56 protein-coding genes (2 of these 56 only partly in view) are annotated in these 56919 nt (G+C 68.3%); 38 read left to right on the top strand and 18 right to left on the bottom strand.

The window, feature by feature from the left end:
• On the bottom strand, positions 1 to 573 hold the beginning of the coding sequence (locus ACIA76_RS33725; RefSeq protein ID WP_397157753.1) for a pyridoxal phosphate-dependent aminotransferase. The gene continues 639 nt to the left of window position 1, outside the view; 573 of the gene's 1212 nt are visible here — the first part of the coding sequence; its start codon is at positions 571 to 573; the stop codon falls past the left edge of the window.
• A 92-nt stretch (positions 574 to 665) separates the two neighbouring features.
• Between ACIA76_RS33725 and ACIA76_RS33730 the strand changes: the two genes are divergently transcribed.
• The 3 genes from ACIA76_RS33730 to ACIA76_RS33740 all read left to right on the top strand — a co-directional run bounded on the left by ACIA76_RS33730 (position 666) and on the right by ACIA76_RS33740 (position 4040).
• On the top strand, positions 666 to 1250 hold the full coding sequence (locus ACIA76_RS33730; RefSeq protein ID WP_397157755.1) for a winged helix-turn-helix transcriptional regulator: 585 nt from the start codon (positions 666 to 668) through the stop codon (positions 1248 to 1250).
• A gap of 106 nt (positions 1251 to 1356) precedes the next feature.
• Positions 1357 to 2277: a ComEA family DNA-binding protein gene (locus tag ACIA76_RS33735; RefSeq protein ID WP_397157757.1), complete on the top strand. Its 921-nt coding sequence runs from the start codon at positions 1357 to 1359 to the stop codon at positions 2275 to 2277.
• Positions 2274 to 4040, top strand: coding sequence for a ComEC/Rec2 family competence protein (locus tag ACIA76_RS33740; protein ID WP_397157759.1), 1767 nt, complete (start codon positions 2274 to 2276; stop codon positions 4038 to 4040). Before ACIA76_RS33735 ends, ACIA76_RS33740 begins: the two co-directional genes overlap by 4 nt.
• A 442-nt stretch (positions 4041 to 4482) precedes the next feature.
• Here the strand turns inward: ACIA76_RS33740 and ACIA76_RS33745 are convergent, their stop codons facing one another.
• Entirely contained in the window at positions 4483 to 4833 is a 351-nt protein-coding gene (locus ACIA76_RS33745) for a hypothetical protein (protein ID WP_397157761.1), read from the bottom strand.
• A gap of 53 nt (positions 4834 to 4886) precedes the next feature.
• Between ACIA76_RS33745 and ACIA76_RS33750 the strand changes: the two genes are divergently transcribed.
• Positions 4887 to 5384 (top strand): hypothetical protein, encoded by a 498-nt coding sequence (locus ACIA76_RS33750; protein ID WP_397157763.1) that lies wholly within the window; start codon positions 4887 to 4889, stop codon positions 5382 to 5384.
• A gap of 47 nt (positions 5385 to 5431) precedes the next feature.
• On the opposite strand, the gene ACIA76_RS33755 is transcribed toward ACIA76_RS33750, so the two are convergent.
• The 4 genes from ACIA76_RS33755 to ACIA76_RS33770 all read right to left on the bottom strand — a co-directional run bounded on the left by ACIA76_RS33755 (position 5432) and on the right by ACIA76_RS33770 (position 8752).
• Positions 5432 to 6511 carry a P1 family peptidase gene (locus ACIA76_RS33755; protein ID WP_397157764.1) on the bottom strand — a complete coding sequence of 360 codons (1080 nt, stop codon included), beginning with the start codon at positions 6509 to 6511 and terminating at the stop codon, positions 5432 to 5434.
• Positions 6512 to 6560: 49 nt separating this feature from the next.
• Entirely contained in the window at positions 6561 to 6812 is a 252-nt protein-coding gene (locus ACIA76_RS33760) for a hypothetical protein (protein WP_397157766.1), read from the bottom strand.
• On the bottom strand, positions 6813 to 7481 hold the full coding sequence (locus ACIA76_RS33765; RefSeq protein ID WP_397157768.1) for a TNT domain-containing protein: 669 nt from the start codon (positions 7479 to 7481) through the stop codon (positions 6813 to 6815).
• A gap of 278 nt (positions 7482 to 7759) precedes the next feature.
• On the bottom strand, positions 7760 to 8752 hold the full coding sequence (locus ACIA76_RS33770) for an NAD-dependent epimerase/dehydratase family protein (protein ID WP_397157770.1): 993 nt from the start codon (positions 8750 to 8752) through the stop codon (positions 7760 to 7762).
• Positions 8753 to 8905: 153 nt separating this feature from the next.
• Here ACIA76_RS33770 and holA point away from each other — a divergent pair, with 153 nt between their 5' ends.
• Complete coding sequence (gene holA / locus ACIA76_RS33775) at positions 8906 to 9880, top strand: DNA polymerase III subunit delta (protein WP_397157772.1); 975 nt, start codon at positions 8906 to 8908, stop codon at positions 9878 to 9880.
• A 100-nt stretch (positions 9881 to 9980) separates the two neighbouring features.
• Positions 9981 to 10451 carry a hypothetical protein gene (locus tag ACIA76_RS33780; protein WP_397157774.1) on the top strand — a complete coding sequence of 157 codons (471 nt, stop codon included), beginning with the start codon at positions 9981 to 9983 and terminating at the stop codon, positions 10449 to 10451.
• A gap of 78 nt (positions 10452 to 10529) precedes the next feature.
• Here the strand turns inward: ACIA76_RS33780 and rpsT are convergent, their stop codons facing one another.
• Together rpsT and ACIA76_RS33790 are read right to left on the bottom strand one after the other, a co-directional pair.
• Positions 10530 to 10793, bottom strand: a complete 264-nt coding sequence (rpsT, locus tag ACIA76_RS33785) for a 30S ribosomal protein S20 (RefSeq protein ID WP_397157776.1) — start codon at positions 10791 to 10793, stop codon at positions 10530 to 10532.
• 203 nt (positions 10794 to 10996) lie between these two features.
• Positions 10997 to 11536 carry a type II toxin-antitoxin system PemK/MazF family toxin gene (locus ACIA76_RS33790; RefSeq protein ID WP_397157778.1) on the bottom strand — a complete coding sequence of 180 codons (540 nt, stop codon included), beginning with the start codon at positions 11534 to 11536 and terminating at the stop codon, positions 10997 to 10999.
• Between the two features lie 233 nt (positions 11537 to 11769).
• On the opposite strand from ACIA76_RS33790, the gene lepA reads away from it, so the two are divergent.
• The 4 genes from lepA to ACIA76_RS33810 all read left to right on the top strand — a co-directional run bounded on the left by lepA (position 11770) and on the right by ACIA76_RS33810 (position 18591).
• The gene (gene lepA, locus ACIA76_RS33795; protein ID WP_397157779.1) at positions 11770 to 13608 is read left to right on the top strand and encodes a translation elongation factor 4; all 1839 of its coding nucleotides are present in this window, start codon (positions 11770 to 11772) and stop codon (positions 13606 to 13608) included.
• A 214-nt stretch (positions 13609 to 13822) separates the two neighbouring features.
• Positions 13823 to 16489: a hypothetical protein gene (locus tag ACIA76_RS33800; RefSeq protein ID WP_397157781.1), complete on the top strand. Its 2667-nt coding sequence runs from the start codon at positions 13823 to 13825 to the stop codon at positions 16487 to 16489.
• Complete coding sequence (locus ACIA76_RS33805) at positions 16486 to 18279, top strand: hypothetical protein (protein ID WP_397157783.1); 1794 nt, start codon at positions 16486 to 16488, stop codon at positions 18277 to 18279. The genes ACIA76_RS33800 and ACIA76_RS33805 overlap by 4 nt, the downstream gene beginning before the upstream one ends.
• Positions 18280 to 18345: 66 nt before the next feature.
• Positions 18346 to 18591 carry a hypothetical protein gene (locus ACIA76_RS33810; protein WP_397157785.1) on the top strand — a complete coding sequence of 82 codons (246 nt, stop codon included), beginning with the start codon at positions 18346 to 18348 and terminating at the stop codon, positions 18589 to 18591.
• Between the two features lie 219 nt (positions 18592 to 18810).
• Here ACIA76_RS33810 and ACIA76_RS33815 read toward each other — a convergent pair whose 3' ends face one another.
• Entirely contained in the window at positions 18811 to 20841 is a 2031-nt protein-coding gene (locus ACIA76_RS33815; protein ID WP_397157787.1) for a glycoside hydrolase family 15 protein, read from the bottom strand.
• 97 nt (positions 20842 to 20938) lie between these two features.
• Here ACIA76_RS33815 and ACIA76_RS33820 point away from each other — a divergent pair, with 97 nt between their 5' ends.
• The 14 genes from ACIA76_RS33820 to ACIA76_RS33885 all read left to right on the top strand — a co-directional run bounded on the left by ACIA76_RS33820 (position 20939) and on the right by ACIA76_RS33885 (position 34730).
• Positions 20939 to 21175, top strand: a complete 237-nt coding sequence (locus tag ACIA76_RS33820) for a hypothetical protein (protein WP_397157789.1) — start codon at positions 20939 to 20941, stop codon at positions 21173 to 21175.
• A 150-nt stretch (positions 21176 to 21325) separates the two neighbouring features.
• A complete protein-coding gene (locus ACIA76_RS33825; RefSeq protein WP_397157791.1) occupies positions 21326 to 21589 on the top strand; it encodes a hypothetical protein in 264 nt (87 codons plus the stop codon).
• 131 nt (positions 21590 to 21720) lie between these two features.
• The gene (locus tag ACIA76_RS33830; protein WP_397157900.1) at positions 21721 to 21795 is read left to right on the top strand and encodes an Ms4533A family Cys-rich leader peptide; all 75 of its coding nucleotides are present in this window, start codon (positions 21721 to 21723) and stop codon (positions 21793 to 21795) included.
• 198 nt (positions 21796 to 21993) lie between these two features.
• On the top strand, positions 21994 to 23040 hold the full coding sequence (locus ACIA76_RS33835; protein WP_397157793.1) for a sulfate ABC transporter substrate-binding protein: 1047 nt from the start codon (positions 21994 to 21996) through the stop codon (positions 23038 to 23040).
• Positions 23041 to 23042: 2 nt separating this feature from the next.
• Entirely contained in the window at positions 23043 to 23849 is an 807-nt protein-coding gene (gene cysT / locus ACIA76_RS33840) for a sulfate ABC transporter permease subunit CysT (RefSeq protein WP_397157795.1), read from the top strand.
• The gene (cysW, locus tag ACIA76_RS33845) at positions 23846 to 24655 is read left to right on the top strand and encodes a sulfate ABC transporter permease subunit CysW (RefSeq protein WP_397157797.1); all 810 of its coding nucleotides are present in this window, start codon (positions 23846 to 23848) and stop codon (positions 24653 to 24655) included. The genes cysT and cysW overlap by 4 nt, the downstream gene beginning before the upstream one ends.
• Entirely contained in the window at positions 24652 to 25647 is a 996-nt protein-coding gene (locus ACIA76_RS33850; RefSeq protein WP_397157799.1) for a sulfate/molybdate ABC transporter ATP-binding protein, read from the top strand. The genes cysW and ACIA76_RS33850 overlap by 4 nt, the downstream gene beginning before the upstream one ends.
• A 143-nt stretch (positions 25648 to 25790) precedes the next feature.
• A complete protein-coding gene (locus ACIA76_RS33855) occupies positions 25791 to 26918 on the top strand; it encodes an Hsp70 family protein (RefSeq protein WP_397157801.1) in 1128 nt (375 codons plus the stop codon).
• A 186-nt stretch (positions 26919 to 27104) separates the two neighbouring features.
• Positions 27105 to 28109, top strand: coding sequence for a diiron oxygenase (locus ACIA76_RS33860; RefSeq protein WP_397157901.1), 1005 nt, complete (start codon positions 27105 to 27107; stop codon positions 28107 to 28109).
• 6 nt (positions 28110 to 28115) lie between these two features.
• A complete protein-coding gene (locus tag ACIA76_RS33865; RefSeq protein ID WP_397157803.1) occupies positions 28116 to 29699 on the top strand; it encodes a 4Fe-4S binding protein in 1584 nt (527 codons plus the stop codon).
• Positions 29700 to 30208: 509 nt separating this feature from the next.
• Positions 30209 to 32272, top strand: coding sequence for a hypothetical protein (locus ACIA76_RS33870; RefSeq protein WP_397157805.1), 2064 nt, complete (start codon positions 30209 to 30211; stop codon positions 32270 to 32272).
• A gap of 394 nt (positions 32273 to 32666) precedes the next feature.
• Positions 32667 to 33062: a hypothetical protein gene (locus ACIA76_RS33875; protein WP_397157806.1), complete on the top strand. Its 396-nt coding sequence runs from the start codon at positions 32667 to 32669 to the stop codon at positions 33060 to 33062.
• A gap of 131 nt (positions 33063 to 33193) precedes the next feature.
• Positions 33194 to 33895, top strand: a complete 702-nt coding sequence (locus ACIA76_RS33880; RefSeq protein ID WP_397157808.1) for a TIGR00266 family protein — start codon at positions 33194 to 33196, stop codon at positions 33893 to 33895.
• Positions 33896 to 33932: 37 nt separating this feature from the next.
• Positions 33933 to 34730: an HAD family hydrolase gene (locus ACIA76_RS33885; protein ID WP_397157809.1), complete on the top strand. Its 798-nt coding sequence runs from the start codon at positions 33933 to 33935 to the stop codon at positions 34728 to 34730.
• Positions 34731 to 34855: 125 nt separating this feature from the next.
• On the opposite strand, the gene ACIA76_RS33890 is transcribed toward ACIA76_RS33885, so the two are convergent.
• From ACIA76_RS33890 to ACIA76_RS33915, 6 genes are all read right to left on the bottom strand, one after another.
• Complete coding sequence (locus ACIA76_RS33890; RefSeq protein ID WP_397157811.1) at positions 34856 to 35602, bottom strand: sirohydrochlorin chelatase; 747 nt, start codon at positions 35600 to 35602, stop codon at positions 34856 to 34858.
• Between the two features lies 1 nt (position 35603).
• Positions 35604 to 36905: a sulfate adenylyltransferase subunit 1 gene (locus ACIA76_RS33895; protein ID WP_397157813.1), complete on the bottom strand. Its 1302-nt coding sequence runs from the start codon at positions 36903 to 36905 to the stop codon at positions 35604 to 35606.
• The gene (gene cysD / locus ACIA76_RS33900) at positions 36905 to 37819 is read right to left on the bottom strand and encodes a sulfate adenylyltransferase subunit CysD (RefSeq protein WP_397157815.1); all 915 of its coding nucleotides are present in this window, start codon (positions 37817 to 37819) and stop codon (positions 36905 to 36907) included. Before cysD ends, ACIA76_RS33895 begins: the two co-directional genes overlap by 1 nt.
• The gene (locus ACIA76_RS33905) at positions 37816 to 38532 is read right to left on the bottom strand and encodes a phosphoadenylyl-sulfate reductase (RefSeq protein ID WP_397157817.1); all 717 of its coding nucleotides are present in this window, start codon (positions 38530 to 38532) and stop codon (positions 37816 to 37818) included. Before ACIA76_RS33905 ends, cysD begins: the two co-directional genes overlap by 4 nt.
• A gap of 15 nt (positions 38533 to 38547) precedes the next feature.
• Entirely contained in the window at positions 38548 to 40338 is a 1791-nt protein-coding gene (locus tag ACIA76_RS33910) for a nitrite/sulfite reductase (RefSeq protein WP_397157819.1), read from the bottom strand.
• Positions 40339 to 40466: 128 nt separating this feature from the next.
• Positions 40467 to 40559 carry an Ms4527A family Cys-rich leader peptide gene (locus ACIA76_RS33915; protein ID WP_368854180.1) on the bottom strand — a complete coding sequence of 31 codons (93 nt, stop codon included), beginning with the start codon at positions 40557 to 40559 and terminating at the stop codon, positions 40467 to 40469.
• A gap of 243 nt (positions 40560 to 40802) precedes the next feature.
• Here ACIA76_RS33915 and hemW point away from each other — a divergent pair, with 243 nt between their 5' ends.
• The 5 genes from hemW to ACIA76_RS33940 all read left to right on the top strand — a co-directional run bounded on the left by hemW (position 40803) and on the right by ACIA76_RS33940 (position 45504).
• Entirely contained in the window at positions 40803 to 41963 is a 1161-nt protein-coding gene (gene hemW, locus ACIA76_RS33920) for a radical SAM family heme chaperone HemW (protein WP_397157903.1), read from the top strand.
• A 72-nt stretch (positions 41964 to 42035) separates the two neighbouring features.
• Positions 42036 to 42242: a hypothetical protein gene (locus ACIA76_RS33925; protein ID WP_397157822.1), complete on the top strand. Its 207-nt coding sequence runs from the start codon at positions 42036 to 42038 to the stop codon at positions 42240 to 42242.
• Positions 42243 to 42502: 260 nt separating this feature from the next.
• Positions 42503 to 43540, top strand: coding sequence for a heat-inducible transcriptional repressor HrcA (hrcA, locus tag ACIA76_RS33930; RefSeq protein ID WP_397157823.1), 1038 nt, complete (start codon positions 42503 to 42505; stop codon positions 43538 to 43540).
• A 77-nt stretch (positions 43541 to 43617) separates the two neighbouring features.
• Positions 43618 to 44763: a molecular chaperone DnaJ gene (gene dnaJ / locus ACIA76_RS33935; protein ID WP_397157825.1), complete on the top strand. Its 1146-nt coding sequence runs from the start codon at positions 43618 to 43620 to the stop codon at positions 44761 to 44763.
• The gene (locus tag ACIA76_RS33940) at positions 44764 to 45504 is read left to right on the top strand and encodes a 16S rRNA (uracil(1498)-N(3))-methyltransferase (RefSeq protein WP_397157827.1); all 741 of its coding nucleotides are present in this window, start codon (positions 44764 to 44766) and stop codon (positions 45502 to 45504) included.
• A gap of 16 nt (positions 45505 to 45520) precedes the next feature.
• On the opposite strand, the gene mraY is transcribed toward ACIA76_RS33940, so the two are convergent.
• Together mraY and ACIA76_RS33950 are read right to left on the bottom strand one after the other, a co-directional pair.
• Entirely contained in the window at positions 45521 to 46597 is a 1077-nt protein-coding gene (gene mraY, locus ACIA76_RS33945; protein ID WP_397157829.1) for a phospho-N-acetylmuramoyl-pentapeptide-transferase, read from the bottom strand.
• Positions 46598 to 46645: 48 nt separating this feature from the next.
• Positions 46646 to 47839 carry an MFS transporter gene (locus ACIA76_RS33950; protein WP_397157831.1) on the bottom strand — a complete coding sequence of 398 codons (1194 nt, stop codon included), beginning with the start codon at positions 47837 to 47839 and terminating at the stop codon, positions 46646 to 46648.
• A 139-nt stretch (positions 47840 to 47978) separates the two neighbouring features.
• Here ACIA76_RS33950 and ACIA76_RS33955 point away from each other — a divergent pair, with 139 nt between their 5' ends.
• The 7 genes from ACIA76_RS33955 (at position 47979) to era (ending at position 54390) form a co-directional block, all read left to right on the top strand.
• Entirely contained in the window at positions 47979 to 48737 is a 759-nt protein-coding gene (locus tag ACIA76_RS33955) for a Type 1 glutamine amidotransferase-like domain-containing protein (RefSeq protein WP_397157833.1), read from the top strand.
• Positions 48727 to 49614, top strand: coding sequence for a LysR family transcriptional regulator (locus ACIA76_RS33960; RefSeq protein ID WP_397157905.1), 888 nt, complete (start codon positions 48727 to 48729; stop codon positions 49612 to 49614). The genes ACIA76_RS33955 and ACIA76_RS33960 overlap by 11 nt, the downstream gene beginning before the upstream one ends.
• Before the next feature lie 211 nt (positions 49615 to 49825).
• A complete protein-coding gene (locus ACIA76_RS33965; protein ID WP_397157906.1) occupies positions 49826 to 50890 on the top strand; it encodes a PhoH family protein in 1065 nt (354 codons plus the stop codon).
• A gap of 277 nt (positions 50891 to 51167) precedes the next feature.
• Positions 51168 to 51722: an rRNA maturation RNase YbeY gene (ybeY, locus tag ACIA76_RS33970; RefSeq protein ID WP_397157835.1), complete on the top strand. Its 555-nt coding sequence runs from the start codon at positions 51168 to 51170 to the stop codon at positions 51720 to 51722.
• A 115-nt stretch (positions 51723 to 51837) separates the two neighbouring features.
• Complete coding sequence (locus tag ACIA76_RS33975) at positions 51838 to 53124, top strand: hemolysin family protein (protein ID WP_397157908.1); 1287 nt, start codon at positions 51838 to 51840, stop codon at positions 53122 to 53124.
• On the top strand, positions 53117 to 53494 hold the full coding sequence (locus ACIA76_RS33980; RefSeq protein ID WP_397157837.1) for a cytidine deaminase: 378 nt from the start codon (positions 53117 to 53119) through the stop codon (positions 53492 to 53494). Before ACIA76_RS33975 ends, ACIA76_RS33980 begins: the two co-directional genes overlap by 8 nt.
• A complete protein-coding gene (gene era, locus ACIA76_RS33985) occupies positions 53491 to 54390 on the top strand; it encodes a GTPase Era (RefSeq protein ID WP_397157839.1) in 900 nt (299 codons plus the stop codon). Before ACIA76_RS33980 ends, era begins: the two co-directional genes overlap by 4 nt.
• Here era and ACIA76_RS33990 read toward each other — a convergent pair.
• Positions 54387 to 55802: an amidase gene (locus ACIA76_RS33990; RefSeq protein ID WP_397157841.1), complete on the bottom strand. Its 1416-nt coding sequence runs from the start codon at positions 55800 to 55802 to the stop codon at positions 54387 to 54389. The two genes, era and ACIA76_RS33990, sit on opposite strands and share 4 nt — an antisense overlap.
• A 175-nt stretch (positions 55803 to 55977) precedes the next feature.
• Here ACIA76_RS33990 and ACIA76_RS33995 point away from each other — a divergent pair, with 175 nt between their 5' ends.
• Both ACIA76_RS33995 and recO read left to right on the top strand, forming a co-directional pair.
• Positions 55978 to 56391, top strand: coding sequence for a hypothetical protein (locus tag ACIA76_RS33995; protein ID WP_397157843.1), 414 nt, complete (start codon positions 55978 to 55980; stop codon positions 56389 to 56391).
• A 42-nt stretch (positions 56392 to 56433) separates the two neighbouring features.
• A protein-coding gene (gene recO / locus ACIA76_RS34000) for a DNA repair protein RecO (RefSeq protein WP_397157845.1) crosses the window boundary here: on the top strand, positions 56434 to 56919 show its 5' portion. The gene runs 288 nt beyond the window's last position; the window shows 486 of its 774 coding nt (coding positions 1-486); its start codon is at positions 56434 to 56436; the stop codon falls past the right edge of the window.

A 56919-nucleotide genomic window follows, 5' to 3' on the forward strand; every position in this document is an offset into this window, starting at 1 on the left:
CCGACGCAGGACCTCCGGCGGATAGACCGCGCCGGTGGGGTTGTTCGGATTGATGATGACCAGCGCGCGGGTGCGGTCGGTGATCTTGGCCTCGAGATCGGCGAAATCCGGATACCAGTCGGAGGCCTCGTCGCACAGATAGTGCACGGGACGGCCGCCGTTGAGCGTGGTCGAGGCGGTCCACAGCGGGAAATCCGGTGCGGGAACAAGGACTTCGTCGCCGTTCTCCAGCAGCGCCGTCATCGCCATCATGATCAGCTCGGACACGCCGTTGCCGAGGAAGACGTCCTCGACGTCGACCTCGTGCACACCGAGGGTCTGGTAGTACTGCACGACCGCGCGCCGCGCCGACAGCAGGCCCTTGGAGGTGCAGTAGCCGCTCGAGTTCGGCAGATTGCGGACGATGTCCTGCAGGATCTCCGCGGGCGCCTCGAAACCGAACAGGGCCGGGCTGCCGGTGTTGAGTTTCACCACGTGGTGGCCCTCAGCCTCCAGCCGTGCGGCGTGTTCGGCCACCGGCCCACGGATCTCGTAGGACACGCCCGCCAGCTTGCTCGACTGCTTGAGCTGCATGAACATCCCTTCTCGGTGCGGTTGCCGCACACTCTACTTGGAATCTCCAAGTTTGCACTTGGAATTTCCAAGTGGACCGCTACAGTGGGTGCGTGCCACGCCGAAGCTACGACCATTACTGCGCCGCGAGCCGCGCCCTCGACGTCGTCGGGGACCGCTGGAGCCTGCTGGTGGTCCGCGAATTGTGTTCGGGCCCACGCCGTTACAGCGACCTGTTCGCCGACCTCCCCGGTATCAGCACCGATATCCTCGCCGCCCGGCTCAAGGATCTCGAGCGCGACGGCATCCTGACCCGCCAGCGGGTCGGCCCCCGCGCCTCCACCGCGGTCTACGAACTCACCCCCGCTGGTGCGGCCCTGCGTCCCGTCCTCGAGGCCCTGTCGGACTGGGGCACAACACTTCTCGGCGATCGCCGCCCGACCGACGCGGTCCGCCCGCACTGGTTCGCGCTGCCGCTGGGCAGGCTCATCGCCGAGCGGCTGGGCACCGGCACCGCCACCGTCCACATCGGCGACACCGTCTTCCACGTCACCGTGGACCCCGGCGGAATCACCCATCGCGACGGCCCGGCCGCCGCCCCCGACGCCGAACTCCACTTCGACCTCCCGACCGCGACCGCCGTCGCGACGGGCGCGCTGTCGCTCGGCGACGCGACCACGGAAGTGCGCTGGCCCTGAGGGTTTCCGGCGGCGAGTTGTGCACAGCCGATCGGTTGTCCACAGAGATTCCGTAGGCGCAGGTCGAGGGCGGGATGAGGGTCTGGTCGGGGCCTAGCGTGCTGGTATGGCGCGAGATGACGAGCGGGTGCGGGAGCGATTGGGGGCGCTCGACGGCGGACGGGCGGTCCGCGGCGGGCGATGGGACTTCGACGAATTCGAGGAGTCCGAAGGCCGTCACGACGAGGGCCCGCGGACACCGCAGTGGTTGAGCGAACCCACCGGCGGTGTCTCGGTATGGCATGAGCGGCTCGTGCCCGAGCGATTGCGCGGGACGCGTTGGGATCCCGGGCGTCGTGGGCTGATCGTGCTCGTCGCGGTGGGCGTGGCGGCGGTGGTGCTGGCGGCCGCGGCGGCGCAGCGGGAACAACCGGCGGTGCACGCGGTTCCGCCGCTGTCCGCCGGGCGTAGCACGGCGGTGACGACCTCGGCCGGGCCGACGAGCGAGCCGCCGGTCGAGGCGGTGTCGACCGGCGCGAAATCCGTTGAGAGCGTGCCGATCACACCGAGTCCTCGCCCGAGTGAGTTGGTGGTGAGCGTCGTCGGCCTGGTCGAACATCCGGGTCTGCTGCGTCTGCCGCCCGGCGCGCGGGTCGCCGACGCCGTCACGGTCGCCATCGCCAGGGAGGGAGCGGATCTCGCGAGCCTCAATCTCGCCCAGCGCCTCGGCGACGGCGATCAGGTCGTCGTCGGCGCTCACGGACCCGTCTCCGGACCGCCACAGCTCGGCAGCGCGATCATCCCCGCGGGCCAGGGTTCGACGGCAGCGAGCCGGTCGACCGCCGCCACCGGGCAGGCCAAGGTGAACCTCAACACCGCAACGGAATCCGATCTGGATACCCTCCCCGGCGTCGGCCCCACCATGGCCCGCGCCATCCTCAGCTGGCGCACCGACCACGGCCGCTTCACCAGTCTCGACCAGCTCGCCGAGGTCGCGGGTATCGGCCCGACCCGCGCCGCTCGCCTGCGACCGCTGGTGACGCTGTGAACCGCCCCATGGAGCCGATCGTCACACCGCAGGCGATGGATCTGCGGCTGCTGCCGGCGGCCGTGCTGTGCTGGGCGGCAACGATTGTCGCGATCGTGGGCGGATGGCGCATCGGCCTGAGCCTGGGCGGTCTGCTCGCCGTGGTGGCAATCGGATTGGGCTGCCTGCTGATTCGGGCGAGGTCGCGGATGCCCGGTGCCGCGCGAGTGGTCGCCGCGGCATCGTTGGCGGCGGTTCTCGCCGGGGCGGGGTTCGCGGTGGCCGCGGCCTGGCAGGAGTATCGCGTCGACACCCATCCGCTGCGCTCGATGGCGCAGGGCTCCTCCGCGACGTTCGTCGCCGTACCCTCCGATGATCCGAAACCGCTGCGCGCCAGGCCGTTCGGGGGCAGGCAGTGGATGCTGTGGGCGGAGCTGCGCGAATATCAGCGCGGCGAGACATCGGTGGGGGTGGGCGGGACGGTCTTGGTGATGGCGCCGGAGGACGGTTGGCCGACGCTGCTGCCCGGTCAGCCGGTTCGGTTCCGGGCCCGAATGGATCGCCCGTGGCGCCGGGATCTCACCGTCGCCGTGCTGCGCGCGCAGGGTCCGCCGATCGCGATCGGTGCCGCGCCGTGGTGGCAGCGCGCGGCCGGATCGGTGCGCGCGCACCTGGCCGATGCCTCCGCCCGTGCGCTGCCACCGGATGCGGCCGGTCTGCTGCCCGGAATGGTCGAGGGCGACGTATCCGCCCTGTCCGACCGCGTGAAGGAGAACTTCGCCGAGACCGATCTGGCGCATCTGCTGGCCGTCTCGGGAACCAATGTGTCGATCGTGCTTGCCGCCGTGCTGATCTCGGCCCGGGCATGCACTCTCGATATACGAGTCGCGGCGGCCCTGGCCGCGCTGGCCCTGTTCGCGTTCGTGATCGTCGCCCGGCCCTCACCCAGCGTCCTGCGCGCGGCCGCGATGGGCGCCATCGCGATCTGCGCGCTGGTCACCGGTCGTCGCAAACAGGCGCTGCCCGCCCTGTGCGCCGCGACGATCGGACTACTCGCCTACTCCCCGCGCCTGGCACTCGATGCGGGTTTCACCCTGTCGGTACTGGCCACGGCCGCCCTGATCCTGCTGGCCCCGGACTGGGCGCACCGGTTGCGCGAGCGCGGCTGTCCGCGCGTGGTCGCCGAGGCGTTGTCGGTCGCCGTCGCCGCCTTCCTGCTGACCGCGCCGGTGATCGTAGGCCTGTCCGGCCACGTCAATCCCCTGGCGATCGTGGCCAATGTCCTGGCGGAACCGGTGGTCGCGCCCGTCACCATCCTCGGCGCCCTCGCCGCGGTCCTGTCCTGTGTCTGGATGCCCGCCGCGGTATTGCTGTTGCGCCTGACCGGGCCACCCCTGAGCTGGCTACTCACTGTCGCCGAACACGGTGCGGCACTGAACATTTCGCTCCCGATGCCCAGCGGGGTGGTCGGAGTCCTGCTCACCGCGGTGCTCGTCGCGGTCGTCGTCGGTATCGCCCGGCTCACCCGCGACACCGGCGGTGCGACGACGCCGCCCGGTTCCGCACCGGCCCGACGCCGTGCCGACGACCGTGCCCGCGACGAGTTGCCGGGCACGATCCCGCAACGCATCGGGGTATTCGAGGACGGACCGGCGGTCCGGCCCGGCGAGTACGCCGGGGACTCGGTCGGGTTGTCGGGCCCGAATCGGTACCCGGACCCATGGACCGTCCTGGGCCGCACCCGACGCGATCTCCTGGACGGTCGCGAGCGCGGCGGGCAGTAGTGCGCGGACCTGGTCGACGGTGAGCCCGCGCCGAGACCTCGTGCCGGTAAGGCGTTTCGGAGAGGGCGGACAGCATGTGCGCGGCCGGGGTCGAATCCGCTTGGCGGCGCAGGTCACCGCAGTGGCCGTCGTCAAGTTCCCGCGCTGACACCGGACGGCCGGTTGTTTGACAGTGCGGGCATCCTCACCTTCGATGTGATGGTCCATACCGGGGTTGTGTGAATCGGACGGAGCCAGAGCGGATATGCGAGTCGGGCGGTCGCTGGGACGGCAGTTCGAGTGGTTGTGGGCGGCGTATGCGGTGAGCGCGGTCGGTACCTGGCTCGCGTTCGACGCGTTCCCGCTCATCGCGATTCGGGTGCTGCATGCCGGGCCGCTCACCTGGTCGGGCCGATCGAGGTGGTGCACGAGTTCCGGTGACCGGCGCTGGGTGCGTTGTCCCTCAGCTGGTGCTGCCGCCGCCGCAGCTACTTCCTCCGCCGCAGCTACTGCTGCTACTGCCACCACCACAACTGCTACTGCTGCTGTGATGGCCACCGCCGCAGCCACTGTGGTGGGATCCGTGGTGACTCGAGCCGCTGTCGTGGTGATGCGACGAGTCGTTCGGCGTCCAGTCGACCGACTCGGCCACCGCCCAGCCTGCGCTGCTCGCCGCGGCATCGGTGCCCGTGCCGCGTGAGCCTTCTCGGCGCGGCCGGCGCGGGCGACTCCGCGTCGACGCCTCGGCGCGACCCATGGCGACCACCACCCCGCCCAACGCGAGGACCACCAGCAGGACCACGAAGACATCCATGCCAGGAGCATGCGGTGTGCCGGGCGGTCCGTCAACCGGACATACTGGCCACTGTGCTGTTCCGACACTCTCGCCGCGTCGATCTGGACCGGGTGCAACGCGCCGTCGACGCCCTGCGGTTGCCGGAGGCGGTGTTCAAGACCTGCCCATGGCAGCCGCGCGAACTCGTCGAAACCGGTCTACGCCAATGGCTTCGCTGCTGCGGCGCGGCCCTGCGCGACAACCGGATCATCGGCATGCCCTCCCACGCCGTCGACGAGGCCTGGCACGGCCTGATCCTGTGCACCAACCGCTACGCCGACTTCTGCGACACCGCCTACGGCCGATTCCTGCACCACTTCCCCGAGGGCGACGGATTCGGCGGCGGCACCGGCGATCCCATGACCACCCAGCTCAACCGAACCGTCGTCGCCTGGTCGATGATGGCCCGCCCGGACGAGGAATGCGTGCTGTGGGATCTGGATACCCGCGTGGGCGTCGAACGCCCTTGGGGCATACCGTCTTCGCGAGTCGAGGACGTCGAATCGGCACTGCGGGAAGGGAAGTCGTAGGTCGCGGAGCTGTCACGCCGACTGATCGATACCCATGCCGCCGCGCGCTACGCCTGCCTCGAGCGGGTGACCAGCTCGACGAGATGGTCCACCGGGACGCCGGGGACGTGGTGACCGTCGCGGCCGATCATGGTGCGACCGGCGACCAGCGCATTGAGCACCGCCTCCTCGACCGCGTGCACGACCGCGCTGTGAAACGGGTTGATGCGGTTCCATGGAATGAACCGCAGCTGCTCGTAACCCGGTTCGCCGTCCGGGAATCCGGTGGCGAGCGTGCCCTGGTCGGCGGTGGAGAAGGCCAGGAAGATATCGCCGGAGAAGATCGAACCCGTCGTCCCGGTTCGGGCCAGGCCCAGTGGCACGCGGCGCGCCAAGGCGGTGCACTGGCCGGGCAGCAGCGGGGCGTCGGTGGCGACGATCACGATCACCGAACCGGCGCCCGAGGGGATGCGATGGTCGGCGATCGGATCGTCGGCGGGCAGTTGCGATCCGACCGGAATACCGCAGACGGTCAGCTCGTCGCGGGCCCCGAAGTTGGCCTGCACGAAAACCCCGACGGTGTAGGTGGTTTCGCCGTAGGGCACGGTCCGCGACGCGGTGCCGCTACCGCCCTTGAAGCCGTAGCAGATCATCCCGGTGCCGCCGCCGACCGAGCCCTCGGCCACCGGGCCCGGTGCCGCCGCCTCGATCGCGGCGATCGCGTGGTCGGGCTGGATCCAGGGGCCGTTGATGTCGTTGAGGTAGCCGTCATAGGTTTCGGCGACGACCGGCAGCATCCATTCGGCCGCCACCGCCGGATGGGCGCGCACCGTCCAGTCGATCACGCCGCGATGCACCGGGCCGATCGCATGCGTATTGGTGATCATCACCGGCAGTCGCAGGGCCCCGGTCTCGGTGAGCCAGGTGGTGCCGGTCATCTCGCCGTTGCCGTTGAGCGCATGCCATCCGGCGACACACGGCAGCTGCACCTGGGCGCGGGGCCGCGGCAGGATCGCGGTCACTCCGGTACGGACCGAATCTCCATGAGCAAGCGTGGTGTAGCCGACCTCGACGCCCGGGACGTCGGTGATGGCGTTATCCGGTCCGGTGGTCCCGATCAGCGGTAGGCCGAGTTCACGTGCGCGCATACCGATATCCCACCCTCGAATGCCCGATCGCGCCAGGCGACGACCCGAATCAGCCGCTGACCGGCGGGTGACCCGTCAGGGTCCGGTACAGCCATGCGGTGGCCTCGGATTCGGTATCGAAGTGTTCCCGGACCTCGTAGATGCCGCGTTCGAATGCGCCCACCTCCCAGCCGGCGGGGGTGGGGCGGAGGAACCAGAAGTCGGTGGGGAGGGGTTCGTGGGTGTGGATGCCGGCGATCTGGAACGATTCCGGGGCGAGCCCGGCGTCGAGCAACGCGACGGTCAGTTGCCGGCGGTCCATTCAGGGCCTTTCTTCGACGAGGTATCCGTTCTGCAGTAGCCAGGTGACGCTCAGCGCCGATCCGGCGTCGGGCAGATATGCGGGCATGAGGACGAATTGTGTTCCGGCGCCGGGCTGCTCGAACCAGGGCGCGATAGGCCCGGCGTCGACGGCGAATCGCTTCAGCACACAGTAGAGGTGATAGTTGCTCTGCGGTGTGTCCTGGGGCGTGTTCAGATTCTGCGGCGGGAGCGCCCGGGCCGCGAAGCGGTCACCGGACGGCGCCAGGAAACGCCCACCGGCATAACCGAATCGGTCGACGCGCTGTCCGGGCCGCAGGTCCTGCTGCTGTCGCAGCGGATGGCCCGCGACGACCACGAATCCGTCGGCGGGCGGATAGATCCAACCGGAGTCGTTGCGGTACTTGGCGACGAAATCGTCCGCCGACAGGTATCCGAATCGCTGATATCCGAACAACAATGGCCCGACCGGCGGCGTATGCGGCAGGGGATCGGGGCCGAGATACTGCCGATTCGCGTCGTAGAAGCCGGTTGTCGGCGGCGCGTTGTCCGGAGTTCCCGGGCGACACAGGGATTGGCCCGATTCCGGCTGCGCCTGCGCCGCGAGCGGCGGGCCGATCAGCAGAAGCAGGGACGCGAGAATCGCGGTGAGCAGAGATCGATAACGCACGAATACCCCCAAAGTCATGAAAGTACTTGCGGCCCAAGGCAACGATCGCCCACACCAGAGGGTATCGGTCCGATGCGCGCCGTGTCCGGAGATCGAGCGGAATCCGCTGCCGGTGCAGATGGCCACGGTGCCTTGATGTTCCGCGGCCGTGTGCGGCGGAGTCTGCTGCTGGTTCAGGTGGCGACGGTGTCTTGATGTTCCGCGGCTGTGTGCGGCGGAGTCGGCTGCCGGTGCAGATGGCAACAGCGCCTTGATGTTCCGCAGTCGCGTGTGGTCTCTCAGCGGCCGAACCGGTGCAGCAGCTCTCGCTCGTCCTCGGTGGACAGCCCGGCCGCGCGGGGGCGATGCAGGCCGCGGGCGCGTTCATCCTCGAGTGTGGCGTGCACGGTCTCGGCCGAATCTCGGATTCGCAGTCCGGCGGCGACCGCGGGGTGGGGATCGTGGGTGACCAGACCGTCATGGTCCGAGGGTAGCCACAGGGGCAGCGATCGCGGCCCGGCCCAGGGAGACACGCCCGCCGCGGCCAGGTTCTGCGGGTCGATCGGTACCAGCTCGAGATCGGGCGCACCGACGAGTTCCGCGATCCCGTGCAGCACCGAATCGAGTTCGGTGCGGGGGCCGACGGCGTCGTAGGTTCCGGTCAGACCCGTCTCGGCGGCCGAAACGATCCAGGCGGCGAGATCGCGGACGTCGATGTGTTGAATGGGTTGGCGCGCAACGCCGGGGACCACCGCGCGGCCGCCGAGACAGAAGCGGGCGGGCCAGTATCCGAAACGGTCCGTCCGGTCGTCGGGTCCGCTGATGAGGCCCGGGCGAACGATGAAGGCCCGGTCGCCTAGCCGCTCGCGGACGGAGATCTCGCAGGCGACCTTGATGCCGCCGTAGCGTTCGGCCGACGAATCGGGGGCGGTGTCCCAGATGGCTTCGCGCAGCGGCGCGTCGACGGATCGACCCGTCGCTTCGGTGTGGGCGTAGGCGCTGACGCTGGATACGAAGGTCCAATGCGGCGTGCGATCGCCCAGCGCGTCGAGTGCGGCGACGACCCGACCCAGGGCGGCCCTCGCGATATCCACCACCGCATCGAATCGCTGTTCGGCCAGTGCCTCGAGCGCATCGGGGCGGTCCCGGTCGACGACGACCAGCCGGGCGCCCGCGGGCGCCGATCCGGAGCGGCCGCGGGCGGCGCAGATTACGTCGTGCCCGCGTGCCACCGCGTCGCGGACGATCCATCGCGACAGGAACGAGGTGCCGCCCAGAACGAGAATTCGCATGGCCTCATGGTGACGATGATCGGCCCGTGGCGGCGGCGAATTCGCTTTCGGTGAAAGGGGTTTCGATGCCCTCGGCGATCGGGCCGGGCACGCTCCATATCGCGGGAGTTCCCCGCCCCGGAGTTGTCGGTGCCGCCCCGTAGGATCGACGCCGTGACCGAACGTCCCGCACCCGTACACCTCGTGCTCGGCGAGGAGGAGCTGCTCGTCGAGCGTGCGATCGCCTCGATCGTCGCCCAGGCTCGTTCGGGCGCGCCGGATCCGGATTCGCTCCCGGTCGACCGGCTGCGCGCCGGCGATGCGACCACCCCCGAACTGGCCGAACTGCTCAGCCCGTCGCTGTTCGCCGAGGACCGGGTGATCGTGCTCGAATCGGCCGCCGAGGCCGGGAAGGACGCGGTCGCGGTCATCACCGAGGCCGTCACCGATCCGCCCGAGGGTGTGGTCCTGATCATCCTGCATTCCGGCGGCGGCCGCGCCAAGGCGCTGGTCCCCGCGCTGCAGAAGGTCGGCGCGGTGGTGCACGACTGCGCCAAACTCACCAAGGCCGGCGAGCGAATCGAATTCGTGCGCAACGAATTCCGTGCGGCGGGCCTGCGGGTGGGCGGCGAGGTCGTGCAGGCGATGATCGAGGCCATCGGCTCTGAGCTGCGGGAATTGGCGGCGGCCTGTTCACAATTGGCGGCCGATACCGGCGGCAAGATCGACGTGGCCGCCGTGCGGCGCTACTACTCCGGCAAGGCCGAGGTCAGCGGCTTCGACGTGGCCGAGCTGGCCGTCTCCGGCGACCGCCCGGGCGCGATGGAGGCGCTGCGCTGGGCCACCGATCGCGGCGTGCCCGCGGTCCTGCTCGCCGACGCCCTGGCCGATTCGGTCCACACCATCGCCCGCGTCGGCTCGGCCGGCCGCGGCGACCCCTTCAAGCTCGCCTCCCAACTGGGCATGCCCCCCTGGAAGGTGAAGAAGGCACAGGGCCAGGCCCGCGGCTGGACCGCCGCCACCATCGGCACCGCCCTGCAGGTGGTAGCCGGCCTCAACTCCGACGTCAAAGGCGGCGCGGCAAACGCCGACTACGCCCTCGAACACGCCCTGTCCCGCATCCTCGACCTCCACGCCGCCCAGCACTGACCGCCCCACCCCCTACTTCGGGGGCGAAACACGGGTGGGGATGGCGCCGAATGAACTATCGATCGAGTTCGACAGCGACTATCGATATTCAGGAGGGGTCATGAAAGCAGTTGCCGCGCGTGCGGCGGGCGCATTGGCCGCGGCCGCGTTCGCTCCGGTTCTTTTCGCTGCGACCGCGCAGGCGGAGAGCGGTGGCACGGTGTACTTCGCTGCGGGGAGCACCAACTGTTCGATCGCCAGCGATGGCAGCCTCGGCTGTGATTACGCTGTCCCGCAGCGGATGTCGTATGTGACGAGGGGCGACGCGTACATCCCGGTGCCGTTTCCAGTCGGACAGGTTGTGATCGATATCCCCTGGCTGCCCGCCCATCCCGGCCTCGGCGGGCCCTCGCATACGTTGCCGGGTGGCAATCCGCGGCTGAGCGATGTCAAAACCGGTGAGGGGCAATGGGGTCCCTATATCGACTACGCGGGGGCGCACTGCGAGTCGGGGTTCCACGGCAGCTTCAGCTGCTCGTCGAAGGGGCATACCTTCGGGGACTGGAGCGGTAACCTCACGGCCACGCTGTAGCGCTCGACGGCCGGATACGACAAAAGCCGCCGTGGTCGTCCTGTGCCACGGCGGCGTCGTTACCTACTGTCGGGCGATTCAGCCCAGCTTGTTCAGCGACAGCGCGAGCGCCGACTTCTTGTTGGCGGCCTGGTTGGCGTGGATGACGCCCTTGGAGGCGGCCTTGTCCAGGTCGCGGCCCGCGGTCCGCAGCAGCTCCACGGCCTTGTCCTTCTCGCCGGACGCGGCGGCCTCACGGAACTTGCGGATCGAGGTCCGCAGCGCGGACTTGACCGACTGGTTGCGCTGACGCGCCGCCTCGTTGGTGCGGATCCGCTTCATCTGGGACTTGATGTTGGCCACGCGTATTTCCTCTGGTTTCTGTCGTCGTCAGTTCGGTGTCATGCCTTGGAAGTCTGTGGGCGCACTACTCGGGGAGTAGCGCCGCGCCGACGGTCGAGACTACCAGCCAGCCCGGCCGTGGGTGAAATCGCCCCGGTCGAGGACATGAACATGTCGCCGGGCCATTCTTCCATGCCGCCCGCGCCCGCCGCACATCCGGTCGGTCAGTGCCAGTGATAGTCGGCGCACAGCCGGTGGGCGACCAGGTCGAAGGTCCGGCGGGGAAGGATGGCGCCCTCGCGTCGGATGCCCGCCTCGGGGACGTCGAGTACCCGGTCGAGCCGGACCCAGCTGGGCCTGCCCTCGTAATCCCAAGGGCCCGAGCCGATTCCGATCCAGTGCGGATCGCGGGACCGCAGCGGGTTGGACGAGAGCATCAGCCCCAGCAGGGTTTTGCGGTCGCGCCCGACCACCAGCACCGGGCGGTCCTTGCCGTTGGCCGGATCCTCCTCGAAAGGCACCCAGGTCCACACGATTTCACCCGGATCGGCGCGCCCGTCCAGATGCGGGCAGTAGACCACCTGCCGGGCTCGGTCACGGGTCGGCACGGGTACCGACGCGACCGGCCGCACCGCGACCGCGGCCCGCCGCAGCCTCAGCGCCCGCTCCACCAGCCGTGGCGCCTGCTGCCGAACGATCCTGGGCCCCTGTTCCATGGCGATGGCCCCCAACTGCTTGCCCAGAGAGCTCCACGTGCTGGCCATGATTCGGAGCATAACGGCGTAACCGGACGTTCTCACGCTCCCGCAATCGGTAAGGGAGAGCGCCGGATCTGCTGTGCTGTTCGCCGCCCCGCGCGCCGACTCGTGATTTCGGTCACGCGCCGATGAGGGTTCGCGCCGGACCCGGATCGGGCGGCACCGGACCGGTGGACGGACGTGTCCGAAGTTCATGGGACGATGGACGACAATCCATCGAGCACCTGTGAGGGAGTGGAGTGCCCAGCTTCGCGGATACGACGTTCACCGATCCGTCCCGGATCCGGAACTTCTGCATCATCGCGCATATCGACCACGGCAAGTCGACCCTGGCCGATCGCATGCTGCAACTCACCGGGGTGGTCGAGGAGCGGCAGATGCGCGCGCAGTACCTGGACCGGATGGATATCGAGCGTGAGCGCGGTATCACCATCAAGGCCCAGAATGTGCGGCTGCCGTGGAGCGTGGACGGCACCGACTATGTGCTGCACCTGATCGACACCCCGGGCCACGTGGACTTCACCTACGAGGTCTCCCGCGCGCTCGAGGCGTGCGAGGGCGCGGTCCTGCTGGTCGACGCGGCCCAAGGTATCGAGGCGCAGACGCTGGCGAATCTCTATCTGGCACTGGACAAGGACCTGACGGTCATCCCGGTGCTCAACAAGATCGACCTGCCCGCCGCGGATCCCGATCGCTACGCCGCCGAGCTCGCCCACATCGTCGGCTGTGAGCCCGAGGATGTGCTGCGGGTGTCGGGCAAGACCGGTGTGGGCGTGCCCGAACTGCTCAACGCCGTGATCGCGCAGGTGCCCGCGCCGCAGGGCGAGGCCGACGCGCCCGCCCGCGCGATGATCTTCGACTCGGTCTACGACACCTACCGCGGCGTCGTCACCTATGTGCGTGTGGTCGACGGCAAGCTCGCCCCGCGCGAGAAGATCAAGATGATGTCCACCGGCGCCACCCATGAGCTGCTGGAGATCGGCATCGTATCGCCGGAGCCGAAACCCACGCAGGGTCTGGGCGTCGGCGAGGTCGGCTATCTCATCACCGGTGTGAAGGATGTGCGCCAGTCGAAGGTCGGTGACACGGTCACCGCGGCCCGCAACGGCGCGGTCGATCCGCTGACCGGCTATCGCGAACCGCGTCCGATGGTGTACTCGGGCCTGTATCCGGTCGACGGCTCGGACTATCCGGATCTGCGCGACGCGCTGGACAAGTTGCAGCTCAACGACGCGGCGCTGACCTATGTGCCGGAGACGTCCGTGGCGCTGGGCTTCGGCTTCCGCTGCGGCTTCCTGGGTCTGCTGCATATGGAGATCACCCGCGAGCGTCTGCAGCGCGAATTCGATCTGGATCTGATCTCCACCGCGCCCAACGTGGTCTACCGGGTGGAGATGGAGGACGGCACCGAACATGTCGTCACCAACCCCTCGTACTGGCCGGAAGGCAAGCTGCGCAAGATCTTCGAACCGATCGTCAAATGCACGATCATCTCGCCCAGCGAATACATCGGCTCGATCATGGAGCTGTGCCAGGCGCGGCGCGGTGAACTCGGCGGCATGGACTATCTGTCGGAGACACGCGTGGAGATGCGCTACACGCTGCCGATGGCGGAGATCATCTTCGACTTCTTCGACTCGCTGAAGTCGCGCACCCGCGGTTACGCCAGTCTCGACTACGAGGAGGCCGGTGAGCAGGAGGCCGATCTGGTCAAGGTCGACATCCTGCTGCAGGGCGAGGCCGTCGACGCGTTCTCCGCGATCGTGCACCGCGACGCCGCGCAGGCCTACGGACGCCGGATGACCGAGAAGCTGCGCGAGCTCATCCCGCGCCAGCAATTCGAGGTGCCGATCCAGGCGGCCATCGGCTCGAAGGTCATTGCCCGCGAGAACATTCGCGCGATCCGCAAGGATGTGCTCGCCAAGTGCTATGGCGGTGACATCAGCCGTAAGCGCAAACTGCTGGAGAAGCAGAAGGAAGGTAAGAAGCGGATGAAGACCATCGGCCGCGTCGAGGTGCCGCAGGAGGCCTTCGTGGCCGCGCTGTCGACCGAGTCGGATAAGCCGAAGGGGAAGTAGGCAATCTGAGCAGGTGACCGGTCCGGGATGCCCGTCGATCTCGGGTCTTCCGTAACGTTTTGCGTCCTGTAAGGGTTGTACAACGTGGAGTGTCCCGGACAGCCCCTTGCCTGGATGATGTGACAGGCGGGTTTTCTGGAACATATTGTGTTACCTGATCTCCTTCCGATAGACCCGTTCGGTTCATACCGAGCACCTGAGAGCGGAGCTTTGTATGTCGCGTGACCTGCCCTTCGACGACGGTGATCCGGGCGCGGGCGATCATGCGGGGGATACCGCGTATCGGATCGCGACGGGCGTCGCGCGGGTGGCCCGGGCGGGCGCGTTCGTCACCGGCGGCGCGTTGGTCGCCGCCAACGGCAGTCCGGCGCCGGAGAACGAATCGCACAACAGCCGCATCACCGGCTGGTCGAGCAGCGATCCGCATCCCGAGGTGCCGAGCCCGGTCGTGTCCTATCCGGATCCGTCACCCGATTCGGTGCCGCCGCCGGTGCTGGGCAAGCACGCCCCCGCTCCGGTCACCACGCCGCTGCCGGTCCATCACGTCGATCCCCGGCCGGGCCCGTTCGGCCTGCCCGAGCTCAATCGCACCATGACCGAGGGCGCTCCGAATCTGGGGACCCCGGCCACCGGGACCGACGGCCACGCGCCCGGCCACGGTGTGCCCGGCCTTCCGACGCTGGACAATTCGCCCAGGTCGCATACCCCGTTCGGGTTACCGGGCAATGAGCACGGTCCATCCGGATTCGAATTGCCCAGTCTGCCCACGTATCCGACGCACGGGACGAGTGGATTCGAACTACCCGGTCTGGGCACACATCCGACGCCTGGGATGAGCGGTTTCGAGCTGCCCGGTCTGGGGACGCATCCGACGCCCGGGACGCACGGTTTCGAATTGCCCGGTCTGGGCACGTATCCGACGCCTGGGGCGAGCGGTTTCGAGTTGCCCGGTCTGGACGCGGATTCGACGCCCGAGACGCGCGGATTCGATCTGCCCGGTCACGACGCGAATCCGGCGGGACTACCGCTGAATCACGGTCTGGGCCTGCCCGGTACCGAGGGCCTGAATCTGCCCGGTATGAACGGATTGGCTCCGGGCGGTCTCGGTGTGCCCGATTCGGCTGTGCAGCCGCATCACGTATTCGACGGTGTCGGCGCCGGTAATCCGGGTGTGTTCCTCGGTACCGAGATGAAGGTCGACGCGCATATCGGGCTCGACGGCGTATGGCTGACCACCGAGACGAAGGTCCACTTCGCGGTCGGCGATGTGGGCCACCAGCTCGACGACTACTCGAACTGGCTGGGTTCGGGTGTGAATCACATTCCGACCGGCGACGGTTCGGCGGGTGTGCCGGATCTCGTTGCGGGACTTGGCCAGCAGTCGCCGCAGGCATATGCCGCGCCGCAGGCAACCGGCGCCGCGTCGGCGCATGGTGTCGGCCCGCACGCGCATGCGGGACACGGTATCGGTCCGCACGGCCCCGCGGCTCAGGCTCCCGGCGCCCATCCGCACAACCCCGGTGCACACGGCCCGCATCCGCACGGCTCGTCGACCCAGGGCTCCGGGCCGCTGGGATCCTCGGCGACCGCGAGCGGTTCGACCGTGTCCGGCTCGCAGGTCGGCGCGTCCGCGACCCAGGCCGTGGCGGGGTCGTCCGCGACGACCGGTCCGGCGCTGACCGGTACCCCGGCCGTCGCTCCGACCCCGGCCGCCACGGTTGTCACCGCGCCCGCCGCGCCCGTGGCCGTCTCTGCCCCCGTCGCGAATGTCGCTGTGGCCCAGCCGTTCACGTCGGCGATCGCCCCCGCGCCCGCGCTGGCGCAGCCGGTGGCCGCGACCCCGCTGCAGACCAACGGCGCATCGGAATCGGCCGCGCATCCGATCGCGACCGTGCTGCCGACCCATATAGCTCCGGTCGTGGCGGTGCCCATGGTCGCCGCGGGACGTACCGATATCGGAACCGCCGCCACCACGGCGTCGACCTCGCCCTCGGACAAGTCGCCCGCCGAACATCCGTCGGCCACCCCGGCCTCGCAGCCGCTGACCGATGTCGACAAGGCGAGCTCGGTCCCGCAGATCAGTGTCCCGACGACCGCAATCAGCCGTCCGGGCGATGCGACCACGATCACCCGTCCGGGCGATGCGACCACCACCCACATCGGGGACTCGACTACCACGCCCGGTGGCGGCGCCACGACGACCACGCGCCCGAGTGATCCGACCTCGACCCACGCCGGCGATCCGTCGACGCGGCCGACCGATGGCTCGACCGACGATTCGACCCGGAATCCGACCACCGGAACGGGCGGCTCGACCGGGACGCCGCCGGGCTCGCACGGTTCGGACGGCACAGGGACCGGCACCGGCACCACGCCGGGCGGCACCGGCAATTCGTCGGGTGGCACCGGTAACTCCTCGGGCGGGACCGGCACCACCTCGGGCGGGACCGGCAACTCGATGGGCCACGGCCCGACCGCCGCCGACCCGACCGGTGGCGGAACGCATTCGACCGTGCCGACCGGCCACGACGCGCCCGGAACCGGGGCCACCGCGCCGATCACCGTCAGCCCGAATTCGGGCGATATCGGCGGCGGTGGTGATGCCGGTGGCGCGGCCATCCATCCCGTACCGGTCGATCCGGGGCATGCGGTGACGCCGCCCCCGGCGGGCGGCGGCGGTGCCGTGCCCACGCAGGTGCCGGTGAAGCCGGTCGCGTATGTGGTCGACGCCTATGACAACTCGCCGTGGACCGACGATCACAGCGGCCTGACCGTCGCCGCGGGCGGTGCGCTGTCGAGTCATCTCATGCCCGACGCGACGTTCGCCGAATTGCACCATCCGGTGCTGCATCCCGTCGCCGATCTACACATCACGCTGTGACGGGGTCGGCCGCACTGGACTCCGGCACCGCCAAACATCCGGACGCGATGGCGCCACTGCTCGGGCTGCTCGATGAGCTGCTCGGGCAGACCCGCGTCTCCGGACGCGCGGATCTGACTGCGCGCCTGTCGATGTCGCGGGCCCGGGTCGCCGACCCGCGCGTGCGCCTGGTGGTCGTCGGCGAACCCAAGAACGGGATGAGCACCCTGGTGAACGGTCTGGTCGGGGCGGCGGTCAGTGCCACCGACAGTCCGATCAGCGTGCCGGTGATCGCCGAATACGGACCCGAGTCGACGGCCACGCTGGTCCGCTCCACGGTCGGCGGGCGCATCGAGCGGCAGCCGGTCGATCCGCTGAATCCGGGTCCCGCGCTGACCGCCGACGGTGTGATCCGTGCCGAATTCACCGAGCCCAGTGCGCTGTTGGCCGAGGGCTTCGTGGTGATGGACGCACCGGGCGCACCGGCCGACACCCCGACGACCTGGTCGCTGATCGCCGCATCCGACGCCGTGCTCTACGTCGCCGACGCCGGGGCCGAATACGGTCCGGAGCAGATCGCCCTGTTGCAGCGCATCCAGACGGTGTGCCCGACGGTGATCTGTGTGCTCAACAAGATCGATCGGTATCCGCACTGGGCCCAGGTGCAGCAGCGCAATCGGACCCTGCTCGACGATGCCGGACTCGGTTTCGCGGTCGCGCCGATCTCGGCCGAAATGCATCTGCGGGCCGGCGGCGATCGCCGTCGCGACCTGGAATCCGGTGTGCCGCAACTGATCGACCATGTGCGCGACTATGTGCTCGGCCGTGCCGACACGGTGGCGATCGAGTCGGCGGTGCGCGATATCCGCGTCATCACCGACCATCTCGCGCTCGCGTTGCGCAGCGAGGCCGAGACGCTGCGTGATCCGCGGCGCTACGGCGAGATCACCGAGCGGCTGCTCATGCTGCGCGCCGAGGCCGACGATCTGCGCCAGCGCTCGGCCAATTGGCAGGTCACCCTCGCCGACGGCTGCGCGGAGTTGATGGCCGATATCGAACACGATCTGCGCCACCGGTTGCGCAGCCTGATCCGCGACGCGGAAACCGAGATCGCACAGAAGGATCCGGCCCGCGGCTGGAGCGAATTCGGCGCGGATCTGGACGCGCGCATCTGCGAGGCGGTGGAGGAGAACTTCGTCATCGCGCACTACCGCTCGGTGGAACTGGCCGAACAGGTGACCAACAAGTTCGGCACCGACCGGGATGTGCCGCTGCCGGATATGCGGTTGGAGAATCCGGGCGAGGTGCTCGAGCCGGTCGCTTCGCTGGAGCCGCTGAACAGCGCGAAAATCGGTGTGGTGCAACCGATTCTGAACGTGATGCGCGGCGGCTACGGTGGCCTGCTGATGGTCGGCGTGCTACTGGCGAGCGTGGCCGGACTGCCGCCGGTGAACTGGTATTCGGGTACGGCCGCGGTGTTGCTCGGCGCGAACGCGCTGTGGGAGGACCGCAAGCTGCGCCGCGAAAAGCGCCAGGCCGAGGGCAAGGTCGCGGTCGCCCGCCTGATGGACGACGTGATCTTCCAGGTCGGCAAGGAATCCCGCAACCGCCTGCGTGCGGCTCAGCGGATCCTGCGCGATCACTTCACCAATCTGGCCAATCAGACCCTGCGCTCGGTCGACGAATCCCTGCGCGCCGCCGAGGAGGCCGCCGCGGTCCACTCACCGGACGGGCGTAACCGCCGCCTCACCGATATCGAATCGTCGCTGGTGCAACTTCGTGATCTTCGCGAACGGGCCGACGCGATCTGACCTGCCGACGGCCGATCGGTGCGGTAGGTTACGCCGAACCGTCTTTCTTCTTGCGAAGGAACCATTTTGCGCACCAAACTCCTTGCCGGTCTGCCTATCGGCCTGCTGTTGACCTCGGCCGCCCTCGCGCTGGCCCCCGCGGCCGAGGCCGCCGCGCCCACCTACACCTGTACGGCCGACGACGCCGACGGCCAGGCGCTGCAGCCGGTCACGGTGGAGGCCAAGCGCGGCCCCGAACAGGCCCGCCTGCGGGCCCGCCCGGAGTGGTACGGCCACGCCGACTTTCAGACGATCGCCTGTACCCCGAGCTGATCCCGGCGAAGAGCGCGCCGGGATCATGAAAGTGGGCGCGCCGGGATCATGAAAGTGGGCGCGCCGGGATCATGAAAGTGGGCGCGCCGGGATCATGAAAGTTGCCCGTCTGGATCATGAAAGTGGGCCCGTCGGGACCATGGAAACGGGTGCGCCGGGATCATCAAAGTGGGCCCGCCGGGACCGTGAAGGTGGGCGCGGCGGGACCAGGGCGGGGGCTCAGGTGCGGTGCGCCGGATGGAAGTCGCCCGAAGAGATGGACTGTTCGGCTCGGATGATGTGGGTGAGGGCGTTGATCAGGGCCAGGTGGGTGAAGGCCTGGGGGAAGTTGCCCAGGTGACGGCCCGTGCGGGGGTCGAGTTCCTCGGCGTAGAGCTCGAGTGGGCTGGCATAGCCGAGCAGGCGTTCGCACAGGCGGCGGGCGCGGGCGACCTCGCCGATCTCGACCAGCGCGGAGACCAGCCAGAACGAGCAGATGGTGAATGTGCCCTCCGCGCCGGACAATCCGTCGTCGGTGGTCTCGGTGCGGTAGCGCAGCACCAGGCCCTGATCGGTGAGGTCGTTCGCGATGGCCAGCACAGTGTCGCGCACGCGCTCGTCGGAGGCGGGCAGGAAGCGCACCAGCGGCATCAACAGCAGTGACGCGTCGAGGGATTCGCCGCCGTAGGTCTGGGTGAACACCCCGTCGCTGTTGACGCCCTTCTCCAGGATGTCGGCGTGGATCTCGTCGGCGATGTCGGCCCACTTCTTGGCATAGTCCAGCTCGCCGTGCATCGCGGCCAGTTTCGCGCCGCGATCCAGCGCCACCCAGCAGAACATCTTCGAGGAGGTGAAGTGCTGGGGATCGCCGCGCACCTCCCAGATGCCACGATCGGGTTCGCGCCAGTTGTCGATCGCACTGCGCACGGCCTTTTCCAACATGGGCCACAGCGTCTCCGGCACCTGCTGGCGCGACTTCACATGCAGGTACACCGAATCCAGCAGCACGCCCCACACATCGTGCTGCTGCTGGTTGTAGGCGCCGTTGCCGATCCGGACCGGTTGTGCGCCGTCGTAGCCGTGCAGATGGGACAGTTCGGATTCGTCGATCGCGCGTTCGCCGCCGACGGCGTAGAGCACCTGCAGGGGCAGCGGCTCGCCGTTCCCGGTGCTGGCCACATCGTGCAGGAAGGCGAAGAAGTCGTCGGCCTCCCGGTTCAGCCCGAGCGTGTACAGACCCCACAGCGCGAAGCTGGAATCGCGCACCCAGGAGTAGCGGTAATCCCAATTACGTTCGCCGCCAGGGGTTTCCGGTAGCGAGGTGGTGGCCGCCGCGAGCAGCGCCCCGGTCGGCGCGTAGGTCAGGCCCTTCAGCGTGAGCGCGCTGCGCTGCAGATATCCGCGCCACGGATGGTCGGGGAACTTGCCGAGGGTGATCCACTGCCGCCAACTCTCGGTGGTCGCCCACATCTTCTGCGCGGCCTCGGCGAAGGTGCGCGGCGGCGGCAGCGGCGACCACGACAGCGCGACGAACGCCTCGTCGCCCTCGGTCATCCGGCTGCGGGCGCGCGCCTCGCGGCCCTCGATGCCGATCCGCAGATCCGTGGTGAGCGTCAGATTCGAACACGGCAGATCGGCGCCCTCGGAGGTGGCCGTGGCCTGCTCGTAGACGTCGCCGGTGTACTCCCACCGTGAGGGTGCCCGGTGATAGTCGAAGGCGGGCTCGCAGCTGACCTCCACCTCCACCACCCCGCTCACACACTTCACCGTCCGCAGCAGGATGTGCTCGGCATCCCAGTCCATCGGGGTGCGGCGATAGGTGCGGCTGCGTTTGTCGTTGTTGTGCCACGGGCCGAGCACCAGCGCGTCGCGCACGATCAGCCAGCCGGTATCGGTCTGCCAGGTGGTCTCGAGGATCATCCCGCCGGGCAGATATCGCCGCGCGGCGGGCACGTTCACCCCGTAGGGGCCGACCCGGAAGTGGCCCGCGCTGCGGTCCAGCATCGCGCCGAACACGCTGGGGGCGTCCGGTCGCGGCAGGCACATCCACTCGACCGATCCGTTGCGGGCGATCAGGCAGTTGACCTCGCAGTCCGACAGGAAGGCGTAGTCGTCGATGGGCGGGAAGTTCGATTTGTGCGTCGTGCCCAGGGACGCCGGGACGAATCCGCCCGCCAGCTGGGAATCAGGGATGTCGGCAAGGGGATCGCGGCGAACGGGGATGATCTCCGGCGCGAGGTCGTCGGTGATCGGTTCATCGAATGACGCCATAGGAACCATCATCGGTGCGGTCGCCGATCCCGTCCACCAGCCGCGCGAAGGCGACCGGCCCGGCCCGGTGGGCGCGGCAGCTACTACCCTGGGGTTCGTGCATCACATTGCTGGCTGGTGGGACGGCTTCGAACTCTGGGTGGCCGGTCTGCCGTTCGTACCGCAGTTCGCCGTCGTCCTGGTGGGGATGATTCCGGTGAGCTTCGCCCTCGCCTGGCTGCTCGATCGGGGCCTGCGGGTGGTGTTGCGACTGCTGGGCCGCGATCGGGTCGCGGTCCGGGAATCCCAGCCGCCGGCCCCCGCGCCCCGGCCGGTGCGGAAGGAAGCCGCCTGATGCCCCGTTCACGCGTCCAGTTGGCCCTGATCGCCCTGTTGGTGCTGGTCGTGGTGGGGTGGCTTCTGACCCGGTGACGGGACCTCGTGAAGTTCGCTGGCGGATTGCCAAAAATGTTCGCCCCGAACCGGGTTGGGGTACTGTGCAGCCATGCCAACCGATGAGGATTTCGCGGAACTCGAGCAGTTGCTGGAGTCCGATGAGCTCGAAGAAAGTCCCCGCCTGATCGCCACCCACTACGCCTCTCCCGAAGAGGCGATCGAAATGGTTCGGGCAGCTCAGCTGCTCGGTCTCGGCGTCCGCCTGCAGAACCGGCTGCGGGTCGACGAGGACGGCGAGGACGGCGAGGAGACCGCCACCGAGGAGTGGATCCTCGATCTGCTCGAGAGCCCGCCGGAGGTGGAGGAGGACTAGCCGATCTCCTCGACTCCCGCATCATGCCCCTGAGGCCCCGGATATGTTGCGGGGCCTCCTTTCATTTCCATTTGGGTGATTCGCGAGGTTTCCTCGCGCTCTGCTAAAGTCTGCCCGTGTCGTCGAGTGTTGTGCCGCAGGTCCGCCATGAGTTGGCGTTGATCGCAGTGCGCTGCCTCGTCATCGCAGACATCTACTGTCGCTGACAGCTGCCGGGTCCGGCTGCGCGTATCTTCCTCATAGACCGGCGCGCATACCTTTTCGCAGACCGAACCCGTTCCCGCGGCGTCTCGCCGTAGCCGCGCCACTGCCGCGAGATTCGTCGCGACAGGTCCGATCGGCACCCCACGTTCCGCCACACCACCGGTATCCGTCCGTGGCGGGCAGCAGGAAAGGTTCACCCGATGCCTCGCAATTCCCGGCTCTTCTCGCGTAGACGCACCGCCGCCGTCGCGCTCACCGCGCTGGCGGCCGTGGCCCTGACCGCCTGCAGCGGCGGAGCCAGCGATACCGCCGGCGGCGGCGACGGGAGTGGGGGCGGCAGTTCGCTGACGCTGTTCGCCTATTCGGTCGCCAAGCCGGGCTTCGACAAGGTCATCCCCGAATTCAACAAGACCGAGGCCGGTAAGGGCGTCGGCGTGCAGGCCTCCTACGGCGCGTCCGGCGATCAGTCCCGCAAGGTCAAGGACGGCGCTCAGGCCGATGTGGTGAACTTCTCCGTCGAACCCGACATCACTCGCCTGGTCGATTCCGGCCAGATCGACGCGAACTGGAATGCCGACGCCGACAAGGGAATTCCGTTCGGCTCGGTGGTCGTGATCGCGGTCCGCAAGGGCAATCCGAAGGGCATCAAGGACTGGGACGATCTACTCAGGCCGGGCGTCGAGGTCGTCACCCCGAATCCGTTCAGCTCGGGTTCGGCCAAGTGGAATCTGCTCGCTCCCTACGCCGCCGAGAGCGAGGGCGGTAAGAATCCGCAGGCGGGGCTGGACTACCTGAGCAAGCTGATCTCCAAGGATCACATCAAGGTTCAGCCGAAGTCGGGCCGCGAGGCCACCGACACCTTCCTGCAGGGCACCGGCGACGTGCTGCTCAGCTATGAGAACGAGGCGCTGTTCTCCGAGCGCAACGGCGATCCGATCGAACACTTCGTCCCGCCGACCACCTTCAAGATCGAGAATCCGGTGGCGGTGCTCAGGAACGCGAAGAACCTCGACAAGGCCGTGAAGTTCAAGGACTTCCTGTTCACCCCGGACGGTCAGAAGGCATTCGCGCAGGCCGGTTACCGCCCGGTGGATCCGAAGGTCGCGGCCGATTTCGCCAAGGATTTCCCGCAGCCGCAGAAGCTGTGGACCATCGCGGATCTGGGTGGGTGGAAGCAGGTCGACAAGGATCTGTTCACCCCGAACACCGGCAGTGTCGCGGTGATCTACGACAAGGCCACCAAGTAGCGATGAGACAACGCATGACCGGTGCGGTCGGGCCGCTCGGCATCGCGATCGCGGTGCTGTGGCTCAGCCTGATCGTGCTGCTGCCGCTGGCCGCGCTGACCTTCCATTCCTTCGATGACGGGTGGTCCGGTTTCTGGGACGCCGTCAGCGCGCCCGCGGCGCTGGACGCGCTGCGGGTGACGGTATTCGTCTCGGTGATCGTGGCCCTGATCAACGTCGTCATGGGCACCCTGATCGCCTGGGTGCTCGTGCGCGACGAGTTCCCGGGTAAGGGCATCGTGAACGCGCTGATCGATCTGCCGTTCGCCCTGCCGACCATCGTGGCCAGCATCGTGCTGTTGTCGCTGTACGGCCCGGAGAGCCCGATCGGGGTGCATCTCAACGCGACTGCGCCGGGTCTGGTGGTGGCGCTGGCGTTCGTCACGCTGCCGTTCGTGGTGCGCTCGGTGCAGCCGGTGCTGATCGAGGCCGACCGGGAGGTGGAACAGGCCGCGGCCTCGCTGGGCGCGGACAACCTGACCACCTTCCGGCGGATCGTGCTGCCCACGCTCGCCCCGGCGATCATCTCCGGCGGCGGGCTCGCCTTCGCCCGCGCCCTGGGCGAATACGGTTCGGTGGTGTTGATCGGCGGCAACATTCCGCGCGAGACCCAGATGACCTCGCAGTACATCCAGCAGCAGATCGAGGTGGACCGGCCGGTGAACGCGGCGGCGGTTTCGGTTGCGCTGCTGGTGATTTCGTTCCTGACCCTGATCGTCCTGCGGATCTTCGCCGACCGCACCGCGCGGAAGGAACAGCTGTCGCGATGAAACTGTCCGCACCGACCAGGATTTCGCTGCGCGTGCTCGCGCTGGCCTATCTGCTCGTTCTGCTCGTCGCGCCGCTGATCATCATTCTGTGGCGCAGTTTCGAGCGCGGTATCGGCGCGTTCGTGGCGTCGATCAGCACCCCGGCCGCGATCTCGGCATTCGACCTGTCGCTGCTGATCGTCGCCATCGTGGTGCCGGTGAACGTGGTGTTCGGCGTGATCACCGCGATCGCGCTGGTGCGCCGAAACTTCCCGGGCCGCAGCCTGATTCAGGGCATCGTGGATCTGCCGTTCGCGGTGTCGCCGGTGGTGGTCGGTGTTTCGCTGATCATGCTGTGGGGAGTGAACGGCTGGTTCGGCGGCGTCGAAAACCTCGGATTCAAGGTGATTTTCGGGCTGCCGGGCATGGTGCTCGCCACCATCTTCGTGACGCTGCCGTTCGTGGTCAGCGAGGTCGTTCCGGTGTTGCACGAGATCGGCGACGATCAGGAGCAGGCCGCGGCCACCCTCGGCGCCACCCGCTGGCAGACGTTCTGGCGAATCACGTTGCCCGCCATCCGATGGGGCCTGACCTACGGCATCGTGCTGACCGTCGCACGCGCCCTCGGTGAATTCGGCGCGGTCATCATGGTGTCCTCGGCGCTGCCCGGCATCTCGCAGACGCTCACGCTGCTGGTGGACGGCCGATATGTCAACGACCACAACACCTTCGGCGCCTACTGTGCGGCGACCCTGCTGATGGGTCTCGCGCTCGTCACCCTGATTCTGATGACCCTCCTCGAACGCAAGCGGGGTACCGCCAAATGATCACCGTGACCAACGCGAACAAGCGCTACGGCGCGTTCGCCGCACTCGACGATGTCAGCCTCGACATTCCCTCCGGCGAATTGACCGCGCTGCTCGGGCCGTCCGGATCCGGGAAATCGACGCTGCTGCGCTCGATCGCGGGCCTGGAATCGCTGGACTCCGGGGTGGTGACCATCGCCGATCGCGATGTGACCCGGGTGCCGCCGCAGAAGCGCGATATCGGCTTCGTCTTCCAGCATTACGCCGCGTTCAAACATATGAGCGTGCGCGACAACGTGGCGTTCGGACTGAAGATCCGCAAGCGGCCCAAGCGCGAAATCGACCGGCGCGTGGACGAATTGCTCGGCATCGTCGGACTCGACGGCTTCCAGCACCGCTATCCGGCACAGCTGTCCGGTGGCCAGCGCCAGCGCATGGCCCTGGCCCGCGCGCTGGCCGTGGATCCCCAGGTACTGCTGCTGGACGAGCCGTTCGGCGCGCTGGATGCCAAGGTCCGCCACGATCTGCGCACCTGGTTGCGGCGGCTGCACGAGGAGGTGCATGTGACCACCGTGCTGGTCACCCACGATCAGGAGGAGGCGCTGGATGTCGCCGACCGGATCGCGGTGATGAACGCCGGGCGCATCGAGCAGGTCGGCAGCCCCGAGGACGTCTACGACCGTCCCGCAAACGAATTCGTCATGTCCTTCCTCGGCGCGGTCGCCAAACTCAACGGCCACCTCGTCCGCCCGCACGACATCCGCATCGGCCGCGATCCGGGCATGGCCCTGGCCGCCCACGAGGGCACGGCCGTATCCGCGGGCGTCACCCGCGCGAAGGTCGAACGCATCGTGCACCTGGGCTTCGAGGTCCGCCTGGAACTGCGCAACGCCGCCACCGGCGACCTGTTCACCGCGCAGGTCACCCGCGGCGACGCCGAGGCACTGCATCTGCGCGACGGCGAAACGGTCTTCGCCCGCGCCACGCGAATCCCCGAACTACCCGCGGGCTGACGCCATCTGGCGATACAACACCGCACCGGCGCTCGGCGGACAACCTCGTGTCCTCTGCTTGGCAAGCTCTCAGCACAGTGATTGCCTTGACTCGGGTCGGATCACGGTTCGATAAACACGGCTCGTCGACCGAGGTGAGTGCGATGACGGTTGGGCTCGGAGTGAGTATCGGCACGGTCAACACGGTCTGTGCCGTGTCGACCACCGGCGGGGACGCCAAGGGCAGAGCGCGGAGCGGGCCACCGGTCACCTGGCGCACGACCCTCACCTTCGACAGCACCGGCACCGCCCGCGTCGGCCGCATCCCCCGACACGGCAGGGCCATCACCGAATTCGCCGATCTCACCCAGCGCACCGCCCCGACGGCCCGGGTCGGACATCGCGCGCTGTCGGCGGCGGATCTGGTGGCGACGGTCGCCGAGAGCGTCATCCGGCAGGTGCTCGCCGCGAAACCCGATGCGGGCGTGAGTATCACGATCACCCATCCGATCGCCTATCCCGCCGAGCGCGTCGCCGATCTGCGCTATGCGCTGGATTCGGTGGGATTAGCGCAGTCCCGGCTGGTCGCCGAGCCGATCGCCGCCACCGCCTGGCTCGAGGCGCAGCACGGTCCGCTCATGCCGGGTCTGACACTCGTCTACGACCTGGGCGGCTCGGGTCTGACCGTGACGCTGGTGCGGGTCGGGGCGGGCTGTCCGGTCAATCCGATCGTCGGAGAACCGGTGCGCTCCACGGCATTCGGCGGCCGTGCCTTCGGCGCCCTGATGGCCCGGCAGGCGCACTGGGGCGCCACCGACGCGCCCACTCTGGTCGGCGTGCTCTCCGATGCCATGATCACCGAGCTGCGCGCCACGCATATTCGGCAATCCCTGGGGCTGGTCTACGAATGCCTGCGCATCGCCGACGTCACGATGGCCGATGTCGATCGTGTCCTGGTGGTCGGCGGCGCGGCCCGCCCGCCCGAGGTGGCGGGGCTGCTGGGCGATGCCCTGGCCCGCCCGGTCTTCGTCGCGCGCGATCCCGAGCGCACCATCGCCGACGGCGCGGCCATCCTGGCCTGCCGCGCGGCCGCGGCGCCGGGTCGGATCGCCTATCGCCGGATCGTCTGGATCGGCAGCGCACGGCTGCGGCGACGGCTGACCCGTGCGGCCGTCACCACGGCGGTGGCCGTGGCGGGCGCGCTGTTCGCCGCGACCGCGGTCGCCAGCGACGGGCCCGGCAGTGTCGTGATCGACGCCGGTGGCGTCTGCATCGTCGCGCCCGCGCACTGATCCGAGTGTTACTTGGGTCACACCCATAGCGCGACTACTCACCGGTACTCCCTGCTCGGGTGTACACCTGTGCACTGAAGGGGGATTCCGGGCCCGGTCTGTCCGGGTCGGTCGGTTGACGCGACTGATTGTTGGTGTAACCATGGGACACAGTTATTAGTGCGATATGGAGAGGCTGTGACGACGATGTCCGTTGCCGCGATGCCCGACGTCGACCCCGTGGTCGCCCAGGCCCAGGAGTATGCGCAGAAGTTGATGCTGCTCTCCGAGGGTTCGGTGAACAAGCACTTCGATCCCTTCGAGGATATCGACTGGGACGATCCGGATTTCGCCGCCGATGCCGGCGAGGAACGCTGGGTCCTGCCCGTCTCCGGTGACACGCTCGGCCGCCATCCCTGGTATCAGGCGCAGCCGCTGGAACGCAAGATCGCCATCGGCAAGTACCGCCAGGCCAATGTCGCGAAGGTCGGCCTGCAGTTCGAGTCCATCCTCATCAGCGGCATGGTGACGCATATCTTCGGCGTGCCCAACGGTTCGCCCGAATTCCGGTACTGCTCCCACGAGATGATCGAGGAGCACAACCACACCCTGATGTTCCAGGAGATGGTCAACCGGATCGGCCTCGACGTGCCCGGCATGGGCCCGCTGGTGCGCAAGTTCAAGTACGTGGGCGCCCCGGTCGCCGCGCTGTTCCCGAACCTGTTCTTCATGGCCGTGCTCGCCGGCGAGGAGCCGATCGACCACATCCAGAAGGCGATCCTGCGCTCGGGCGACGAGGTACACCCGATCATGCGCGGCGTGATGGCCATCCACGTGGCCGAGGAGGCGCGGCATATCTCCTTCGCGCACGAATTCCTCAAAAACCATGTGCCCGGGACGAATCCGGCCAACAAGTTCATCCTCTCGATCGCGATGCCGATCGTCATGTGGATCCTGGGCCGCTCGATCTACACCCCGCCGCGGTCGTTCTGGCGGGAGTTCGACATCCCGGACTCCGTGCGCAAGGAGCTGTTCTACGGCACCAAGGAAGCCAAGCAGGACTTCAGCGACCTCTTCGGCGATGTGCGCACGCTGGCCAGGGACATCGGCCTGATGAACCCGATCGCCAAGCGCGTGTGGAAGCTGCTGCGGATCGACGGCCACACCACTCGGTACCGTTCGGAGCCGCTGCGCGCCGTGCGGGCCGGGTGAGCCTCGATGCCCTACGTCGTCACGCAATCCTGTTGCAGCGACGCCTCGTGCGTGTACGCCTGCCCGGTCAACTGCATCCATCCCACGCCGGATGAACCGGACTTCCTGACGGCGGAGATGCTCTACGTCGATCCGCAGGCATGCGTGGACTGCGGCGCCTGCGCGAGCGCCTGCCCGGTGGACGCGATCACCTCCACGAAGAAGCTGACCGAGGACCAGAAGCCGTTCATCGAGATCAACGCGGCCTTCTACCGCCAATCCCGGCTGCGGCCCATAATGGCCAAACCCGTTCCGGCCCCGGCGGTTTCGGCCGAGCGCGGGCCGCTGCGGGTGGCGATCGCAGGTTCGGGGCCGTCGGCGATGTACGCCGCGGACGAACTGCTCACCCAGCGCGATGTCAGCGTGACGGTGCTGGATCGGCTGCCGGTGCCCTACGGGCTGGCCCGCCACGGCGTCGCGCCCGACCACATTCGCACGCGGCAGGTCAGTCGGCTGTTCGACGTGATCTCGGCCCAGCCCGGATTCGGTTCGTATCTGAATGTAGCCGTGGGCGAGCATCTTTCGCATGCCGATCTGCTCGAGCATTTCCATGCGGTGATCTATGCCGTCGGCGCCTCGGCCGACCGTAAGCTGTCGATTCCGGGGGAGGGGCTGCCCGGCAGCGCCTCGGCCACCGAATTCGTGGCCTGGTACAACGGGCATCCCGATCAGGCGGATCGGGAATTCGATCTGTCGCATCGGCGCGCGGTGATCGTCGGCAACGGCAACGTGGCCCTCGACGTGGCCCGCATCCTGACCTCCGATCCGGAGCTGCTCACCGGTACCGACGTCGCGCCCCGGGCCCTGGAGGCGTTGCGGCACAGCAAGATCGAGGAGGTCGTGATCGTCGGCCGCCGCGGGCCCGCCGAATCCGCCTTCACCGTGCCGGAATTCGTGGGACTGCTCGGCGCCGACATCGATATCGTCGTCGAGGGCGATATGCCGGACGCGGTGGCGGATACGGCGCAGAAAGTGGAGCAGAAGCTGGACCTGCTGCGCGGGCTGGCCGATCGGCCGGTGGGCGCCCGCAAGCGGATCGTCCTGCGCTATCTGTCCGCGCCGGTCGCGCTCGCGGGTATCGACCGGGTGACCGGAATCGAGCTGATCCGCACCGAACTCGTCACCGGCGCCGACGGCACGGTGCGCGCGGTTCCCACCGACGCGATCGAAACCCTCGATGCCGGGCTCGTGCTCGCGTCCGTGGGCTACCGCGGTGTGCCGTTGCCGGGGCTGCCGTTCGACCAGGGGCGGGGAGTGATTCCGAATGTCGAGGGGCGAGTCGTGCGGGCCGCCGACGGCGTGACGGTGCCGGGCACCTATGTCACCGGCTGGATCAAGCGCGGTCCGACGGGTTTCATCGGCACCAACAAGTCCTGCGCTCAGCAGACGGTGCGCCGGCTGGTGGACGACTTCAATACCGGGCGCTTGGCCGAACCCGTCCGGGACGCAGGCGATTTCGACCGACTGGTCACCGATCGTAGCCCGGGTGCGATTCGCGGTGGTGCGTCCGCGCGGCCGTGGTGGAAGCGAAAGCTGCTGACCCGGGGCTGATTTCGCCTGTGCCCGGCCGAGTAACACCCCGGGGCCGCGCAACGACTCTCCTTGTGCGAGACCGGTTTCGCGGACCGAGTGGTTGCTCGGCGGCGGGGGATGTGTCGGGAATGCCTCGAACTCGAGGGTCGGCAACCGTCCAGCCATTAGGAAATGGTCGGTTGAATTCAAGCGCCGGGAGATCAACTACTGCACTGTGCAGCGCACCGGTCGGTATTCATTGAGAATTACTGTGCGGTAGCTGGTTTCAGTCGGTATTGGACGATTGAGTGAGGAATTGAGGCCCTCAGCTCGACTCTTATGCCCTTCTATCAGGGCATTTGTACTGCGGACCAACGGGTATGAAACCTATTCTCCGCATTCGGTATTCGTGATCGTCAAGTGCCAGCTAACCTAAGTTCGCTGTTTGGTAAACGACCGCGACCACATGACTCGTCTACGTGGGGCCGTGGTCTCGGTGCGTTGACGGGATGGCAATGACTGTTGGCTTCGGCGTGAGCATCGGCACAGTGAACTCCGTGTGGGCGGCTACCTCCCGGGAGCGTGAGCGACCCGATGTGCGGATCCGGCGCACGGCCGTCACCTTCGACAATGCGGGCGGCGCACGGATCGGCGGCATTCCCCGATTCGCCCCGGTGGTCACGGATTTCGCCGATCTCACCCGCGACAGCGAACCGGTCGTGCTGGGCGGACGCATCTGGACCCCGGCCGATCTGGTGGCCGCGGTCGTCGCCTGCCTGATCGCCGCGAACGAGCCCGCCGCCGGACCGATCGCCACCTATCCCGCCTGCTATCCGGGTCGTCAGATGACCGCGCTGCGGCATGCTCTGGACTGGTCGGGTTCGGCCGACGTCATGCTGATGCCCGAACCGGTGGCGGCCGTGGAATGGCTGGATACCGAGTACGGGGTGTCGGAGAACGGTCTCACCCTGGTCTACGACCTGGGCGGTAACAGCCTCGACGTCGCCGTCGTGCGCACCGAGGCCGATCGCGACGAGCGCGGCGTGCTCGGCGCGGCGGTGCGTTCCTATAATTACGGCGGGCGGCCGCTGGGCACGATTCTCGCCCGCTACGCGCGGGCCCTGTCCCCGGATATGCCGTCGCCGGTGTCGAAGGTGGTACCCGCCATCGACACCAAACGCCTGCGCATCTGGCATGTCCGCAATTCCCTTCGCGTCGTGCGCAATTGCGTGCACGCGGCCGGGCTGACCCTGCGCGATATCGATCGGGTGCTGCTGATCGGCGGTGCGGTGCGCCCGGCCGAGGTGGCGCAGGTGCTGGCCGAGCTCGGACCGCCGGTCGTGCTGGCGCCCGATCCGGCGCATACCGTCGCGACCGGTGCCGCGCTCGCCTCCGCCCGCCTGACCGACAGCGGCGTGAATCTGGCGCGATACGCCCGGGGAGCGGCCGTGATATCCAGCGCCGCGGTGGTGTCCGCCATGGCGATGTCCGCGGCGACCATGCTCGGTAGTGGGCCGATCGGAACCGACGGTCCGGCACTGGAATTCGCGCCCGCGCTGGCCGATCCGGTCGGCGCGGGGCATACCGTCGGCGAGCTGCGGATGTTCGATGGCCTCGACGATATGGCGGCCGCATCCGGGGATACCGATGCGCTGCTGACATCGTTCGGCGGGCGCATGAGCTCGTATAGTGCGGTGGCGCAGGCGATGTCGGCTCCGGCGGCGGTCGAGAAGACGATCCGCTCGCACGATATGGGATCGCCTTGTGAGCCGCCCGGCTACCGCGCCGTCTATGCCGATCCGGCGCACTTCATCAATCCGCTGCCGTTCATCCCGCCGACTTCCTACGTGGCCGCGCCGGTCGGACAGGTGGTCTTCGGGCAGATCCCGTCGATCAGCCTGCCCGGGCCGTTCGTCGGACCTGTCGTGGGGCAGCTGCCTGTGCTCGATACGGGGGGCGGGACGATCGCGCCCGCACCCGCGCCGGTCGATGCCCCGCCGCCCGCGGGTGGGACTGTCGTCTCGGCCCCGAATCCCGGTACTGCGCAGCCGAGTTCGGGCACTGGCGATGCGAGTGCGCCCGCCTCCGGCGGTGCGGCGGCCGACCCGGTCTCGGCCGGGCCCGGTTCCTCGGCTCCGGCGGGTGGGACGTCGAGTTCGCCGGGTGCGGGCGGTGGTGGGGCCGCATCCAGTGGGGAAACATCCTCGGGGACAGCGGGATCCGGCGGTACGGCAGCGTCCGGTGGCGCCGAGACCTCGAGTGGTTCGACGTCGTCGGGTGGTTCGGCCTCATCAGGTGGTTCGACGTCGTCGGGTGGCTCGACGTCCTCCGGCGGTTCTCCTTCGGCTGGAGGCAATTCCGGCGGCGGGGTCTCGGCCGGAGGTAATTCTGGCGGTGGGGCCTCGACTGGAGGCAACTCTGGTGGTGGGGCGGCCGGTGGTGGGGCGGCCGGTGGCGGCGCGTCGAGCGGTGGTGCCGCCTCCGGAACCAGCTCGGGCGGAACAACTTCCGGTAGAGCCGCGACAACTTCCGGTGGCGCCGCGTCGAGCGGTGGCACCTCTCATAGCGCGAGTTCCGCGGGGGGAAGTTCGGGCGGCGGCTCCCACCACTGAGGCCTTCCTACTCGACCGGACCATCGTCGGATATCGAGTACCGGGGTCGGCAGACCCCATCCGATTGTGTTTCACCGCACATATGTCGCGATCGATTGCCGAACGGCTGGCCGGTTGGGGGTCTCGGTGGAAGTCGTCGAATCCGAGGATGTTCGAGGTCACCTGCGGAATCCGGCCGCCGAGTCGACCGCGCTGCACGGGAATCGACTTTCGTTATCCCGGAAGTACTGCTGCCCAGTACCTTTCACTCCAATCCGGAAGTCTGCCTCGGTTTGATCTTGCCGGGCACGTCGGGGTATGAATAGCGTTCAATTCAAAACTAGACATTTCGGTCAGTCGGGGGATCGGGAGTCGGGGAGGAAGATCGATCATGGTCCGTCGGACCGCTAGGAATATGAGCCGTGCCCTGCTGATGGGGGCACTGCCGATCGCAATCGCCTTGAATGTCACCGGTGTCGCCCAGGCGGCCCCGCAGCCGGCGGCGGTCGTGCAGACCGTCGACGCGCCCGTGCAGGCCGCGCCGGTCGCGGAGGGGGTCTCCGCCGGTGTTCCGCTGGAGATCGCGACGAATCCCGATGCGCAGGATCATGATCCGGTGCACAACGGCATCGCCGCGGGCGCCCTGGCCGGAGCCACCGGCTCCGCGGTCCTGGGCGCCGTCACCGGCCTGGGCATCATGAGCATCCCGTGGGCGATCTCCGGTGCGATCAGCGGCCTCATGTGGGGCACCGTGATCGGCGCGCTGGTGGGCGTCCTCGCTCCGCAGGCCGTGCCGCAGGTTCTGCCCTGACGTAACGCCTGACAACGGCCGCACACCGAATCGGTGTGCGGCCGTTGTGCGTTCGGCCGTCGTGGCGAATTCGGGCACGTTATTGATGTGTCATGTATTGCCTGACGCGGCGGCGCGAGGAGACTGGTTTGATGGACGCCAGAATCATCGGGACCGTGATGCCGGTGCTCGAGATCGGATTGCAGCCGGGTGAGAGCGTGGTCGCCGAGGCGGGACAGCTGTCCTGGATGACTGATTCGATTCGGCTGCATACCTCCGCGCGGGTCGGCGGCGGCATGTTCCGCGCGGTGAAGCGGGCCTTCACTGGTGCCGGATTCTTCATGACCGAATACGGCGCGGACCGGCATCCGGGCATGGTGGCCTTCGCCGCGCGCCTGCCCGGCCAGATCGTGCCGATCACGCTGGAGTCCGGTGCGGACTATCTGGTGCATCGGTACGGATTCCTCTGCGGCGTAGGCGATGTGCGGGTGTCGACGAGTTTCCAGCGGCGATTGGGCGCGGGCATCTTCGGCGGGGAGGGATTCATCCTGGCGCGGGTTTCCGGGTCCGGGCATGCGTGGGTGGAGCTGTCCGGCGAGGTGGTGCAGTACGACCTCGCGCGGGGGGAGACGCTGCGAGTGCACCCCGGCCACGTCGGAATGTTCGATGCCGGAGTGAGTTTCGATATCACGCTGATGCGCGGTGTGCGCAACATCTTGTTCGGCGGCGACGGGCTGTTCCTGGCCGCGCTGACCGGCCCGGGCCGGGTGTGGCTGCAGTCGCTCACCATCAGCAATCTGGCCCAGGCCCTGCTGCCCTACCTGCCGCTGCCGGAGCGGGACAACGGACAGTGATGCGGGTGGGTTCGGGGCCATCGGTAAGAATGGGCTGGTGGACACTGCACTCAGGCCCGAGCTGATAGCGCTGGATGTGGACGGCACGCTCCTGCTGACCGGGCAGCCGGTCTCGCCGCGAGTCCGAGCCGCGGTGCGTGCCGCGAGCGCGGCCGGGGCGCATGTCGTGATCACCACGGGACGGACACTGCTGGCCACCCGGCTGGTGGTGGAGGAGCTGGGGCTCCAGGAGGGGCAGGCGCTGTGCTCCAATGGCGCTGTGCACGTGGATGTCTCGAACTGGAAGCCGTTGGCCCTGCACACCTTCGACCCGAAACCCGCTGTGGGCGTGCTGCGCTCGCGATTTCCGGATATGGTGCTCTCGGTCGAGAAGGTCGGCGTCGGCACCTGGACCACCGGCTACTATCCGGGCAGCTTCCGGCTCGGCGAGTACCGCTTCGTCGAGGACAGCGAACTGAGCCTGGAACCCACCACCCGCCTCAACGGCTGGTGGCCCGGCGGCACCCTCGCCGATATGGTGAAACTGCTCGACGAGCTGACCCTCCCCGGCGCCGGCTGGGTCCACGGCGATAACGAGCCCTTCCTGGTCGCCAGCAAACAGGGCGTCTCCAAGGGCTGGGCCCTGGAACGCCTGCGCCAGCAACTCGGCATCCCCCGGGCGGCCACTCTGGCCATCGGCGACGGCTACAACGACCGCGAAATGCTCACCTGGGCAGGCCATTCGGTAGCCATGGGCAATGCGGTCCCGCCGATCCTGGAACTGGCCGACGAGATCACCCTGGACGTACACGAGGACGGCGTCGCGGTAGTCCTGGAGCGCTGGTTCCACAACTGATGCGCCCCTGAGTAATTCCCGATGAGGGCGCTGGCACACACACCCGTATCCCCGTGGCCGCACCCCAGGTCTCCCTCGCGGGCTTTGTCCCCGTCTCCCGGCCCCCAGGGCCGGGAGACGGGGTCTCATGCTGCCATGCGGCGGGCGTCCAGACCGCGGACCGCCGTCGTATAGCGGCTGTCGATGACCTCTCCGACCAAGGGATGGTTGCCGATCGGGGCCGCGTGTGCGATGTCGGAGGCGGTGGTAATCAGTCGGTCGGTCAGCAGACCCGGTGCGAGGAACCAGGGGGCCACGACGATGCGTGCGCAGCCGCGGGCCCGAAGCCGGGAAATGGCTTGGGGCAGGCCGGGTTCGGCGGTGACGAAGCAGACCGAGGTGCGCCATGCCGTTCCGGCGGCCAGGAGGCGGCCGACGTGGCGGGTGCGGTGGTTGGCCTCGGGGGAGGAGGAACCCACGGCGGCCACGGCGATTCCGAGGCCGGTGTCGTGAATGTCGGCCCCGGTCGCCAGGACTCGCTCACGCAGCGCGGTGACCAGGCGAATGTCCATGCCCAGCACATCCGCCTGGGTCAGGCGTAACCCGGGATGCCGGGATCGCGCCCGCGCCAACAGATCCGGAAGATCCACCCGCGCGTGATAGGCGCTGCCCAGCAGTAGCGGCACCACCACCGCATCGGTATGCCCCCGCGCCGCAAGGGAATCCACGACCTGCCCCACCGAGGGCGTGCTGAGGTCGAGGAAGGCCGGGTGGACGTCCAGGCCGGGCCGCCGCAGGGCGAGGTCCGCCACGACGGTCGACACCGTCGCCGCCGAGCGCGGATCCCTACTGCCGTGCGCCACCGCGATCAGCGCGGGGGATGCGGACCCCATCTCACACCCCGGCCTCGGTGCCGACCTCCACCGAGGTCAGCACATCGCCTACCAGCCCGGCGGCCAGCGTGTTGCCCCCCGCCGGATCGATGAGCAGGAAGCTGCCGGTATGCCGGTTGGTCCGGTAGTCGTCGGCGGCGATCGGATCGGCGACGCGGATGTTGATGCGGCCGATATCGTTGAGGGATAACGATTCCGGCGCGGGATCCGCGGCCAGGTTCTGCTCGTCGAATCGCTCGATGAGCGCGCCGACGATCGCCTGGGTGGTGCGGGTGCCGTGCTTGAGCAGCAGCCGGGCGCCGGGGCGCAGCGGCTTATCGCCCAGCCAGCACACGGTGGCGTCGAAGGAGTCGATCGGTTCGGGCGCGTCCGCGGCGGCGACGATCGTATCGCCGCGAGAGACGTCCACCTCGTCGGCCAGGATCAGCGTCACGCTGCGGCCCGACTGCGCCGAGGGCAGCTCACCGTCGGGGGTGTCGATCCGCTCGATCGTGGTCCGCACGCCCGACGGCAGCACCACCACCTCGTCACCCTTGGCGACCACACCGGCCGCGACCTGCCCGGCATAGCCGCGATAGTCCGGATACTCCGCGGTGCGCGGCCGGATGACGTACTGCACCGGAAACCGCAGGCCGATCGAGTGCGGCCCCGAACTGTCGGCATCGGCCGGCACCGATTCCAGATGTTCGATCAGCGAGGGCCCGTCGTAGTACGGGGTGTCCTGCGAGCGTGAGGCGATGTTGTCGCCGTGCAGCGCCGAGACCGGAATCGCCACCACATCCCCGGCCGCCCAGCCGAGTCTCGTTGTCAGTTCGGCGAATTCGGCTGTGATCCGCTCGAAGACCCCGGCCGCGTCGTCGACCAGATCGATCTTGTTCACGGCCAGTACCAGCCGCGGCACACCCAGCAGCGCCATCACCGCGGCGTGCCGGCGGGTCTGCTCGATCACGCCCTTGCGCGCGTCGACCAGCAGGATCACCAGCTGTGCGGTCGAGGCGCCCGAGACCGTATTGCGGGTGTACTGCACATGTCCGGGCGTATCGGCGAGTACGAAAGACCGTGCGGGCGTGGCGAAGTAGCGATAGGCCACATCGATGGTGATGCCCTGTTCGCGCTCGGCCCGCAGGCCGTCGACCAGCAGCGAAAGGTCCGGCGTGGCAAGGCCCTTGTCCACCGACGCGCGGGTGACGGCGTCGATCTGGTCGGCCAGTACGGATTTCGTGTCGTAGAGCAGGCGGCCGACCAGCGTGGACTTGCCGTCGTCGACACTGCCGGCGGTGGCCAGCCGGAGTAGGTCGGACATCAGAAGTAACCCTCTCGCTTGCGGTCTTCCATCGCGGCCTCCGACACCCGGTCGTCGCCGCGCGTAGCGCCGCGCTCGGTGAGGCGGGACGCGGCCACCTCGGCCAGGATCTCGGCATTGGTGGCGGCGGTGGAAAGGATTGCGCCGGTGGAGGATCCGTCGCCCACGGTGCGGTAGCGCACCGATCGGATCGATAACTGTTCGTCCTCGCGCGGGCCGCCCCATACGCCGGGCGTCATCCACATGCCGTCGCGCTGATACACCGGGCGCTCGTGCGCGTAGTAGATCGACGCGAGATCGACGTTCTCCCGCGCGATATAGCGCCAGATGTCGAGTTCGGTCCAGTTGCTCAGCGGGAACACCCGCACATGCTCACCGGCCGCGTGCCGCCCGTTGTACAGATTCCACAGCTCCGGCCGCTGCCGCTTGGGATCCCAGCGCCCGAACGCATCGCGCAGCGAGAAGATCCGCTCCTTGGCCCGCGAACGCTCCTCGTCGCGGCGGCCGCCGCCGAATACCGCGTCGAATCGGTTGTCGGCGATGGCATCCAGCAGCGGCACGGTCTGCAGCGGATTGCGGATCCCGTCGGGCCGCTCGCTCAGCCGCCCGTCGGCCAGATAGTCCTCCACGGCCGCGACATGCAGTCGCAGCCCGTACTTCTCGACCACCCGGTCCCGGAACTCCAGCACCTCGGGCAGATTGTGCCCGGTGTCGACGTGCAGCAGCGCGAACGGCAACGGCGCGGGCCAGAACGCCTTGAGCGCCAGATGCAGCAGCACGGTGGAATCCTTACCGCCGGAGAACAGAATCACCGGCCGCTCGAATTCCCCCGCTACCTCACGGAAGATATGGATCGACTCGCTCTCGAGCGCGGCGAGCGTATCGAATTCGGTATCGGTGGCTGAGGCAGTCATGATTGGTGTAGCCCGCATTCGGTCTTGGCGAGGCCGGCCCAGCGGCCGCTTCGCGGATCGGATCCCGGTTCCGGCTTCCGTGTGCACGGAGCGCAACCGATGGATGGATATCCCTCCTCTACAAGGGGATTGACGAGGATGCCGTATTCGTCGATGTAATCGGACATCTCATCGTCGGACCATGCGGCGATCGGGTTGATCTTCACCAGGCCGAACGCCTCGTCGTAGGAGATCAGGGGCGCACCCGCGCGGGTGGGGGCCTCGACCCGGCGGATGCCGGTGACCCAGGCGTTGTAGCCCGACAGTGAGCGCCGCAGCGGCACCACCTTGCGCAGGCGGCAGCATTCGTTGGGCTCGCGGGCGAACAGATCCTTGCCCAGCATCGAATCCTGTTCGGCCACCGTATGTTCGGGGGTCACGTTGACCACGTTCACGCCGTAGACGGCCTCGACCGCATCACGGGTGCCGATGGTCTCGGCGAAGTGGTAGCCGGTATCGAGGAACAGCACATCCACGCCCGGACGCACCTGCGCCGCAAGGTGAACCAGCACCCCGTCCTGCATATTGGAGGCCACGATGTAGTTGGGGCCGAAGGTCTCCTCGGTCCAGCGCAGCAGCTCCGCCGCCGAGGCGTCCGGACCCAGCTGTGCCGCACCATCTTCGGCGATCTTGCGCAGCTCGTCCTCGGACAGCTTCTCCAGAGTGGTTGCCATAGCAGATATCTCCCGTTACCGAAGGTCGTCGTCGTCGGCGCGGACAGCCCACTGCGCGAACCGCTCGCCGGAATCACGGTTCTTGACGAAGTTGCGCACGACGCGCTCGATGTAGTCGCCGAGTTCGGAGCTGGTCACCTTGTGCTGGCGCAGCTTTCGCCCGAAGGCGCTGTCGAACCCGAGGCTGCCGCCCAGATGAACCTGGAAGCCCTCCACCTGATTCCCGTCGCCGTCGTCGACCAGCTGACCCTTGAAGCCGATATCGGCGATCTGGGCGCGGGCGCAGGAGTTGGGGCAGCCGTTGATGTTGATGGTGATCGGCACGTCGAGCTGGGCGTTGATATCGGCCAGGCGCTGCTCGAGTTCGGGCGCGAGCGCCTGGGACCGCTTGCGGGTCTCCACGAACGACAGCTTGCAGAACTCGATACCGCTGCAGGCCACCAGATTTCGCCGCCAGATCGACGGGCGGGCCTGCAGGCCGAGCGCGTCGAGCTCGTCGATGAGCCGCTCCACCTTGTCATCGGGCACGTCGAGTACGACCAGCTTCTGATACGGGGTGAACCGCACCCGATCCGAACCCGCCCGCTCGGCCGCGTCGGCGACCTGGGTGAGAATCGTGCCCGAGACGCGTCCGGCGATGGGGGAGAAGCCGATCGCGTTGCGCCCGTTGCGCAGTCGCTGCACGCCGATATGGTCGACGACCTGCGTGGCCTGTTCGGGCGCGGGGCCGTCGGTCAGCTTGCGCTTCAGGTACTCGTCCTCGAGCACCTGGCGGAACTTCTCGATGCCCCAGTCCTTGACCAGGAACTTGATCCGGGCCTTGGTGCGCAGGCGCCGATAGCCGTAGTCGCGGTAGAGCGCGACGATGCCCTCCCACACATCGGGCACCTCGTCCAGCGGCACCCACACGCCGAGTCGCTGCGCCAGCATGGGATTGGTGGACAGGCCGCCACCCACCCAGACGTCCAGGCCCGGGCCGTATTCGGGATGTACGACGCCGATGAACGCGACGTCGTTGATCTCGTGGGCCACGTCCTGCTGTCCGGAGATGGCGGTCTTGAACTTGCGCGGCAGATTCGAATACCGCTTATCGCCGATGTAGCGGCGCACGATCTCGTCGATGGCCGGGGTCGGATCGAGCACCTCGGTGAGGGATTCACCGGCCAGCGGCGAGCCGAGCACCACGCGCGGGCAGTCGCCGCACGCCTCGGTGGTCTTCAGGCCGACCTCTTCGAGCCGTCGCCAGATCTCCGGGACGTTCTCGATCTCGATCCAGTGGTACTGGACGTTCTCGCGATCGGACAGATCGGCGGTGTCGCGGCCGAATTCGGTGGAGATGCCCGCGATCGTGCGCAGCTGCGCCAGATTCAGCGCACCGGCGTCGCAGCGCACCCGCATCATGAAGTAGCGGGCCTCGAGAATGTCGATGTTCTCATCGCCGGTCCAGGTGCCGTCGTAGCCCTGCTCGCGCTGGGTGTACAGGCCCCACCAGCGCATCCGGCCGCGCAGATCGGCCTTATCGATGGAGTCGAAACCGTTCTTGCTGTAGATGTTCTCGATCCGGGCGCGGACGTTGAGCGGGTTGTCGTCCTTCTTGCTCTGCTCATTGGCGTTGAGCGGTTCGCGGTAGCCCAGCGCCCACTGCCCCTCGGACTTGCGCTGAACCGGCTTACCGGTGCGTTCGCGCGGTCCGGCGGGAACCTCGGCGCGGCGCGGGCGATCGGGCCGGACGCGGAGTTCGGCGGCGGCCCGCTGCGGGCGATCGGATTCGGACGGGGTGTGACCGGCGTCGGTATTCGACGTCATAGGGTCGCTCCTGCGGGTGGTGATCAGGCCTTGCGGCAGGCGGGAGGGGCTGGCTCACGCCTTCGGCATTTCAGCGGCCGGGGAAGTGGGGCGTACTCATGAGACGCCGAAACCGGGGCAGGGCCGAACTACCGGAGGCGATCCGGCAGACAGCTCGCACTGCACACGCGCTTGAAGTCGACGTGGCGACGCGCCACCAATCGCACTCCAAGTCCGGTCATGGAGCTTATTGTGCCATGTCAGCGGGGTCCTTCCGACCATCCGGCCGTATTTTCCGGTAAATCCCGGGAAATTCCCTGGACGGTCGACCGGATTTGTGAGATGGGTCATAGGGGACATCGCCGCGGACCGCTGATCGGCCCGGACGTGCCTCACATCGGGAGGGTGGTCAGACTGGAGCGGTGACGTCGACCGATCTCCCCGCCGAACTCCGCCCGCCGACCCCGGTCGAGGTGGAGCAACCGGTGCTGCGGGATTTCGGGGGCGGGGCATTCGGGATCTACGTGCATGTGCCGTTCTGCGCGACTCGGTGTGGATACTGCGATTTCAATACCTATACGGCCGGGGAATTGGGGAGTTCGGCGTCGCCGCAGTCGTGGCTGCGGGCGCTTCGAGGTGAATTGGCCGAGGCCGCACGGGTTTTCGGGGAGTTGCCGAGTGCGCAGCCGCCGGTGTCCACCGTATTCGTGGGCGGAGGGACGCCCTCGCTGCTGGGCGGGGACGGGCTCGCGGAGGTGCTCGACGCGGTTCGCGCGCATTTCACGCTGGCCGCCGATGCCGAGGTGACCACCGAATCGAATCCCGAATCGACCTCGCCGCAATTCTTCGAACGCCTTCGCGCGGCCGGATATACGCGGGTGTCGCTGGGTATGCAGTCCGCGGCCGCGCATGTGCTGAAGGTGCTCGACCGCACCCATACTCCGGGGCGGGCGGTGGCGGCCGCCCGGGAGGCCCGGGCGGCCGGATTCGATCATGTGAATCTGGATCTGATCTACGGCACTCCGGGCGAACGTGACGAGGATCTCGATGCCAGCCTCGACGCGGTGCTGGCCGCGGGAGTCGATCACGTCTCGGCCTATTCGCTGATCGTCGAGGACGGCACCGCGCTGGCCCGCAAGGTGCGCCGCGGTGAACTGCCCGCGCCCGACGACGATGTGCTCGCCGCCCGCTATGAACGCATCGACGCTCGACTGGCCGCCGCGGGGCTCACCTGGTACGAGGTATCCAATTGGGCCGCAGGCGATTCCGCGCGGTGCAGGCATAATCTCGGCTACTGGGACGACGGCGACTGGCTCGGCGCGGGACCGGGTGCGCACAGCCATCTCGGCGGCGTGCGCTGGTGGAACGTCAAGCATCCGGCCCGCTATGCCGCGCGAGTCGCCGACGGCGGCCTGCCCGCCGCGGGATGGGAGACGTTGACGAATGAGGAACGTCACACCGAACGAGTGATGCTCACCGTCCGGCTCCGGACGGGTCTACCCCTGGCGGATCTGGCTCCCGCCGAACGTCGTCGCGCGGATCGGGTGATCACCGACGGACTGGCCGACACCGTCGATGACCACCTGATCCTTACCGATCGCGGCCGGCTGCTCGCCGATGCGATCGTGCGGGATCTGCTGGCCTGAGCTACTTGGACGGTTGGGCTGCGCCTCGATCAGCTGTGGGCGTAGGGTCCGAGGTGACCCCGAGGAGCCCCCGTGCCGCAGGCCCACCACATCAGCGTTGTCCCCGACCAGAGCGAATTCGCCGAGCTCCGAGCCGCCGAGCGCGCCGAATCGGCCCGATTGGGCGCAATGGCGGCCCGAGCCGTCGCCAGCCACGCCACCGACGCCGACGACTGCATGTGCCTGTTGGCGATGCTGGGCCTGGACGCCCAGGCGGGCCGCGACGTCCTCACCGACTGAACCAGCGGCGAAGCTCACACTTCCTCGAGGACCTTCGAAGGACCGGACTCAGCTGCCCTTTCGCTCGCTCATGGACCCAGCGTTCGCTCACTCATGGACCCGCGCCAGCGGGTTAGCACTGTTCAGGCGCGTGTGCTAACGATTCGCCATCGGCGCTTTAAACTGGACCTCGGATGAACCGGGGATCCGTGTGAAGGCGGCTGCCGTGCGGCGGTCACGCGCCCCGGGCCGGCCCGATGGCGAGCGAGGAGGTGGGACCGATGTCGAGCACCGAGCAGCGGCGACTAGAGGTCCTGCGGGCGATCGTCGCGGACTTCATAGCGACGAAGGAACCGATCGGCTCGAAGACGTTGGTCGAACGGCACAACCTGGGAGTGTCCAGCGCGACCGTGCGCAACGATATGGCGGTGCTGGAGGCCGAGGGTTACATCACCCAGCCGCACACCAGCTCCGGCCGCATTCCGACCGATAAGGGCTATCGCCAGTTCGTCGACAACATCGCCGAGGTGAAGCCGCTGTCGCCGGCCGAGCGCCGGGCGATCCTCGAATTCCTGGACAACGGCGTCGATCTCGACGATGTGCTGCGCCGCGGCGTGCGGCTGCTGGCCCAGCTGACCCGTCAGGTCGCGATGGTCCAGTACCCGACGGTGTCGGCGTCGACCGTGCGGCATATCGAGGTGGTCGCGCTCAACCCCGCGCGGCTGCTGCTGGTGGTGATCACCGACACCGGCCGCGTCGATCAGCGCCTGGTGGATCTCGGCACGGTCGTCGAGGACGAGGATCTGGCGGCGCTGCGCGGCATGCTGGGCAAGGCCATGGACGGCAAGCGCCTGGCCGCCGCGTCGGCCGCGGTCGCCGAACTGCCCGAGCGCAGTCCGGCTCCCCGCCTGCGCGATGTGCTCGTACGGGTGGCGACGGTACTGGTGGAGACGCTGGTCGAACATCCCGAGGAGCGGCTGGTACTCGGCGGCACCGCCAATCTCACGCGCAATGTCGGTGACTTCGGTGTCTTCCCGGGTTCGCTGCGCTCGGTGCTCGAGGCGCTCGAGGAACAGGTGATCGTGCTGAAACTGCTTGCCGCGGCACAGCAGCCGGGCATGGTCACTGTGCAGATCGGTGAGGAGACCCAGGTCGAGCAGATGCGCGGAACCTCCGTCGTCTCGACCGGGTACGGTGTGCCGGGCGCCGTTCTCGGCGCCATGGGGGTACTGGGTCCGACCCGAATGGACTACCCCGGGACGATCGCTTCGGTCGCCGCGGTTGCCCGTTACATCGGTGAGGTGCTTGCCGAACGATGAGCGATGCGCGGCACGGTTCGGCCGTGCGGCAGGACATATGCGATACACCTTCGGAACAGGACTAGAAGAGACAACACGTGGCACGGGACTACTACGGAATCCTCGGCGTCGGGCGCAACGCGACCGACCAGGAGATCAAGCGCGCCTACCGCAAGCTCGCGCGGGAATTGCACCCCGACGTCAACCCGGACGAGGACGCGCAGGAGAAGTTCCGCGACGTATCCGCGGCCTATGAGGTGCTCAGCGATCCGGAGAAGCGGCGCATCGTCGACATGGGCGGCGATCCGCTCGAATCCGGCCCGGGCGGTGGCGGATTCGCGACCGGCTTCGGCGGACTGGGGGATGTGTTCGAGGCGTTCTTCGGCGGGATGGGTTCGGCCGGGCCGCGCAAGCCGCGCGGGCGGGTGCAGCCGGGCGCGGATTCGCTGCTGCGGACGCGGCTTTCGCTCGCCGAATGCGCGGTCGGGGTCACCAAACATCTGACCGTCGACACCGCGGTGCTGTGCGATCTGTGTCAGGGCTCGGGCACCAACGGCAATTCCAAGCCGGTGCGCTGTGAGACCTGTGGCGGCGCGGGCGAGATCCAGACCGTGCAGCGGTCGTTCCTCGGCCAGGTGATGACCTCGCGGCCGTGCCCGACCTGCCGTGGCGCGGGCGAGACCATTCCCGATCCGTGCCGCAAATGCGGTGGTGACGGCCGGGTCCGGTCGCGTCGCGAGATCGCCGCGCCGATTCCGGCGGGTGTGGCCAACGGCATGCGGGTGCGCCTCGCCGCACAGGGCGAGGTCGGCCCGGGCGGCGGCCCGGCGGGCGATCTGTACGTCGAGATCGTCGAGCAGCCGCACGACACCTTCGTCCGCGACGGCGACGATCTGCACTGCACGATCCGCGTGCCGATGATCGAGGCCGCGCTGGGCGCGACCGTCGTGATCGACACCATCCTCGACGGCCCGACCGAGCTGACCATTCCGCCGGGCACCCAGCCCGGCGAGGTGTCGGTGCTGCGCGGACACGGCATGCCGAAACTGCGGTCCAGCGCGCGCGGCGATCTGATCGCCCACCTGGATATCGTGGTGCCGACCAAACTCGACGCCAAGCAGTCCGATCTGCTGCGCAAGTACAAGGCGCTGCGCGGCAACGAGCGTACCGAGGTGCTCTCGGCCCAATCCGAACACAACAGCGGCCTGTTCGCCCGGCTACGGGCCTCCTTCAGCGGGCGCTGAGTGGCCGCGACGGTTTTCTATCTCGACGAGATTCCCGAGCCCGGCGCCGTCGCGGTACTCGACGGCCCGGAGGGCCGTCATGCCGCGACCGTCCGCCGGATCCGGGTCGGCGAGCCGATCACGCTGTCCGACGGCGCGGGCCTGCTCGCCGCATGCGAGGTCGTCGCGACCGGCAAGGACCGGCTGGAGCTGAAGGTCCTGAATCGGACCGTGGCACAGCCGGTCTCACCGTCGGTGACGGTGGTGCAGGCACTGCCGAAATCGGATCGCTCCGAATTGGCCGTGGAGTTGATGACCGAGGCCGGCGCCGACGCGATCGTGCCCTGGCAGGCCTCGCGCTGCGTCGCCAACTGGGAAGGCAAGGCGCACAAGGGCGTCGACAAATGGCGCGCCGCGGCGCGCTCGGCGGCTCGCCAGTCCCGCCGCGCCTACATCCCCGAGGTCACCGACCTGCACCGCACCGCCGAGGTGCTGGAGCTGGTGCGAAAGGTGAAGGCCGACAGCGGCGTTGTCGCCGCGTTGCATGAATCGGGGGCCGGGCGCTTCGTGGATCTACCCGTCGCCGAGTCCGGCCGGGTCGTGCTCATCGTCGGGCCGGAGGGCGGCCTGGACGAGTCCGAACTGTCCGGCCTGGCCGAGGCGGGAGCCGAGATCGTCCTGCTCGGCCCGACGGTCTTGCGTACCTCCACGGCCGCTGCGGTCGCGCTGGGTGCGTTGGGAGCGCTCACTGCCCGCTGGTAGTGGACAGGCTCCTGAATCAGCCGATGGCCGCGAGGTATTCGCCGTAGAACAACGCCAGGCCGAAGGCCGCGGCTATTCCGCCGAGGAGCCAGAAGCGGATTATCACCGTGGTTTCGGCCCATTGGCCCAGTTCGAAGTGGTGATGGAAGGGGGCCATTTTGAACAGGCGTCGGCGGGTGGTGCGGAAGACGATGATCTGCAACAGGACCGAGAGGATTTCGGCGAAGAAGACCGCGCCGACGACCACCATCAGCAATTCGGTTCGCGTGGTGATGGATAGGCCCGCCAGCAGGCCGCCCAGGGCCATGGATCCGGTATCGCCCATGAAGATCTTCGCCGGAGCCGCGTTCCACCAGAGGAATCCGACGCAGGCGGCCGCGCCTGCCGCGCAGACCAGCGCCAGATCCAGCGGATCGCGCACCTGATAGCAGCCGACGCCGGGCTTGGTCGCGCACGCATAGGTGTACTGCCAGAACGTGATGATGGTGTAGGCGCCCAGCGCGAAGCCCATGGTCCCGGCGGCCAGGCCGTCGAGGCCGTCGGTCAGATTCACCGCATTCGACCACGCCACCACCAGGAAGCAGACCCCCAGCAGGAAGACGATCACCCAGAACGACAGCGTCGCATCGTCGCGCACGAACGACAGATGCCGACTGCCCGGGGTCAGCCCGGAGCTGGTGGGGAACCGCAGCGCGAGCAGGCCGAAGATCACCGCGGCGCCGAGCTGTCCGACGTATTTGCCCTTGGCCGTCAGGCCCAGATTGCGTCGCTTGCGCAGCTTGATGAAGTCGTCGAGGAAGCCGACAACGCCCAGCGCCGTGGACAATCCGAGCACCAGCAGGCCCGAGGCGGTGGGTCCCTCGGCGTGGTAGCGGATTCCGATCAGATGCGAGCCGAGATATCCGGCCCACATGCCGATGACGATCGCGATACCGCCCATGGTCGGGGTGCCGCGCTTGGCCTGATGGCTGGCCGGGCCCTCGACCCGAATCTCCTGACCGAGCCGTCGGCGGACGAACAGCTTGATCAACAACGGGGTCAACGTGATCGAGACCGCGAGTGCGATCATCGCGGAGAACAGGATTTGCCTCATCGCCGACAGATATTAACCAAGATCAGAGCGAGATATCCGTTCGGCGACTCACGCACGCGCCGCGCCGCGGGCGAGGAAGGTCGTCGAGACCGCGGCGGCGGCGAGAATCCCTGCGTAGACGCTCAATCCGGCCCAGCCGTAGCGCGCGTACGGAATACCCGCCGCGCCGCCCACGACGGAACTGCCGAGATAGTAGAAGAACAGATACAGCGAGGAGGCCGCGGCGCGATTGTGGCGGGCCGCCGCACCCACCCAGGCGCTGGCGATCGAATGGGCCGCGAAGAAGCCCACGGTGCACAGCAGGACGCCGATCAGGATGATCGGGAGGCGGTCGGGGAGGGTCAGTGCCAGGCCCAGCGCCATCGTGACCAGCGCCACGATCAGGACCCGCGGGCGGCCCAGGCGGTCGGACAGGCGGCCCGCGATCGTCGAGGACGCGGTCCCGCCGAGATAGAGCACGAACACCAGACCCGCGGTGGCCGTGGATAATCCGAACGGTTCATGCACGAGGCGATAGCCGAGGAAGTTGTACACCGACACGAATCCGCCCATCAGCACGAACGCCAGGACGAACAGGGCCAGTAGCGTGCCGTGCCGCAGATGTCCGGCCAGATCCCGGGCCAGGGTGGTGATATCGAGCGGTTGCGCGACGAATCCGCGCGAATCCGGCAGCTCCCGCACGAACCAGACCGTGCACAGCGCGGCCGCCACGCCGACCGCCGCCGCACCCCAGCGCCACGACGCGCCCTCGAGTACGAACGCCGGAATCAGCCGTCCCGCAAGCCCTCCCACGCTGGTGCCCGCGATGTATACGCCCATGGCCGCGCCGAGCCCGCCCGCTCCGATCTCCTCGGCGAGATAGGCCATCGCCACCGCCGGCACCCCGGCCAGTGCGAGCCCCTGCAGCGCCCGCCCGGCCAGCAGCACCTCGAGATTCGGACTCAGCGGCACGATCAGCCCGATCGCCGCCGCCGCGATGGCCGAGGTGATCATCACCCGGGTCCGGCCGAACCTCCCCGACAGCACGCTCACCGGCACGATCGCCACCGCCAGCGCACCGGTGGTCAGCGAGACCGCCAGCGCCGCGTGCGCGGGCGTCGCCCCGAACGCCGTCGACAGGCTCGGCAGCAGCGCCTGGGCGCTGTACATCGAGGCGAAGGTCGTCAGCCCCGCGGCGAACAGCGCCAGCGTGATCCTGCGTTCATGGGCGCCGGTGCCGACCGGGGCGATCGTGGTGGCCATGCCCCGAGCATGGGCGCGGTCGTTTCCAAAAGGAAATGCATAAAAGCCGAGAGCCTGATACAGATTCTGTATAAGCGCAGAATTGGTGTCGGGACTCGGGAACCGCGAGTGACGATTCGCACGGCGAAAGGGGATGGTTGTGCACAGTGAGAGGGATGCCGCCGTGGCGGTCGAGCGGAGGATCGTACTTCTCGGCGGGGGTTTCTCCCTCGATCCCGATTCGCCGCTGGACGAATTCGTGCTGGCCGGTACCGGATCGGATTGTCCGCGAGTGTGTTTCCTGGCCACCGCGGGCGGCGATGCGCGGGAGGATATCGCCGCCTTCCACGCAGCGTTCGGGCGGCTGAACTGCGTGCCGAGTCATCTGTCGCTGTTCCATGACATCCCCGACGACCTCGAGGCCGTCATGGCGAATCAGGATGTGTTCTATGTCGGCGGCGGCAGCACGGCCAATCTGCTGGCGGTGTGGCGGTTGCACGGCCTGGACCGCCTGCTCGCCGACGCCTATCGCCGCGGTGTCGTACTGTGCGGCGTCAGCGCCGGGGCGGCCTGCTGGTTCGAGGGCTGCCTGACCGATTCGTTCGGCCCGCTGCGCGAACTCCATGACGGGCTGGGACTGCTGCCCGGCAGTTTCTGTCCGCATTTCGATTCCGAACCCGACCGGGCGCCGATGTACATCCGGGCCGTCGAGACCGGATCGCTGCCCGACGGCTGGGCGCTCGACGACGGGGCCGCGGTGCTGTTCCGCGACGAACGACTTGCCGAGGTGGTGGCCGCGACGCCCGCGAGCACCCTCACACGGATCCGCCGGGACGGTGACGGCATCGATATGCGGCGATACGAGCCTCGACTGCTGCCCGGCCGGGTGGATGGCCCGAGAGCCGACCATGTCGGGTGAGGATCTGCACTGGCTGCTCACCCTCGCCGAACTCGAACACGTCGGCGCGGCCGCCGAGCGCCTGCACGTATCCCAGCCGACGTTATCGCGCATGCTGGCCCGGCTGGAGCGCCGGCTCGGCGTCGCGCTGTTCGATCGGCATGGAAAGCGGTTGGCGCTCAACGACTTCGGGCGCGTCTACTACGAACATGCCCGCCGCGCTCAGGCGGAGCTCGATGCCGCCGGGCGTGAGCTCGCCGATCTGGTCGATCCCGCGATGGGGGTGGTGCGGCTGTCGTTTCTGCATTCGTTCGGCGCGCGACTGGTGCCCGAACTCATCGCGGGGTTCCGCCGCGGCTCGGGTCGAATCACCTTCACCCTCAGCCAGGATGCCGCCGAGGTGGTGACCTCCCACGTGCTGCACGGCACCGCCGATCTGGGGCTGGTCTCACCGAAACCGGCCGTCGGCGGACTGGGCTGGCGGACGCTGCTGCGGCAGCGGCTGGCCCTGGCGGTGCCCGCCGATCATCGCCTGGCCGGGCGACGGCAGGTGCGGCTGACGGAGGCCGCCGAGGGCGAATTCATCGCCATGCACCCCGGCTTCGGCATGCGCCGCATCCTCGACGATCTCTGTGCCGCAGCCGATTTCCGCCCCCGGATCGTCCTGGAGTCCAGCGATCTGGTGACCGTGGCGGGCCTGGTCGCCGCGGGGCTCGGAGTCGCGATGCTCCCCTTGGAGGACGAGGCGCCGGTGCGTGGTCCGCAGCCGGGGCCGGTGCTGGTACCGCTCGCCGATCCGGGCGCATCGCGCGCGGTCGGCCTGATCTGGTCGGCGAATGCCACCCCGTCCGAGGCCGTGCGGCGTTTCCGCGCCTATGCCTTCGAGTGGGCGCAGTAGCCTCTCCCGGCTCCCGGCTCCTCCACTCTGTTCCCGGGCGCAGCCCGGGATCGCCCTGTGACCTGGGGGTTGCCATCTATTCACTGGGCGCTGTCGGTCGCGCGCGTTAAACTTTCATCACACAAAGCGAACGTTCGAGACCGGAAGCAGGCCATAGCCACTATTGCGAACCCAAGGTGAATTCGGCGACCCGACAACTCCTACGGCCGGCATCGGAGCCGGCGGCGACGGCTCGGGCCCTGCCGCTCGGACCGTGCGTTCCAGCATCGAACTTGCCCCCGAATCGGTCTTCGGCTTTCTCGGATCGGCCGATGAGAATCTGCGTGAACTCGAGCGCCTGCTCGACGCGGACATCCATGTCCGCGGTAATTCGGTGACCCTGACCGGCAAGGCCGCGGATGTGGCGCTGGCCGAGCGGATCGTCGAACAGCTGGTCGCGCTGACCGGCCGCAACCGGATGGTGACACCGGAGGCGGTGCGGCATACGTATTCCATGCTGACCGAGGGATCGTCGGATTCCCCGGCCGAGGTCCTGAGTCTGGACATTCTGTCGCGGCGCGGCAAGACGATTCGGCCCAAGACGCTCAACCAGAAGCGCTATGTCGACGCGATCGACGCGCACACGATCGTCTTCGGCATCGGCCCGGCCGGTACCGGTAAGACGTATCTGGCGGTCGCGAAGGCCGTGCAGGCGCTGCAGAGCAAGCAAGTGACACGGATCATCCTGACCCGTCCCGCGGTGGAGGCGGGGGAGCGGCTGGGCTTCCTGCCGGGCACGCTCAACGAGAAGATCGATCCGTATCTGCGCCCGCTCTACGACGCGCTGCACGACATGATGGATCCGGAGGCGATCCCGAAGCTCATGCAGTCCGGCGTGATCGAGGTTGCGCCACTGGCCTATATGCGTGGCCGCAGCCTCAACGACTCGTTCATCATTCTGGACGAGGCGCAGAACACGACGCCCGAGCAGATGAAGATGTTCCTCACGCGCTTGGGCTTCGGCTCCAAGATCGTGGTCACCGGCGACATCACCCAGGTCGATCTGCCCGGCGGCACCAAATCCGGTCTGCGCGTGGTCGGCGACATCCTCTCCGATGTCGAGGACATCCACTTCGCCGAACTCACCTCCAGCGATGTGGTCCGTCACCGTCTGGTCGCCGACATCGTCGACGCCTACGAACGCTATGAGGCCGAGACCCGCCCGAATGTGACCGCTGCCCACTATCCGGGCAACCGCGCCCAGCGTCGGGCCGCGGAACGGGGTGGCCGCCGCTGACCTGGATCCCCACCGGGCATCGCGCTGCGCTGCCCGGCGGGGAACTCAGGTGGGTGCTGCGCTGCCCTGCTCGGTGGGGAACTCAGGTGGGTGCTGCGCTGCCCTGCTCGGTGGGGAACTCAGGTGGGTGCTGCGCTGCCCTGCTCGGTGGGGAACTCAGGTCGGTGGTGCGTGGCGCTGCTCGACGCGGAACTCAGGTGGCATGCCTCACCCTGTCCCGCTTTGCGGCGCAGCGCGATGCAAAGCGGGGACCTTCCAGTGACATAAGCTGACCCCCGTGAGTATCGAGATCGCCAACGAGTCGGGTATGGATGTATCCGAGGAGGATCTGGTCAGTGTCGCGCGGTTCGTGATCGGCCAGATGGATGTGCATCCGGCGGCGGAGCTGTCGATGGTGCTGGTCGATCTCGACACGATGGCCGATCTGCACATGCGGTGGATGGAGCTGCCGGGGCCGACCGATGTGATGTCGTTCCCGATGGACGAGCTCGAGCCGGGCGGACGCCCGGACAGTGCCGAGCCCGGACCGTCCATGCTGGGCGATATCGTGCTGTGCCCGGAGTTCGCGGCCGCGCAGGCCGTCAAGGCGGGTCATTCGCTCGATCAGGAGCTGGCGCTGCTGACCGTGCACGGCGTGCTCCACCTGCTCGGCTACGACCATGCCGAGCCGGAGGAGGAGAAGGAGATGTTCGGCCTGCAGGGTCGCCTGCTCGCCGAATGGTACGAGAGCGTGCGCGAGGCGCAGCGCCGTGCCGAACTCGCCGAGCGCGATCGCGCTCTGCTGGGTAAGACCGGATTCACCGATGCCGGTGATCCGTTGGACCCGGCGTGAGCGGTCAGGGCCGGAGGCGGGTAACCATGGAGGCCCCCGCTCATGCCGCGAAGGGCACAGCGTGAATTCGCTGATCCTGCTGCTTCTGGCGATCTTGCTGGTTCCGGTGGGTGGCATGTTCGCGGCCATCGACGCGGCGCTGGTCACCATTTCCCCCGCGCGTGTCGAGGATCTGGTGCGCGCCGATCGCACGGGCGCGCGGCGACTGTCCCGCCTGGTGCTCGACCGACCCCGCTACGTGAATCTCATGGTGCTGCTGCGTCTGACCTGCGAGATCACCGCGACCGTCCTGTTGGCCGCCGCCCTCGACGACGTCCTGCCCGCCGGATGGGCGCTGCTGATCACCGCGGTGGTCATGGTCGTGGTCGACTACATGGTCATCGGCGTCGGCCCCCGCACCCTGGGCCGCCAGCACGCGTATTCGATCGCACTCGGTGCGAGCCTGCCGCTGCAGGCCATCGGCGCGCTGCTGGGCCCGGTGAGCCGCCTGCTGATCGTGCTCGGTAATGCGATCACCCCCGGTAAGGGATTTCGCAACGGCCCCTTCGCCTCCGAGATCGAGCTGCGCGAGGTCGTGGACATGGCCCAGCAGAGCGGTGTGGTGGATTCCGAGGAACGCCGCATGATCCAGTCGGTGTTCGAACTCGGCGAGACCACCGCCCGCGCGGTCATGGTGCCGCGCACCGAGATGGTGTGGATCGAATCGGATAAGACCGCGGCCCAGGCGATGTCGCTGGCCGTGCGGTCCGGCCATTCGCGCATCCCGGTGGTCGGCGAGAACGTCGACGACATCCTCGGCGTGGTCTATCTGAAAGACCTTGTGCCGTACACGGATCGGGGCAAGAAGGTGCGGGTGCTCGAGGTCATGCGCCCGGCGGTGTTCATGCCCGATTCCAAACCGCTCGACGCCCTGCTGGACGAGATGCAGCGCCGCCGCAATCACATGGCGCTGCTGGTCGACGAGTACGGCGGTATCGCGGGCCTGGTGACCATCGAGGATGTGCTCGAGGAGATCGTGGGCGAGATCGCCGACGAGTACGACACGGACGAGATCGCGCCGGTCGAGGAACTCGGCACCGGGAAATACCGGGTGTCGGCCCGACTTTCGGTGGAGGATCTGGGCGAGCTGTTCGGCGAGGAGATCGACGAGGAGGATGTCGACACCGTCGGCGGCCTGCTCGCACACGCGCTGGGCCGCGTGCCGCTGCCGGGATCCAAGGCCGTGGTGCACGGGCTGCATTTGCGTGGTGAAGGTGGAGCCGATGCGCGCGGCCGGGTCCGCGTGCACACGGTGGTGGTGAAGCGGGCGCCGGACAAGCCCGCCGACAAGATCGATTCCGAGCGTGACGGGGCCGAGCCCGGCCGGATATCGGGCCAGGAGGATGGAGATGGCGATGACTGAACGCGACGGCGTGGTATCGGATGCGGAGAACGACAAGCTGCTGGTGCTGGCCCGCGGCGCGATGGGCCGCACGGGCGGCGGCAGCGGCGCGGCCGTGCGGGACACCGACGGACGCACCTACGCCGCGGGCGAGGTGGTGTTGAAGGCGTTGCGGCTCACGGCATTGCAGTCCGCGGTCGCGGCCGCGATCTCCAGCGGTGCGGAGGGTTTCGAGGCGGCCGTGGTGGTCGGCGCGCAGCTGCGCGATCCCGGCGTCGCCGCGGTGCAGGAGGTGTCGCCCGCCGCGCGGATCATCTTCGCCGATCGCAACGGCGGGATCTACGACACCATCGGAGACGGGCCGGATACGACCGGCGGTGACCGCGCATGAGCGAATTCCGTTCCGGCTTCGTCTGTTTCGTCGGTCGCCCCAATACCGGCAAGTCCACCCTCACCAACGCCATGGTGGGCCAGAAGATCGCGATCACCTCCTCGCGCCCGCAGACCACCCGCCACACCATCCGCGGCATCGTGCATCGCGAGCACGCTCAGCTGATCCTGGTCGACACCCCCGGTCTGCATCGTCCGCGCACGCTGCTCGGCCAGCGGCTCAACGATCTGGTGCGCGACACCTACTCCGAGGTCGACGTCATCGCGCTGTGCATTCCGGCCGATGAGAAGATCGGCCCCGGCGATCGCTGGATCGTGCAGCAGATCAAGCAGATGGCGCCGAAGACCACGCTGCTAGGCGTCGTCACCAAGATCGATAAGGTGAGCCGCGATCAGATCGCCGAACAGCTGCTGGCCGTCTCGCAGCTGCTGGGCCCCGAGGCCGAGGTGGTTCCGGTGTCGGCGGTCAAGGGCGAGCAGGTCGAGGTTCTCATCGATGTCGTCGCCTCGAAGATGCCCGAGGGTCCGGCCTTCTACCCCGACGGCGAGCTCACCGACGAACCCGAGGAAACCCTCATGGCCGAGCTCATCCGCGAGGCCGCGCTCGAGGGGGTGCGCGACGAGCTGCCGCATTCGCTGGCGGTGGTGATCGAGGAGATCCTCCCGCGCGAGGACAACGAGGGCATGCTCGATGTGCATGCCATCCTCTACGTCGAGCGGCCCAGCCAGAAGGCGATCATCATCGGCAAGGGCGGTGCGCGCCTCAAGGAGGTCGGCACCGCGGCGCGCCAGCAGATCGAACGCATCCTCGGCACGCGCATCTATCTGCATCTGCACGTCAAGGTCGCCAAGGACTGGCAGCGCGATCCGAAACAGTTGCGCAAGTTGGGTTTCTAGCGTTCCCACCAGGGTTCGGGGCGGTGGCGCTGCCAGCACAGCTCCGATTCCAGTTGGGCCGCGACCGAAACCAGCCGGGGCTCCGAGCAGGCCGGACCCATCAGCTGCGCGCCGACCGGCAGTCCGGCGGCGGTGAAGCCGGCGGGCACGTTCACACTCGGCCAGCCCAGGACGTTCCACGGCCAGGTGTACGGGCAGGCGGCGGTGATGAGGGCGTCGGTGGCTGCGGTGTTCAGGCCCCGCATGGCCTCGACCGGAGGCGGCGGGGTCGCGGTGGTCGGCGCGAGGACCACGTCGAAGTCGTCGAAGATGCGGCCGATGCGCTTGCGCAGCAACGGTTCCGCGGCGCGCGCGACGGCCAGGACCGGGCCGCCCAGCAGCAGACCCATCCGCGCGTTGAAGCGGGTGCGCGGATCCACTTGTGCGCCGGCCAGTTTCGCGAGTTCGGTGCGGATTCCGGCGAGGGAGCGGGGCAGGAAGCTCGCGCCCAGCGCGACGCCGTAGTCCACCTCGGCGACGGTCACCGCATGGCCCAGCCGGCGCAGCGCACCCGCCACATCCTGCACCCGGGCGGCCACCTCGGGGTCGAGTGCGGTCCTGGTCGCGGTGAACGGAATGCCCAGCGCCAGTGCGATTTTCAGCCGCCCCGGATCGCGGCCCACGGCATCGGAGACGATGAGCGCGGGCGGAGTGTGCCGATCGCCCGGATGCGCACCGGCGGCCATATCGAACAGCAGCGCGGCGTCGGCGACCGTGCGGGCCAGTGTGCCGTGCACGGTGAGCCCGTTGAACAACTCGGCCCGCGGCCAGGTGGAGATGCGCCCGCGTTGCGGTTTGATGCCGACCAGATTCGTCCACGAGGCGGGGATGCGCACCGATCCGGCGCCGTCGGAACCCAGTGCGGCCGGGACCAATCCGGCCGATACCGCGGCCGCCGAGCCACCCGAGGAGCCACCCGGGGTGTGTTCGGCATGCCACGGATTGCGGGTGTAGCCGAAGGCCGCGGCATCGGTGAACGGCCATTGGCCGATCTCGCAGGTATTGGTCTTGCCGACGATCACCGCACCGGCCGCCCGCAGTCGCCGCACCACCTCGGCGTCCTCGGTCGCGGCCGGGAACTGCCCGCCGCATCCGAAAGCCGTTGACTCCCCGGTGATATCGGTGTCGTCCTTGATCGCGATCGGTACGCCGAGCAGGGGCAGGCGCTCGCCCGCGGCCACGCGCCGATCGGCCTCGGCGGCCTCGGCCAGGGCGCGCTCGCGGCGCACGACGCGGAATGCGTTGAGGGAGGCCGCACTTGCCTCGATCCGGTCGAGCGCGGCCGTGGTCGCCGCCACCGATGTGGTGTCGCCGCATGCGATCGCGGCCGCCGATTCGGCCAATCCGAGCTCGCGGATGGGCGCCGTCGTCATGTGATCTCCGTCTCCCGATGCCTGCTCCGAACCGTAGCCTGCGGTTGGTCGGTCGTCCACATCGGCGGCTGACTTGCACTGTTTTCAAATCGTAATATCCGCGCGCGACATTTCCCCAGGACCGCCCATTTCCGACCCACCCACGGGCGGTCCGACCGGCCTACCATCCCATCGCGTGAGGTGGATGTCCCGGGCGTTCGGTTCGAAAGAACTGCCGTTGCCATTGCGTTCGGCGCTGGAGTCGGACGGAATCGTCGTATTCGGTCCCATCAGTGGGTCGGTGGCGCAGCGCGGCTATCGGACCGCACTGCATTACGCCTCATCCAGTTGGACCGATATCGCGGCGGGCACCGTGGCCATGAGTAAGCGTCGGCTGATCGTCTGGGGCAATCGGGAGACGCTGGTCGACGTCCCGCTCGGACATCCCGCGGTGACGATGGAGCTGCAGGGACCCGAGCGAATGCTGCTCGAGGCCGATAACTTCGGTATCGATCGGACCCGCACCGGCTGGACCACGGTGCTGCTGCGCACGATTCACGCGCCGCGCATCGAGCAGCTCTACAACGAGAACCGCGACGGGCAGTCCTGAGGGTTGCCTCGCCGCGTCGGGCGGGCATGGGAGGATGTGCCCGTGCGTCTTTACCGTGACCATGCGATCGTGCTGCGCCAGCACAAGCTCGGCGAGGCCGATCGCATCGTCACGCTGCTGACCCGCCAGCACGGCCTGGTCCGGGCGGTGGCCAAGGGTGTGCGACGCACCCGGTCGAAGTTCGGCGCGCGGCTCGAGCCGTTCGCCTATATCGACATCCAGCTCTATCCCGGACGCAATCTCGACGTCGTCACCCAGGTGCATACGGTGGAGGCGTTCGCCGCCGATATCGTCGCCGACTACGGCCGCTACACCACCGCCTGCGCGGTGCTCGAGACCGCCGAACGCCTCGCCGGTGAGGAGCGGGCCCCCGCACCGCGGCTGCACACCCTCACCGCGGGCGCCCTGCGCGCCATCGCCGCGGGACAGCGTCCGCACGAATTGATCCTGGACGCATTCCTGTTGCGCGCCATGGGTTTCGCGGGCTGGGCTCCCGCCCTCGACGATTGCGCCCGCTGCGCCACCCCC

The sequence above is a fragment of the Nocardia sp. NPDC051570 genome (genome assembly GCF_044454005.1).
Taxonomy (GTDB): Bacteria; Actinomycetota; Actinomycetes; order Mycobacteriales; family Mycobacteriaceae; genus Nocardia.

What these genes read in the sequence shown, in the direction of transcription:
- ACIA76_RS33735 (WP_397157757.1), top strand. Translation starts at nt 1,357, where the DNA reads ATGGCGCGAGATGACGAGCGGGTGCGGGAGCGATTGGGGGCGCTCGAC.
- ACIA76_RS33745 (WP_397157761.1), bottom strand. Translation starts at nt 4,833, where the DNA reads ATGGATGTCTTCGTGGTCCTGCTGGTGGTCCTCGCGTTGGGCGGGGTG.
- ACIA76_RS33755 (WP_397157764.1), bottom strand. Translation starts at nt 6,511, where the DNA reads ATGCGCGCACGTGAACTCGGCCTACCGCTGATCGGGACCACCGGACCG.
- ACIA76_RS33760 (WP_397157766.1), bottom strand. Translation starts at nt 6,812, where the DNA reads ATGGACCGCCGGCAACTGACCGTCGCGTTGCTCGACGCCGGGCTCGCC.
- ACIA76_RS33770 (WP_397157770.1), bottom strand. Translation starts at nt 8,752, where the DNA reads ATGCGAATTCTCGTTCTGGGCGGCACCTCGTTCCTGTCGCGATGGATC.
- ACIA76_RS33780 (WP_397157774.1), top strand. Translation starts at nt 9,981, where the DNA reads ATGAAAGCAGTTGCCGCGCGTGCGGCGGGCGCATTGGCCGCGGCCGCG.
- ACIA76_RS33790 (WP_397157778.1), bottom strand. Translation starts at nt 11,536, where the DNA reads ATGGCCAGCACGTGGAGCTCTCTGGGCAAGCAGTTGGGGGCCATCGCC.
- ACIA76_RS33800 (WP_397157781.1), top strand. Translation starts at nt 13,823, where the DNA reads ATGTCGCGTGACCTGCCCTTCGACGACGGTGATCCGGGCGCGGGCGAT.
- ACIA76_RS33815 (WP_397157787.1), bottom strand. Translation starts at nt 20,841, where the DNA reads ATGGCGTCATTCGATGAACCGATCACCGACGACCTCGCGCCGGAGATC.
- ACIA76_RS33825 (WP_397157791.1), top strand. Translation starts at nt 21,326, where the DNA reads ATGCCAACCGATGAGGATTTCGCGGAACTCGAGCAGTTGCTGGAGTCC.
- ACIA76_RS33835 (WP_397157793.1), top strand. Translation starts at nt 21,994, where the DNA reads ATGCCTCGCAATTCCCGGCTCTTCTCGCGTAGACGCACCGCCGCCGTC.
- cysT (WP_397157795.1), top strand. Translation starts at nt 23,043, where the DNA reads ATGAGACAACGCATGACCGGTGCGGTCGGGCCGCTCGGCATCGCGATC.
- cysW (WP_397157797.1), top strand. Translation starts at nt 23,846, where the DNA reads ATGAAACTGTCCGCACCGACCAGGATTTCGCTGCGCGTGCTCGCGCTG.
- ACIA76_RS33850 (WP_397157799.1), top strand. Translation starts at nt 24,652, where the DNA reads ATGATCACCGTGACCAACGCGAACAAGCGCTACGGCGCGTTCGCCGCA.
- ACIA76_RS33855 (WP_397157801.1), top strand. Translation starts at nt 25,791, where the DNA reads ATGACGGTTGGGCTCGGAGTGAGTATCGGCACGGTCAACACGGTCTGT.
- ACIA76_RS33860 (WP_397157901.1), top strand. Translation starts at nt 27,105, where the DNA reads ATGTCCGTTGCCGCGATGCCCGACGTCGACCCCGTGGTCGCCCAGGCC.
- ACIA76_RS33865 (WP_397157803.1), top strand. Translation starts at nt 28,116, where the DNA reads ATGCCCTACGTCGTCACGCAATCCTGTTGCAGCGACGCCTCGTGCGTG.
- ACIA76_RS33875 (WP_397157806.1), top strand. Translation starts at nt 32,667, where the DNA reads ATGAGCCGTGCCCTGCTGATGGGGGCACTGCCGATCGCAATCGCCTTG.
- ACIA76_RS33880 (WP_397157808.1), top strand. Translation starts at nt 33,194, where the DNA reads ATGGACGCCAGAATCATCGGGACCGTGATGCCGGTGCTCGAGATCGGA.
- ACIA76_RS33890 (WP_397157811.1), bottom strand. Translation starts at nt 35,602, where the DNA reads ATGGGGTCCGCATCCCCCGCGCTGATCGCGGTGGCGCACGGCAGTAGG.
- ACIA76_RS33895 (WP_397157813.1), bottom strand. Translation starts at nt 36,905, where the DNA reads ATGTCCGACCTACTCCGGCTGGCCACCGCCGGCAGTGTCGACGACGGC.
- cysD (WP_397157815.1), bottom strand. Translation starts at nt 37,819, where the DNA reads ATGACTGCCTCAGCCACCGATACCGAATTCGATACGCTCGCCGCGCTC.
- ACIA76_RS33905 (WP_397157817.1), bottom strand. Translation starts at nt 38,532, where the DNA reads ATGGCAACCACTCTGGAGAAGCTGTCCGAGGACGAGCTGCGCAAGATC.
- ACIA76_RS33910 (WP_397157819.1), bottom strand. Translation starts at nt 40,338, where the DNA reads ATGACGTCGAATACCGACGCCGGTCACACCCCGTCCGAATCCGATCGC.
- ACIA76_RS33915 (WP_368854180.1), bottom strand. Translation starts at nt 40,559, where the DNA reads ATGACCGGACTTGGAGTGCGATTGGTGGCGCGTCGCCACGTCGACTTC.
- hrcA (WP_397157823.1), top strand. Translation starts at nt 42,503, where the DNA reads ATGTCGAGCACCGAGCAGCGGCGACTAGAGGTCCTGCGGGCGATCGTC.
- mraY (WP_397157829.1), bottom strand. Translation starts at nt 46,597, where the DNA reads ATGAGGCAAATCCTGTTCTCCGCGATGATCGCACTCGCGGTCTCGATC.
- ACIA76_RS33950 (WP_397157831.1), bottom strand. Translation starts at nt 47,839, where the DNA reads ATGGCCACCACGATCGCCCCGGTCGGCACCGGCGCCCATGAACGCAGG.
- ACIA76_RS33960 (WP_397157905.1), top strand. Translation starts at nt 48,727, where the DNA reads ATGTCGGGTGAGGATCTGCACTGGCTGCTCACCCTCGCCGAACTCGAA.
- ACIA76_RS33975 (WP_397157908.1), top strand. Translation starts at nt 51,838, where the DNA reads ATGTTCGCGGCCATCGACGCGGCGCTGGTCACCATTTCCCCCGCGCGT.
- ACIA76_RS33980 (WP_397157837.1), top strand. Translation starts at nt 53,117, where the DNA reads ATGACTGAACGCGACGGCGTGGTATCGGATGCGGAGAACGACAAGCTG.
- era (WP_397157839.1), top strand. Translation starts at nt 53,491, where the DNA reads ATGAGCGAATTCCGTTCCGGCTTCGTCTGTTTCGTCGGTCGCCCCAAT.
- ACIA76_RS33990 (WP_397157841.1), bottom strand. Translation starts at nt 55,802, where the DNA reads ATGACGACGGCGCCCATCCGCGAGCTCGGATTGGCCGAATCGGCGGCC.